Raw genomic sequence first — 55,250 nt, forward strand, 5'->3', positions numbered from 1 at the left:
GGCGATCGGATATCCCGTCGCGGCACCGGCCCCACCACCCACCACCCCAGGGGCGCGGGGAACTGCGCGACCAGCCACAACGCACCCGCAGACAACGTCACCCCCGCCCCAACACCACCGTCCCCGAAGAGCAGAACCACCCACCCGTCCCCGACGCAACCGCCACCTCCGGAAGCCGCCCCCCACCCTTCCGTACCTGCCGTTCCCCAGCCTCCCCCCGCAGCTGCCGCACGGCCTCCACCAGCAGGAACAGTCCCCGCATACCGGGGTGTTGGGCCGACAGCCCACCCCCGTCCGTGTTCACCGGCAGCTCACCGCCGACCGTCAGCCGCCCCTTCCCGGCCACGAACGCACCCCCCTCCCCCTTCTTGCAGAACCCCAGATCCTCCAGCGTCACCAGCGTCATGTACGTGAACGCGTCGTAGATCTCCGCCACATCCACGTCCCCCGGCCGAACTCCCGCCCGACCGAAGGCGATCCGCCCGCTCACCGCAGCCGGCGACACCGTGAAATCCGCCCACTCGGACATGGCGGAGTGCGAGACGTGCTCACCGGTGCCGAGAACCCACACAGGAGCCGTACGGCAGTCGCGCACGTACTCCTCCGCCGCCAGCAACACCGCCGCACCCCCGTCCGACCGTATGCAGCAGTGCAGTTTGGTGAACGGATCCGCGATCATCGGCCCCGACAGAACGTCGTCGACAGTGATCGGCTCCCGGAACATCGCCCCCGGATTCAGCGCCGCGTTCGCCCGCGCCTGCACGGCCACCGACGCCAACTGCTCCAGCGTCGTGCCGTATTCGTGCATGTGACGGCGCGCGGCCATCGCGTACTTGGCGATGAGCGTATGGCCGTACGGCACCTCGAACTGCGCGGGCCCGCGCGCACCGAACGACAGGTTGCCCGTACGCCGCCCCGCCTTGATGTCCGCCCGGGCGGTGGACCCGTACACCAGCAGCACCGCATTGGCATGCCCGGCGGCGATCGCGTCCGCCGCGTGGGCCGCCATGACCTCCCACGTCGAGCCGCCGACCGAGGTGGAGTCGACCCAGGTGGGCCGCAGGCCCAGATACTCGGCCACCTCGACCGGCGCCAGCACACCCAGGCCCGCCGAGGCGAAGCCGTCCACCACCGAGCGGTCGAGCCCCGAGTCGGCCAGGGCGCGGCGAGCCGCCTGGGCGTGCAGGGCGTACGGCGTCGCGTCGTCGACGCGGCCGCAGTCGGAGAGGGATACGCCGACTACGGCCACTTTGCGGTTCCCTGGAGTCCCAGTCCCAGTCGGTGTTCCAGTCGGAGTCATGGAATCTGACGGTACATCAGGTAAGACAGAGTGCGGGAGGTGTCGCAACCCTGTGCATCTCCCGATCCCCGCTCTAACATGACGCCCCGTCAGATCAGGCAGCCGTAGCCGACAGCCGGTAGCCAGCCGGAGCCGGTGAACCGGCCCGGGGAGGAGCCCGCCGATGGACGCCACCTTCACCGCGGAACAGGACGAGATCCGCCGCACCCTCCGTGAGCTGCTCCTCAAGCGGTGCGGGCCGGAGGAGGTCAGGGCCGCCGCGGGGACCGCGGACGGGTACGACCCCGCGCTCTGGGAAGCCCTCGCGCAACAGCTCGGGCTGCCCGGCCTCGCGCTTCCCGAGGAGTACGGGGGAGCGGGCTGCACCCTCACCGAACTCGCCCTGGCGAGTGAGGAACTGGGCCGCGCCCTCGCCCCGTCACCGCTCCTCGCGACCGCCGTGCTGAGCGTCCCACTCCTCCTCGCGCTCGGCACGGAGGGCCAGCGCGCCGAGCTGCTCCCCCGCATCGCCGCCGGCCGGCTCACCGCCGCCCTCGCCGTGCCGGGCGCGGTCCTGCCCACCGCCCTCGGCCTGACCGGCGACAACCACGGCGACTGGGCAGGCGGCGGCCGGGCCGGCGGCGTCCAGGCACGGCAGACGGCCGAGGGCGGGTGGCGGCTGTACGGGCAGGCGGACCAGGTGCTCGACGGATACAGCGCGGAACTGCTGGTCGTGGCCGCGCACACCGGGGGCTTCGCCCGGTCCCGTACGCGCCTCTTCCTCGTACGGGACCTGCCGCGGGACGGCGCGACCCGCGTACGGCAGACCTCCCTCGACGGGACCCGGCCACAAGCCCGCCTCCAACTCCGGTACGTGGAAGCCGAGTTGCTCGGCGACACGTCCTCAGATGTGCCCACCGCTGTGGGCGCCGCGCTCGCCGCCGTGGGGGACGCGGCCGCCGCAGTCCTCGCCGCGGAGGCGGTCGGCGCCGCCGACCGCGTACTGGAACGGACCGTCGAGTACGTCAAGCAGCGCGAGCAGTTCGGGCGCGCGATCGGATCGTTCCAGGCAGTGAAGCACCGGCTGGCCGATCTGTACGTACAGGTCCAGGCGGCACGTTCGGCCGCGTACTACGCGGCCTGGGCGACGGCCGCCGGAGGCGAGCGCGCGGGCGGGCTCGCCCTCGCGCAGGCACTGGAGGCCCTGCGCACCACCGCCTCCGAGGCCGTCCAGCTGCACGGCGGTATCGGCTTCACCTGGGAGCACGAGGCGCACCTGTACTTCAAGCGGGCGGCCGGGGACGAACTGCTCTTCGGCCCGGTCCACCGGCTACGCGCGCACGCGGCGGACGCGGCGCGGCTCTTCGAGGGCGGAGAGGTGACGGTCTGATGCCCAAGAACGAGCCCAAGAACGAGCCCGAGAACCAACCGTCCCGGCCCTCGCGGCTGCCAGGCGTCCGGCTCGTCCAGAAGGTGTCCTCCACCCGAGCCTTCGCGAAGGTCGCCCCGCACGTCATCCCCGCGCTGGACCGCGCCGTACACCGGCTGACACGCGGGAAAGTCCTACTCAGTGCCCAGATGCTGCCGGGGGTCATCCTCACGGCGCGCGGTGCGAAGAGCGGGCTTCCGCGGCGTACGCCACTCGCCTGTATGCCGGAGGAAGGGGTGGGGGACGCGGTTCGCAGCTGGATTCTCATCGGGTCCAACTTCGGGCGGACCGATCACCCCGCCTGGACCGGCAACCTGCTCGCCCATCCCGACGCCGAGGTCAGCTGGCAGGGCGAGGACATCCCGGTCACCGCCCATCTGCTGAAGGGCGAGGAGCGCGATACGGCGTGGAAGGCGCTGCTGGAGTTCTGGCCGCCGTACGCGACCTATCAGGCCCGAGTCACACGCGAGATCCGGCTCTTCCGGATCGTACGAAGTTGAAGGAGGCGCGAGCCCGAGACACGAGCCGCGAACGCGACAGGCGGCAGCCCACCGAAGTGAACTGCCGCCTGCGTGACAGGACGTGTGCCTGGTAAGCGGGGCGCGCTACTTGGTCGGCTTCTTGCCCGTCACGCCCAGATGCACCAACAGGGCGAGGTTCGGCTTGAGTTCAGCCTGCTTGACGCCCCACGTCTGGAAGCCCTTCTGGTGCGAGGCCACCGCCGCGAGCATCGCGACGAGGGAGCCCGCCATCGCCGCCGGGCTGACGTCCTTGTCGACCTTGCCCTTGGCCTGAAGCTCCTTGACCGTGTCCGTAAGGGAGTTGTTCACGGAGTTCAGGATCTTCATGCGGATCTTGTAGAAGCGTTTGTCGCCCTCGGCGGCGCCCAGGTCGACGACGCGGAGGATGGCATCGTTTTTGCGCCAGAAGTCGAGGAAGCCGTCCACGAGTTCCTGCGCGGTCTGCCAGCCCGCCTTGCCGACCCAGGAGCGCCCTTCGAGCACCTGGGTCAACCCGGCGCCCTCCGCGGCCATTTGCTCGGCAATCTCCAGGACGGCGCCTTCGACGTCCGGGAAGTACTGGTAGAAGGTCGCCGGTGAAGTGCCCGCCTTCCGGGCGACGTCGATGACTTTGACGTCGCGGTAGGGCGAGGAGCTGAGCATCTCGCTGAGGCAGTCGAGCAGCTTCTGCCGCGTCGCCTGCCCGCGCCGACCGGCCACACGGCCGTCGACGGTACGCACTTGTCCTGTCATGCCGTCAGCTTACCGAGGGGTGATCGGAGCGCGATTCGGCCGACTGCAAATGGGGTGCACACGCTCGGACAGGGCGCTGGCAGGGCACTGGCAGGACTCCGGCAGAGCTCCGGCAGAGCTCCGGCAGAGCTCCGGCAGGGCTTGGGCAGAGTTCTCCGGCAGAGTTTCGGACAAGGGCCGGGCGGAGCTCGGACAGAAGGGCCGCCGCACACTCTGCGGGATGTGCGAAAGGCCGTTAGCTTGGCGGCATGGCTGGATCTGAGGCATCTGCCGCGTTCGCCGAGGGCGTCCCCTGCTGGGTCGACGCCCAGCTTCCGGACGTCGCGGCGGGCCAGCGCTTCTACGGTGAGCTCTTCGGGTGGACCTTCGAGGCCTTCGAGGAGGGGTACGGGGTCTCCGCGTCCCCCGTGCCCGCCGCCTCCTCCGTGCCCTCCGTACGGGCGCTCCTCGAAGGGGAGCCCGTGGCGGCCCTCGCTCCCAAGCGGGACGGCCGGATGCCCACCGTCTGGACGGTGTACTTCGCCACCCCGGACGCCGCCGCGCTGGCCGACCGGATCGAGGAGGCGGGCGGCCAGGTGATCACGGCACCGGTGCCGGTGGGCCCGTACGGCACGACGGCGCTCGCCGCCGACCCCGAGGGCGCCGTGTTCGGGCTGTGGGAGGGCGACACGCACCCCGGCTTCGGCAAGCGGCACGGCCCCGGCTCCTTCGGCTGGGCCGAGCTGTACACGCGGGACACGGCCGCCGCGAACTCCTTCTACGGCGACCTCTTCCACGAGGCCCTCTTCGGCGACGGCGCCACCCCCGACTTCGGCCGCGCCCCCGTCTCCGACGTCTTCCCCGCCGAGATGCCGCCCCACTTCCTGGTCCATTTCGGGGTGGCGGACTGCGACGCCGTACTCGGTACGGTGGTGCGCCTCGGCGGCCGGATCCAGGCGCCGCCCTTCGACGCTTCGTACGGGCGGGTGGCTGTCGTCACCGACAATCAAGGAGCGTCCTTCGCGGTTCTCCAGCGCTGAAAGGCACCGAAAGGGGTCGAGAAGCGGCGGGGGGCCTTGAAAAATGAGGCAGACGCGGGGTTTTTATGCGGGAACGCCCCGAGACATCCACATTCCGGCCCGGGTTCGCAACCTATGGCCGGGCCAGGAAGAATCGGGGTGCGTGCCGCCGGAGCGGTTCGGTGGTGAGACGCTGCGCAGTGGCTGGAAGCGCAGCCGCGTACGGGGAGGTGGCAGGCAAGTGGTGGATCAGCTGACACAGCACGATCCGCGGCGGATCGGGCCGTTCGAGGTGCTGGGACGGCTCGGCGCCGGCGGCATGGGGCTGGTCTATCTCGCGCGCTCGGCCTCGGGCCGGCGGGTGGCGATCAAGACGGTCCGCACGGAGCTCGCCGAGGACCAGCTTTTCCGGGTCCGCTTCACCCGTGAGGTGGAGGCGGCCCGGGCCGTCTCCGGCTTCTACACGGCGGCCGTGGTCGACGCCGACCCGCGTGCGGCCGTGCCGTGGCTGGCCACCGCGTACGTGCCCGCGCCCTCCCTCGAAGAAATAGTGACCGAGTGCGGGCCGATGCCGGCCCAGGCGGTCCGCTGGCTCGCGGCGGGTGTCGCGGAGGCCCTGCAGTCCATCCACGGCGCCGGGCTCGTGCACCGCGACCTCAAGCCGTCGAACGTCCTCGTCGTCGAGGACGGGCCGCGCGTCATCGACTTCGGTATCGCGTCAGGGGTTTCCAACACCCGCCTGACCATGACGAACGTCGCCGTCGGCACGCCCGCCTACATGTCGCCCGAACAGGCGAAGGACTCCCGAAGCGTGACCGGCGCGAGCGACGTCTTCTCGCTCGGCTCGATGCTCGTCTTCGCCGCCACAGGACACGCGCCCTTCCACGGCGCGAACCCCGTCGAGACCGTCTTCATGCTCCTCCGCGAGGGCCCGGACCTCGAAGGCCTCCCGAACGAGCTGCGGCCGCTGATCGAGTCCTGCATGCAGATGGAGGCGACCGCCCGCCCCAACCCCGCCGACCTCCAGGCGCAGCTCGCCCCCCACCTCTTCGGCTCCGGCTCCGACGACAGCGGTACGGCGTCCGCGTGGCTGCCCGAGCGGGCCGTGGGCCTGATCGAGACGCGCCGCGGCGGCCGCCCGGCGCCCCCGAAACCGCACTCCCCGCGCAGCGGCGGACGCGGCGCGCCCGTGGTGCCGCCCCCGCCGCCGCACAGCCCGCCCGTCCCGGTGGGCGCGGGCAACGGACGGCGCGGCGGCGCCCCCGACACCGGGCCGGTGCGGCTGGCCGGCGGCCAGGTGCCCATCGGGCCCGGTCCGCGCGTCGCCGACGCCCGGGCCGCCGCCGTGAAGGCGCCGCCTCCCGAGGCGGGCCTCGCCGCCTCCTGGTCCCGGCCGCGCCCCGGTGTGAACGGCGCCGACCCCGTCGCACCCGGTCCCGGTCCGGTGGCCGGGCCGCCGGCCCCCGGGCCGGACTCCGGCTCGTCCTGGCGGCCGTGGCGCTTCCGCATGTCGAACGACGTGTGGGGGACGCCCGCTGTCGCCGGCGACCTCGTCTACGTCACCTCCTTCGAGGTGCACGCCCTGGACGTGGCCACCGGGCGGCGCCGCTTCAAGACCCGGGACGTCGCCTGGTCGATGGCGGTCGCCGACGGCCGCGTGCACGCCTCCGACGGCCCCACCCTCTTCGCCCTCGACGCCCGCCAGGGCACCGACCTGTGGCGGCTGCCGACCGACGCCTGGGTGTACTCCCTCAAGGCCGACCGCGGCACCGTCGTCACCGGCACCCGCGGCGGCGGCGTACAGGCCTGGGAGGCCTCCAACGGCCAGAAGCTCTGGGAGATCACCGGAGCGCAGAGCGACTTCGAGTCGCCCGAGGCCGGACCCGCCATCCACGACGGCACGGTCTACGTCTGGCAGGACGCCCGGCTGCGCGCCCTGGAGGCCCGTACCGGCGAGGAGCGCTGGTCGTACCCCATCGGCGACGCGGCCTCCTGCGGCGGCGTCCCCGTCCGTCTGACGCACGCCGACGACGGATACGTGTACGTGTCGGCCGGCACCCGGGTCCTCGCCATCGACATCGCCGGCGGGCACGTGCGCTGGCACTTCGAGGCGCCCGCGGTGTTCCTGAGCCCGCCCACCTTCGCGCCGGGCCCGGCCGTCACGGGCGGCGGTGTGTACCTCGCCGACTACCTCGGCACGGTCTACGCCCTCGACGCCACCGACGGCCGCGACCGCTGGCGCATCGCCACCGAGTCCCGCGCCTCCATCGACCCGGTCCTCGTCTCGGCCGGTCACGTCCACGTCGGCAGCGGCAAGGGGCTCTACACGCTGGACGCCGTCACCGGCACGCCCAAGTGGCGCTTCCAGGCGGGCGGCGAGCTCGTGGGCGCGCCCGCCGTCGCCGACGGCCGCATCCACTTCGGCTCCACCGACCACCTCCTCTACACCCTGAAGGCCGACGACGGCCGCCTGCGCTGGAAGCTCGCCACCGGCGGCGAGATCACCGGCGCCCCGGTCGTCAAGGACGGCGTGGTGTACGCGTGCAGCAAGGACCGCTGCGTGTACGCCCTGGACGCGGAGAAGGGCACGGGAACGGCACGCGCCTAAGGGGCGCGGGGCTGTGTCGATATGCGGCTCCGCCGCGTGGGCGCGACCAGCCACAACCGGCCCGCAGATCCATACGTGCTGCGGCAGCGCCCAACTCCCCAGCCGCTCAGCTGTGATCCATCGGCGGACGCCGCCACGTCGCGGTGGGCGCGTCCTCGGCCGGAGTCGTGTACCCGGGCTCACGAGGGTGCGGCCCGTCGAGAGTCGGGACCGACGGACCCGACGGCTCCGCCGGAGCGACGGGCGCCGCACGCCGACCGCGCCCCCGGAGGACCACCGCGGCCACCAGCAACAGCACCCCACCGCCAAAGGCGAGCCCCGTACCCACGCCCAGCCCCCTGCCCGCGTCCCCGGTGACGGTCAGGCTGTCCTCCGCCTGCCCCACCCGCACCATCCACAGCACGGTGAAGCCGAGGACGACCACCCCGGCCAGCCCCACCAGCAGCCGCGACCGGAGCAGCAGCCCGACCACCGTGATCAGCGCGGCCACCGCGAACGGCAGGAAGAGCGAGGCGAAGAGTTCCGGGCGGACGCCGGTGACACCGTCCTCGGAGAACAGGTCCCCGAGGCGGTAGTGCCGCCCGTGACGGCCGTCGTACCAGGCACGGAAGGGGCTCCATACGGCGGCCGTCGCTCCGGCGAGAGCGAGCACCGACCCGAGCAGGTTGCGGACCATACGCGAGCCTCCATTCCCAGCTCTCACTTCGCTTCAGACGCTACGCCGGGCGGGCGACGACCGCCATGCGGCATAACTGAGAGTGACCGGCCCGGTGGCGCCCCGCGCGGCTCACCGCACCCGGAAGCCGTCCGGGCGACGGGCGCCGAACAGTTCCGACTGCCGCTCGCCCGGCAGGTTGCCGAGCGCGATGAGGTGCGGCGCGTGCGTGAGTGCCTGCGCGCGGGCCGCCTCCTTCGCGGCCCATACGGCTCGTACGGTGCCCTGGACGGCCTCGGTCGGGTAGGAGGCGATGACGGCGGCGCACCGTACGGCGGCCTTGCGTGCCCCGCCCGGCGCGGTGAGTTCGGACACCAGCCCCACCTCGTACGCCCGCCGGGCCGAGATCCGCTCCGCCGTCCCCATCAACGCCATCCGCGCCACCTCCCCGAACGGCATCCGCTGCGCCATGTAGATCGACTCGCAGGCGCTGACCATCCCGTACGTCGTATGCGGATCGAAGAAGGTCGCGTGCTCGTCGGCCACGATGAACTCGGCCTCGCCCAGCAGATAGAAGGCGCCTCCGCAGGCCATCCCGTTGACGGCGGCGACGACCGGCTTCCAGAGGTCGTTCGCCTTCGGCCCGGTCATGGTGAGCGGCTCGTCCACCGTGTACGGGGAGCCGGGCTGCGGCACCTCGGCGTCACGGTCGAGCCCCGTACAGAAGGCCCGCTCGCCCGCACCCGTGACGACGATCGCGCGTACGGAGTCGTCGAACCTGAACTCCCGCCACGCGGCGGCCAGTTCGGCGGCCGTGTCGAGGTCGATCGCGTTGAGCTTCTCGGGCCGGTCGAGGGTGAGCACGGCGACGCCGGTGTCCTTGTCGGTACTGATACGCAGGGTCATGGCCGCTCCAGTACCCACTGGGGCAGCCCGTCGCCGGTGAAGACCACCTGCACTTTCGCCCCGATCCGCAGACGCTCCGGCGGCACGGAGTCGAGCGGTGCGCCGGGCCCGGTGACGAGGTTCCCGACCAGCCGGATCCGGGGTGCCTCCGCCAGCTCGACCACGATGACGCCGTACGGGGCATGGGCGGCGTAGGCAGGCAGCAGCGGCGGATGCGGGACGACGTACGACCACACCCGCCCCTTCCCGCTCATCCTCCGCCACTCGCTGTCGAAGGACTGGCAGTGCGGGCAGCAGGGGCGGGGCGGGAAACGGAGTTCGCCGCAGTCCGGTTCGGCGCAGGCCTGGATACGCAGCTCGCCCTGGGCCGCGTACTCCCAGAAGGGGGCGCCGTCGTCGTCGACGACGGGGGAGAGGAGGGGCTCGGTCGCGGTCGGCATGGGGACCGGTACGGCCCCCGGCGTGGGTCCTGGCATGGGTCAGCTCCTGAGGAGGATCGCGGAGGTCGGTACTCCCTCGCCTGCCGTGACCAGGCAGGTGGCGGCGTCGGGGACCTGGGCGGTGCTCGTGCCCCGGAGCTGCTTCACGCCCTCGTTGATGAGGTTGAAGCCGTGGACGTATGCCTCCGAGAGCCCGCCGCCGCTCGTGTTGAGGGGCAGCCGTCCGCCGATTTCGAGTGCGCCTCCCTCGGTGAACGCCCCGCCCTCGCCCCGCTCGCAGAAGCCGTAGCCCTCGAGGGAGAGCGGTATGAGGGGGGTGAACGCGTCGTAGATCTGGGCCACGTCGACGTCCTCCGGGCCGAAGTCGGCATGTTTCCACAGGTGTCGGGCGGCGGCCCAGGCGGGCCCGGTGAGCGGGTCGTCGTTCCAGTAGTTGACCATCCCGTGGTGCTGGGCGGGCAGGCCCTGGGCTGCGGAGTGGACGTACACGGGGGTGTGCCGGCAGTCCCGCGCCCGATCGGCGGAGACGACCACGCAGGCCAACGCCCCATCCGTCTCAAGGCAGTTGTCGAAGAGGCAGAGGGGCTCGCTGATCCAGCGGGAGGTCATATACATGTCCCGGGTCAGCGGCCGCTCGTACATGATCGCGCGCGGATTCTGATTGGCCCGGTTGCGGCAGGCGAGGGCGACGTTGAACAGATGGTCCCGCGTCGCCCCGTACTCGTGCATGTAACGACGCGTCAGCATGGCGATCTCGTCGGCGGGCCGGAGCAGGCCGAAGGGGCGGGTCCACTGGGCGGGGGTGGGCAGTTGGGCGGCGGTGTTCTTCCACGGGCGCGGCCCCGACCCCCGCTTCCGCGACCGCCAGGCAACCCCGACCGTGGCCTGCCCGGTGGCGACGGCGGCGGCGAGATGGGCGACGGTGGCGCAGGACCCGCCACCCCCGTACCCCACCTTGCTGAAGAAGGTCAGGTCCCCGAACCCGACGGCCTTGGCCACCTCCACCTCGTCGGTCTCCTCCATGGTGTAGGAGGCGAGCGCGTCGACTTCGGCCGGCGCGATCCCGGCATCGTCGAGGGCGGCGACTATAGCCCGACAGGCCAAGGCCTTCTCATTTTCCGGGAGTTGCTTGGCGAAGGAGGTCTCCCCGATCCCGACGACGGCGGTGGCGTCCTTGATCCCTGCCTTGATCCCCGCCGTGGTACTTGCCCCGGTACTTGCCGTGATCCGTGCCATGTGCGCGCACCTCCGTGTGACGGCCCGGCGGCTGTGGCTGACAGGGCGTCAGGCTACAGCTAATCTGACGGGTAGTCAGCTAGTGGTGTGGCAACCGTGGGAGGCCCGCTGTGCGCGGTGACTTGGAGTGGGGCAGCATTCCCGGCCTTGTCAGGTCGGCGGTGGCACGGTTCCCGGACGCCGAGGCGGTCGTGGAGGGCCGTACCCGCGTCTCGTACGCGGAACTGGGCGCCCGAGTGGAACGCGCGGCCGCGGCCTGCGTCGCGAACGGAGCCGAACCGGGCGACCGGGTGGCGATCTGGGCGCCCAACACCCTGGACTGGATCGTCTCTTCACTGGGCGCGGTGTCGGCGGGCGCGGTCCTCGTCCCGCTGAACACCCGCTTCAAGGGCACGGAGGCGGCGTACGTACTGTCCCGCAGCCGCGCCAGGCTGCTCTTCGTGACGGGCACGTTCCTCGGGACGTCGTACGTGGCGTCGCTGCGGCGGGCGGCCGGTGAGGGGGAGGGAGTCGGGGATGGCGAGGGGGCCGGGGAGGGGGCCGGACCGCTTCCCGGCCTGCCGCACCTGGAACAGGTGGTGGTCCTGTCGGACGACGCCCCGGCCGACTTCCGTACCTGGAAGGACTTCCTGGCGAGCGGCGACGGGGTGGACGCGGAGGCCGTACGGGCGCGGATCGCCGCCATCGACGGTGACGACCCCTCGGACATCATCTTCACCTCGGGCACGACGGGCCGCCCGAAGGGTGCCGTGATCACGCACGCGCAGACCCTGCGGGCGTACGCCGTGTGGAGCGAACTGGCCGGCCTGGGCCGGGGCGACCGCTACCTGATCGTGAACCCCTTCTTCCACACCTTCGGCTACAAGGCCGGCGTGATCGCCTGCCTGATGCGGGGCGCGACGATGATCCCGCAGCCGGTGTTCAACGTGGACACGGTCCTGGCCAACGTCGCCTCGGAGCGGATCTCGGTCCTCCCCGGCCCGCCGACCCTCCACCAGTCCCTCCTCGACCACCCCTCCCGCGACTCGTACGACCTCTCGGCCCTCCGCCTGGTCGTGACGGGCGCGGCGGTGGTGCCGCTCCAACTGGTGGAACGACTCCGGACGGAACTGGGAGTGGGCACGGTCCTGACGGCGTACGGACTCTCCGAGGCGAGCGGAATCGTCACGATGTGCCGCCGGGGCGACGAGCCGAACGTGATCGCGTCGACGTCCGGCCGGGCGATCCCGGGCACGGAGGTGAAGGTGGTGAACGCGAGGGGCGAGGCCGTCGCCCCCGGCACCCCGGGGGAGGTCCTGGTCCACGGCTTCAACGTCATGGGCGGCTACTACGAGGACGCCCCGGCCACCTCCGAGGTCCTGACCCCGGCCGGCTGGCTCTGCACGGGCGACGTAGGCGTCCTGGACGAGGCGGGCAACCTGCGCATCACGGACCGCATCAAGGACATGTTCATCGTCGGCGGCTTCAACGCCTACCCCGCCGAGATAGAGCAACTCCTAGGCCTGCACCCCGACGTGGCCGACGTGGCGGTGATCGGCATCCCGGACCCCCGCCTGGGGGAGGTGGGCAAGGCGTATGTAGTACGACGGCCCGGCGCGACCACTCTCACATCGGACGACCTGATCGCCTGGTCCCGACGGGAGATGGCGAACTACAAGGTGCCGCGGGTGGTGGAGTTCGTGGCGGAACTGCCTCGGAACGCGAGCGGGAAGGTGGTGAAGGGGGAGTTGCGGGGGCGGTGAGGGGGCCGCGGACTGGGCGGTGCCGTACACCTTTGCCCTGGTGGCGAGTGTAGGACGAGTAGTACACTCGCGATTATGGGCAGTCACCGGGAAGTTCCGCTACGTGAACTCAATCAGCAGACATCGCGGGTCATGGCCCGGGTCGAGGCGGGGGAGACCGTCACGATCACCAAGGACGGTGTGCCGATAGGGGACATCGTTCCCCACGGAGTGCGTGACGGGATTCGTACGGGGCCGCCCGTGTACGCCTTCAGAACCGACCCGATGGGGCCGCTTGAACTCCCCGACCTGGGCGGGCCGGCCCTAAGCGACGACGAGATCGACGAGACGCTGCGGGGGATGGGCGGACTCGATGACTGAAGCACCCCTACCCGTGATTCCTGTGGTGGTCGCGGACACCAACACGCTCTATCGTCTGTTCACGCCGAAAGACCCACGTCACTCCGCACACCGCGCGGCCCTTGCCCGCGTCGGCCACCTGGTTGTCTCGCCCATGGTCCTCACCGAACTCGACTACCTCCTCACGGAACGGGTGGGCCCCAAGGCGTCGATGAACGCCCTGGACTTCATCGCAGGCCAGGTGGAGTCCCGGCGTTTCGAGGTCCCCGAGGCCGCGCCGCACCTGCGTGGTGCGATGGCCGTGATGCGCGGCTATGAAGACGCCGGGGGCGGCAAGGGTGTGGGGCTCGCGGACGCCATGAACGTGGTTCTGGCCGCCGCCTTCCAGACCATCGACATCTTCACCACCGACCGCCACTTCCGGATGATGCGCCCGCTCACGGGTGAGGCGGCGTTCCGGCTGCTGCCGGACGATATCTGACGTATGAGTGCGAGTTGCACACGAGGGAGTACGAATGAACGCCGTCAGCTGGGAGGAAGTCAAGCGTCGGGCCGACGAGCGTCGAAGGGCCGCCGGGCTGCCGGTACGGACTCCCGAGGAGAAGCGGGCCGACATGGATCGCCTCCTCGCCGAGGTGCGCGCCTACGAGCCGGCGGAGACCCGCCGATAGCAGGACCTCAAACAACCTACTGAACCTTGGTGCTTCTCCTGTGCGGACCCAAGGCCGTATCAGGAGCAGGAGTACGTGCCTGAGTCACGGAGAGTCGCGAGGCCGACGTGGATTTCCTCGATCATTCGCGCGGGGTGGTGGAAGACGTCCGCCGCGGTGTAGCGGAGGAGCAGGCGGACCTCGGGGCACCGGAGAACCTCGTTGAAGCGGGTGAGGTCCCGGCGGTGGGACTCCCGGGTGCCGTGGTACGCGTACCCCTCGATCTCGACGGCCAGGCCCTCCGCCCGGAAGAGGAAGTCCAGGTAGCGGCGGCGACCGTCGGGCGTACGGAGTTCGGCCTGGGCCTCGGGGCGAAGTCCCGCCTCGTGCAGGCGCAGGCGCGCGACGGTCTCGGCGGGTGAACCGGCGCTCAGGTCGGCGAGCCGCAACCAGCCGTGAGCTCTGTCGGCCCCGCGCGCGGGGACTTCGAGCGCGAGGGCGATCCGGGCCCTGGTCGTGAGCGGCGGACGGCGGACCTGCCCGACCCGCCGCCGGGTGAGGGCGGACTCGACGGAAACGAGGGCGTCGTCCCGGGGCCCGGCCCGAAGGAGGTCGCCGAGCGTACGGTCGACGCCGGTCACGCGCAGGCCCCCGTGCCGGGCTGTTTCTTCGGCCCCGAGGGTCATGCGGTGGACGAGAACGCCCTCGCCCTGGCGGCGAACCGCGCGCTCCGGGTCGATGAACTCCAGGGGCCCCGACCCGCGGACCACCGGGCTGAGCGTCTCGATCCCCCAGACCGAGGCCGCCGACCGATGACTCACGACGAGCCCCGGCCGCAGAAGCTGCACGGCCCGCAGCCGCACCGAGAGGTCAACCGCGCGCCCCGGCTCGACCCAGACCCCGGCCCGGACAGGAGTCCAGCCCTCTCTCCGGAGCGCCCGGGAGAGCGGCCGGGCCGCCCAACCGGCCTCAAGGGCACGGGAGGTGAGCAGCACACCTTCTTGAGCGAGGGTGAGTAGGGGTTCGCCACGATGATCCACGCCCCCAGCATCCCGGAGAGCCGATCACGCTGGCTGAGCCTGTGGATAACGGTGGAGGCGTGGTAATTGGAAGGTTTGGGACGGCTACGGGGGCCTGTGGGTGTCCCAAACCTTCCAGTTACTTCCTCAGGCTTGCGAGGAAGGCGGACCAGGGGGTGGGGGCGATCAGGAGTACGGGGCCGTTGTCGAACTTGGAGTCGCGTACGGGGATTACTCCGGGGAGGCCGGTGGCGACTTCGACGCAGTCGCCGCCGGTGGCGTTGCTGTAGCTGCTTGTGCGCCAGAGTGCGGCGCCAGGGAAGTCTCCGGCGACTTCGACACACTCACCGCCGGTGCCGTTGCTGTAGCTGCTCTTGCGCCACTGGGCGGCGCTCAAGTCAATCTCGTGGCTTGCCATTTCGATAGTCCTCTGCCGCAGCCTCGATCATGGCGAGGGACGCCTCAGGCGGCAGTGCGGCGGCCCTGAGCAGATCGTACGACTCTCGGTACTGCTTCACGAGCGCCGGGTAGTCGATGAGTTGGCCGCTGTGCAGACTCTCGACGTACACCACGGGAGGAGCGTCCGGGAACGTCATGACCCTGGTCATGCCCATCATGAACGGGTGGGCGGTGGCGTTTTCCGAGACGATCTGCAAAATGGAGCGCGTGGTCCGGGCCACCTTCACGATGTGATCCAGCAGCTCGGCCATCTGCTCGTCCGGGAGGACTGGGCGACGGATCAGCGACTCGTCGAGGATCGCCCAGAACTTCGGCGGATCCTGCGAGTCGAAGAGCTCCGCCCGTGCCATCCGCGCGCTCACCTTCTTCTCGACCTCTTCGTCCGAGGCCCGAGGCATGGCCGCTCGTACGATCGCGCGCGTATACGCAGCCGTCTGCAGGAGCCCAGGCACGATCATCGGCGCCCAGTCCTCGATCGACTCCGCGTGCCGCTCCATCTCCGCCACGTCCGCGAAGTACTCCGCGTGCCCCGACTGCCGTGCCCTGCGCGCATCTTCACAGCGGCGCTCGAAAAAGCCGTCCGTGTCGAGCACCCTGTCGACGTGCTCGGCGAGATCCAGCGGCATGCGGCGCTCGCCTCGCTCGATCTGGCTCAGGAAAGGGATGCCGCGAAAGCTCCCCTCCGCCAGTTGTTCGAGCGTGAGGCCTGCCAGCTCCCTCTGAAAGCGCAACTCGGCGCCATAGAAGGAGGGGACGTTCGCCGACGCGTCGGGATCCTTGCGTGGGGGCACAACTCATCACCGCCGTTTGCCAGTTGTCCTGCGCAGCCGAAACCCCTGTTACGGTACGCGGCTTGGCGTCAACGTGTGACCGAATCATCACAGAGCGCATTCGCCGTACGCACGGAAAGGCGTCCCCCACCATGCAAGACCCCGAACCTCCCGCGTCCACACCGACCGCCGCCCTGCGAGGGGCGGTCGGACAGTGAACTCCCTGCCGGTTCTTGAGCTCGACCTGCTCGCCTTCCCCAAGGCCGTACCCGACCTTCGTCACGCCATCCGCCGGCGCCTGGGCGAACCCTGCGACGACGTCCAGCTCTGCGTCACGGAGTTGGTCGGCAATGTGGTCCGGCATGTGGGAGAGGGGACCCCCGTTCGTGTACGGGTGATGCGTGCGGGGGAGGGCCGGATCCGGGTCGAGGTGGCCGACCCCGATCCGCGCGCCCTGCCCGTGCTCCTCTGCGCCACGGGGGACGACGAGTCGGGGCGGGGGCTGGCGCTGCTCGACGCGGTGGCGTTGCGGTGGGGCGTGGAGCAGGGGGCGGCGGGCAAGACGGTGTGGTGCGAGTTGGGGGAGGTGCGGTGACTCGGGAACGGGGGGTCTTCATGGCGGCGGCGATGGCGGTTCTTGATCGGTACAGCGAGCTGATCGATGAGGTGGAACGCGGCGGGCCGAACGCGGAGAAGGTCGGTATGGTAAGTGGTATGGCAACCAAGAAGTACACCGTGACGCTGCCGGAGGAGCTTGCCGAGGAGATCCGGCGGGAGGTCGGGCCCGGCGGGTTCAGCGCGTACGTCACTCAGGCCATAGAGCGTCAGCGGGAGCAGGACCGGTTGGGGGAGCTGGTGGCGTGGCTGGAGGAGGAGCACGGCCCCGTCACCGAGGCCGAGCTCGCTGCGGCCGAGGCGGAACGCCGGGAGATCGAGCGTGGCTTCGCCGAGCGTGAGGCTCCGACCGACGAGCACTACCCGAAGGCGAGTTGAGGGTGGCGAACTGCTACGTGCTGGACTGTGAGGCACTGTCGCGGGCGGTGCTCGGCGAGCGGGCGATGCTGGCCAGGCTCAAGGACGCCCGCCGCTCGGGTCTTCGCGTGGTGACCAGTTCCATGACGCTGATCGAGGCGTACCACGGCCAGGTGAAGCGCCCGGCCTGGGCGTGGGCCATGTCCCGTGTCGTGGTCGAGCCCGTGACGAGGGAGATCGCCGACGCTGCGATCGCGCTGCTGGAGGGCGCCGGGCTGCACGGGCACAAGTACGCGATCGACGCGGCGCTTGCGGTGATCGCGGGACGGCAGGGCGGGAATACGGTGCTCTTCACTTCGGACGAGGACGACATGAAGAAGCTGTGCGGGGTTGGGGTGGCGGTAAGAGGGCTGTAGCGCGGGTGTCGGCCGAACATGCCGATGGGAGCCGAGCCGGGTGGGCTTGGCCCCCATCGGGGAAGTGCTGCGTCAGGGCAGGTGGCTGTCCAGCGGGGCGACCGGCGGGGTGTTGTCCAGCGGGGCAACCGGCGCGCTGTTGTCCGGCGGGGCGACCGGCGGGCTGTTGTCGGCCATCGCCGGGTTCGCGACCGCCGCGGTGATGCCGAGCATCAGGGCGATCGTGGCGAGGATCTTCTTGGTACGGGTCATACCGACTCCTGAGGGAGAGGGGACTTCCGAACAAGAAGAGACGCTAGCTGCGGGAGGGGCATTTGTTCGAGGGGGTCGAACGGTTCGCGCCACCGATTGACCTGAACCGTGCTCCGGACATACATCGGCCGCGGTGGCTCCCCCTCCGCGCCACCGCGGCCGATCCCCGTCGGGAGTGAAGTTCTTAGGAGCCGAGAGTCGGTGGGGCGGGCTGGTGGCTGTCCAGGGTGGTGATCTTGTTGTCGCTGGGCGGGGCGGGCTGGTGGCTGTCCAGGGTCGTGACCTCGCCGTCGCTGGGCGGGGCGGGCTGGTGACTGTCCAGGGTGGTGATCTTGTTGTCGCTCGGCGGGACAGGCTGGTGGCTGTCCTGCGTGGTGAGGTCCTGGTCCTTCTTGGCATCGCTCATGATGGAGAACTCCTGTGGAATTGACGGTCCGCGGGGTGGGAACGCCCGCTCAGCAACTCCCCCGAGGGCTGCCGAACGGGCGTTCTGAGGCCGCCCACCATATCCGTGGGGCCCTTGCGACCCGCCTGCCCCCCGACGCGACGGATCGATGTGCTAGAGAGTGGCAGCCGCTCATAAACATTCGATGAACGCCTCTCCGGCGGGTGGTTCAGGCTGCCGCCACCGGGTTGAGGAGACCACGTACTTCGTTGGCCTCGTGGGCCCCTGAGTCCTCGTAGATGACCAGGGCGTCGCGCCAACAGGCTCGCGCGCGGTCGATCTGTCCGAGGCGGTGGAGGGACTTCCCCAGGAGGGTCAGAACGTTGGCACGCATCCAGTCACCGCCGATGCAGCCGATGGCGAGCGCCTGTTCGGAGTGCTGGGCCGCCTGCCCCGCCCTCTGCGCCAAGAGGTGAACCTGGGCGATGCGGAAGTGCGTGGTTCCCTCCCACAGCCGCTGGCGGTTCTCCACGAACACCTGGAGGGCCTGTGTGAGTTGATCCAGCGCTTCGTTATGGCGCCCCGCGTGGCCGAGAACGATTCCAAGAGCATATCTGGCGTTGGCGAGGCGGAAGGTAAGACCGAGTTCGTCGTAGATGGCCATCCCTTGACGCGCGAGGTCAATTGCTGCCGCTGTGCGGTTCATCGAGTCCAGGCCACGGGACAGGTTGCACAACGCACTGGCCTCACCCGGGCGGTTGCCGTCGCTGCGGAACGCCTCTATCGCGGTGAGGAGATACGCCTCACCGGCTGCATGCTGGTTCATGCAGTTTGCGATGATGCCCTGTTCGTTCGGAGCATTACCGCTGGTCCAAGGATCTCCGGACGCGTGACTGAGCTCTGCGGCCCGGTCTGCCTCCGCCGCAGCCCTCTCGAAGTGCCCAGAATTGTTGAGTACTTGGGCGAGCGTTACACGTGCGCGGCCTTCGGCGTGAGTGTCGCCGAGTGCGGCCGCAGTGTCACGGGCAGCGCATGTGGCCGACTCGTACCGGAGTGAACTTGCCCCGGATTCCGACAAGTCCTTGGAAGCGAGAAGGAGATCGACGGCACGCCGCAGCATCCCTGGCTCCAACGACTGCTGCACACAAGCCAAAATGCAGGCCGCCTCCCCATGCAGCCAATCCAGCGCCGTCCCGTCGTCGCCGAACTCCTGGCCCGCCTGGTGAGTCACCTCAAGGTGATCCACGGTCCGATCCCCAGGCCGCTCAATCGCATAAACCCGAGCCGCCGTAGCCAAATAAAAGTCCAGCAACCGAGACATGGCCGCCCCCGGCTCACTCGGCGGCAACTCATCCCTCTCCGCACAAGCACGCGCGTAGAGTCGAACCAAGTCGTGGTACCGGTACCGGCCGGGAGCAGCCGACTCCAGCAGCGATGTGTCGACGAGGGACTCCAGCAAGTCCTCCGTCTCCTCCGTCGGAAGGTCCAGGACAGCCGCAGCCGCGGCCAATGACATATCCGGCCCGTCCGCCAGCCCCAACAACCGGAACGCCCGAGCCTGCGCCGGTTCCAACTGCCCATACCCCAGCTCGAACGTAGCCTTCACGGCCAAGTCCCCGGCCTGCAGTTCATCCAGCCGCCGCCGCTCATCGGCCAGCTTCGCCGCCAGTACCGACACCGTCCACGTGCGCCGAGCGGCCAGCCGCGACGCCGCGATCCGGATCGCCAGCGGCAGGAACCCGCACGCCGCCACCACGTCCAGCGCGGCTTCCTTCTCCGACGCCACCCGCTCCCGGCCCACGATCTTCGTGAAGAGCTGGAGGGCCTCCTCGGGGGACATCACGTCCAGGTCCACCAGATGCGCGCCCGCCAGGTCCACCATCCGCATCCGGGACGTGATCAGCGCCGCGCAGCCCTCCGTACCCGGCAGTAGCGGACGCACCTGCGCGGCGTCCCGCGCGTTGTCCAGCAGCACCAGTACCCGGCGTCCGTCCAGCACCGACCGGAACAGTGCCGCCCGCTCCTCCAGGGAGTCCGGGATCGCCGAGTCCGCCGTGCCCAGGGCCCGTAGGAAGGCGCCCAGTACCGTCTCCGGCTCTGCCGCCCGTGCGCCCGCGCCCTGGAGGTCCACGTACAGCTGGCCGTCGGGGAACGCCCCGCGCGCCTGGTGCGCCACATGCACGGCCAGCGTCGTCTTGCCCACGCCCCCGATGCCGGCCAGCGCCGACACGGCCATGACCCGGCCCTCGGCGGAGGCGAGGACATCGCCCAGCTCGGAGACGAAGGAGGCGCGGCCGGTGAAGTCGGGCACGGTGGCCGGGAGCTGGGCGGGGCGGACCGGCGCCGCCGCGGGTTCCGCGACCGGAGCCGACGGTTCCGCCAGTTTCGGGTCCGCCTGCAGAATCCGCTGCTGGAGTTCCTTCAGGCCGGGCCGCGGGTCGACGCCGAGTTCGTCGGCCAGCAGGCGCCGCGTGTCCGCGTACACGGCGAGGGCCTCCGCCTGGCGGCCGGAGCGGTACAGGGCGAGCATCAGGAGCTCGCGCAGCCGCTCGCGGAGGGGATGCGCCGCCGTGAGTGCCGTGAGTTCCGAGACCGCCTCCGCGTGGCAGCCCTGCTCCAGGTCCATGTCGAGGCGGGTTTCGAGGAGTTGGAGCCGCCATTCCTCAAGGCGCGCCCGCTGCGTCTCCGCGTACGGGCCCGGCACGTTCGCCAGCGGCTCCCCGTCCCACAGGCTCAGCGTCTTCTTGAGGAGGGCGCGGGCGTGGCACAGATCACCGGCGTTACGGGCCTTCTCGGCGTCCGCCGCCAACTCCTGGGCCAGGGCTATGTCCAGCGCGCCCTCGCCGAGGGACCGGATCGCGTACCCGCCCGACTCGCTCACCAGGACCCCGGGGTCCAGCACCTTGCGCAGCCGGGACGCGTAGGTCCGTACGGCCGCCAGCGCCTGGGACGGGGGCTCCTCGCCCCACAGCGCGTCGATCAGCTCCGAAGCCGTGGCCGTGCGGCCCTCGCGGAGCAGCAGGGCCGCCAGCAGGGCACGTTGCTGGGGGGATCCGGTGGGCAACGACTCCGCCCCGCGCCAGGCGCGCACCGGTCCGAGCACGCTGAAGCGCAGCGCCGCGGACTCCTCGGGACGCCACTGCTCCGGTACTCGCGAAACTCGCGGTACACCGTCCATCGCTGTCCCCCTGCCGAAACGTCATGACAACCACGCCAGTTTGCCTTGTTCATGGCGGATGCGTCAGCCGTGGGAGACACCGATCACAGGCCGCCATGCCAAGTCGCGCAAGCCCTCACAAGCCCCACACCGGGTCCCCGCAACCGACCGGCCGTCCGGGAAACCGCTTACTCGCCTCCCCTTCCGGTTCCCCTACGCCTCCCCTCGCCTCCCTTCACGTGCCGCCAGGTAGCTGACGGACCGTCAGATCGGCGCTACCGTAAAGCGCATGGAGACCTTCCCGAAGATCATCTCGGTGGACGACCACACGGTGGAGCCCCCCAACGTCTGGCGGGACCGGCTCCCGTCCAAGTACCAGGACCGGGGGCCGCGCATCGTCCGCGCGCCCCTGAAGGAAATGACCTTCCTCGGCGGCAAGTTCGCCCCCGTCATGGGCAATCCCGGGGACGACGGCCCGATCGGCGACTGGTGGGTCTACGAGGACCTGCACCGCCCCCTCACCCGGCTCGACACCGCCGTCGGGTACGACAGGGACGAGATCAAGCTCGAAGTCATCACGTACGAGCAGATGCGACCCGGCTCGTACGACGTGCCGCAGCGCCTCGCCGACATGGACGTCAACCACGTCCAGTCCGGCCTCTGCTTCCCGACCTTCCCCCGCTTCTGCGGCCAGACCTTCACCGAGGCCAAGGACCGTGAGCTCGGGCTCCTCTCGGTACGCGCCTACAACGACTGGATGGTCGAGGAGTGGTGCGGGCCCGACGCCCAGGGCCGGCTGATACCGCTCACCCTCATACCGCTGTGGGACCCGCAGTTGGCGGCGGAGGAGGTGCGGCGCAACGCCGCCCGTGGTGTCCGGGCGGTCGCCTTCTCCGAGATTCCTCCGCATCTCGGACTGCCCTCCATCCATACGGACGACTGGGATCCGTTCCTCGCCGCCTGCGCCGAGACCGGCACGGTCATCGCCATGCACATCGGGTCGAGCAGCAAAATGCCCTCCACCTCGGCCGACGCCCCGCCCGCCGTCGGCTCCACCATCACCTTCGCCAACTGCTGCTTCTCGATGGTGGACTGGCTGATGAGCGGGAAGTTCGAACGCTTCCCGCAGCTCAAGGTGATGTACGCGGAGGGGCAGATCGGGTGGATTCCGTACATTCTTGAGCGCGCCGACGTGGTGTGGGAGGAGAACCGGGGCTGGGGCGGCGTCGCCGACAAAGTCCACCGGCCGCCGTCCGAACTCTTCGCCGAGCACGTCTACGGCTGTTTCTTCGACGACGCCTTCGGGCTGAAGAACCTGGACGCCATCGGTGTGGGCAACGTGTTGTACGAGACCGACTACCCCCACTCCGACTCCACTTGGCCCAAGTCGAGGGAAGTCGGCGAGGCGCAGATGGGGCACCTGGACGCGGACGTCGTCGACCGGATCGTGCGGCGCAACGCGATCGAGCTGCTGGGGCTGACGAAGGACGGGCTCTGGGCGGGCTGAAGGCCAGGGCCGGATCGTCTGAAGGCCGGGAGTTGGCCCTCGGAGAGACCGTCCGACCCGTGAATGCTTGCCCCGCCTCTTGTCTGACGTGCCGTCAGCTATGACGATGGGCGGCACTGGATTGATATGACGGGCCGTCAGGTTAGGGGTGTGTGCCCATGCAGGTGCAGCCGGAAGGGCGACTGGACGTGGGGGCCCTGGCGTACGGGATGCAGCTTCCCGTCCAGTCCCAGAGCACCATCTACGCCGAGGGCTGGGAGGCCGGTGCGGGCCCGGCCGACCTCGTCGAGATCGCCCGTGCCGCCGACCGCTCGGGCTTCGACTACCTCGCGAGCTGCGACCACGTCGGCATCCCGCGGCGGCTCGCCTCCGCCATGAGCACCGTCTGGTACGACCCGGTCGCCACCCTCGCCTTCCTGGCGGGCGTGACCACGCGCGTACGGCTCCTCAGTCATGTCGCCGTCGTCGGGCTGCGGCATCCCCTCCTCACCGCCAAGCAGTACGCGACCCTCGACCACCTGAGCGGCGGGCGGCTGATCCTGGGGGTCGGCGCCGGGCACGTACAGGAGGAGTTCGAGGCGCTGGGGGTGGACTTCGAGCGGCGGGGGGCCGTGCTCGACGAGTGCGTCGACGCGCTGCGGGCCGCCCTCGGGCCGGATGAATTCCCCTCCCACCACGGGAAGTTGTACGACTTCGAAGGGCTCGGGCAGCGGCCCCGGCCCGCGCAGGAGCACGTACCCCTCTGGGTCGGCGGCTCCTCGCCCGCCGCCGTACGCAGGGCCGCGGTCAAGGGGGACGGGTGGCTGCCGCAGGGGGACCCGCGGGAGCGGCTGCCGGAGCAGATCGCGCGGCTGCGGCGGTTGCGGGAGGAGGCGGGGGTCGCCGAGCCCGTCGTCGTCGGCGCCATCACCGAGCCGCTGTACGTGGGGGAGCCGGGGTGGGATGTGGGGCGCCGCACGCTCACCGGGAGCCCCGAAGTGCTCGCCGAGTCGCTGCGGGCGTACCGGGCGATGGGGGTCCATCAGATCCAGGTCCGTTTCCGGTCCCGGAGCCGGGGTGAACTCACGGACCAGATGGCGGCGTTCGGTACGGAAGTGGCCCCGCTTCTGTAGTTCTTGTAGTTCTTGTAGTCCTGCAGGAGGAGCCTGTCTGACAGCCTGACAACAACCTCATTGAAAACTTGAACAAGCCCCGGGCGGGTCGCGTATGTACTGACGTCATGGTCTCGGCTGAAGGACACGCGACATGCGATCTTCCAGGCACGGCACGGCGCATCGCTCCCCCGTTCTCACCACTCCGGGCGATCCGTCCCGCAGACTGACCGTCGCCCTGGCGTGCGCCGAGGGCGACTGGCCGCACAGCGACTGGCCGAGCCCGGACGATCCGTACGTGGACCGGGTGCTGTACGCGCCACCGCCCCACGACGCCCTGCGCGACCTTGACGTGGACGTCGTCGTGCTGCGCTGCGCCGAACCGGCTGACGCCTTCCCCGAGTTGCTCGGTGCTATGGGTGACATGAACTCGTCAGTAATCGTGATCAGTGCCCGACGGGACACGGACACGATCGTCGACGTCTTCCGCGGCGGAGCCGGCTATCTGGTCGAGGGCGACTACTGCACCTGCATGCTCTCCGCGGCGGTCACGAGCGCCGTGATCGGCCACACCTATCTCTCGCCCGCGGCGTGTGCGGCGCTCAGGGTGGGCGCCCAGCGCATGGCCGATCCGCGCGGCGACGCCCTGAAACGGCTGCGGGCCATGCTCTCGCCCCGGGAGCGGCAGATCATGGAGTTGCTGTCGACCGGCCTGGGCGCCCAGGAGATCGGGATACGGCTGAGGCTGACCGAGAAGACGGTGCGCAACAACCTCAGCAACATCTACGCCAAGCTGGACGCCCGGGGTGGCACGGACGCGGTCCTGCGGTGGCTGGGGGCCGCGGACGGCGGCGCCCCGGGATCGACCGCGCGCTGACAGGGGTCGACCGCACGCTGCCACGGCGGACACAGCGGGTACGTACAAGCGAACACGGCGAATACAGCGGATACACGGAAGCTGCCCCCGCGTGAAGCGCGGGGGCAGGTTGGGCTCCGTTGTCGCTGTCCGTTACTACTTCCCGTCCACTACTTCCGGTCCACTACTTCCCGGCGCTGTTCGTTACGGCGCCGGGATCTCGGACTGCGGGATTTCGATGTCCGTGACGTTGTCGCCGCCCTCGCCGAATCCGGGTTCCGCTCGCAGGCTTTTCGTCGAGTTCAGGACTCCGTTGGCCTGGGGCGTTCCGCACTTGACGTTCCGCAGCCAGAGGCGGCCGTCAGGGGTGCCGTTCTTCAGGAGCTGCGGATAGAAGACATGCACGCTCGTGCCGCCCTCGCTGGGGGAGAAGAACACCTTCTGGCCTTTCTGCTCCTCCTTGTACGTGGCCCTGAGGAATCCGCTCACGTCGGTGCGCTTCTCCGACCACATGAAGAACCCGATGTGGTCGGGCTGCACCTTGTCGGTCCTGGAGAATGAGAATTCGGTGCCCGTGTCGTCACGTTCCAGGGTCAGTTCGGTCGTGTTGAACTTGGCGCCGATTTCGAAGAACGAGTTGCCGAGCTTGGAATCGGCGGCGGCGACGAATCCGTCTTCGAGGGTTATGGACCTCACCACTGAAGCCGCCACGGCGAAGTTCTTCTCGACAGCGGTCGTGGATCCGCAGTTGTCGGACGGGAGGGAGACGCGCTTGTTGGGCCCCAGGTTGTTCCTCTTGAACTGGACGTCGACGAATTCGCAGTTCTCCAGTCCGGCGGCGTCCTGCGCACAGTCCTTGGACACCTCGGAGGGGGTGGCGGCACCCGCCTGGAACATCAGCGGGACGGCCACCCCGGCGGCCACCACCGGCGCGAGCACGAGGGTGATGCGCTTCCTCTTGCTCCGGTGGGTTCCCTTGCGGCTGGTGCGTGTCATGGTGCGTCTCCTCGTGGGGGAAAGTGTGTGCGGCGAGCGTGTCATCGCAGGTGGACGGTCTGTCAGCAGTCGGTCAGGACGGCCTTCGGCACCCCGTCCGGGATTCCGGGAGCGCCGGCGGCGCCGGGCAGGATGAAGGGTCCCTCCACGACCTCCGGCGCTTCGAAGGTCTGCGCGGGGACGGGATTGGTGGTGGTCGTCGCCTCGCGGGCATCGATCTTCACCCGCCACACGCCCGTCATGCGCTGCATCTTCGGCGTGAACTCCATGTGGAGGACCTTGCCGACCGGAACTTCCCTGATTTCCTTGTCGCTTGCGGTCACCGTCTTGATGGTCAGGTCGGTCGTTCCCGTGTGCTTGAGCCAGGACCCGCTCAGAGCGCCGAATACCCCGCCGCCGGCCCCCTGTTGTGTCGCGGTGTACTTGCCCTCGCCCTGGCCCACGATCGCCTTCCAGGTGGCGTCGACCTTCGACGGCTCGGTGGCGTTCGGCTCACAGTTCGGGAAGTCGATCGAGGCCTTCTCCGCGGGGCCGTCGAAGGTTTCGAAGTTCGTCTCGACGAACTCGCACGAGTCGGACGCGAAGCTGGGGCCTGCGATCGGGTGGCCACCGAAATCGAAGATGCTCTGCTTTTTGCCGTTGAGCACCTTGGCCCTTTCGCACATGGTCAGGATCTGCTCCGGCGTCTTCTTCTCGTCGGCGGCGTTGGCCGACGGCAGCAGCACGGTCGCGACGGCGGCACCTGACGTGATCGCCGCACCGATCGCCACGTACCTGACCTTCTTGTTCTTGAAGCGCCTGCGGGCCATGCTCAGCTCCATCTTTGGGGGTGGCTTTACCTTCCGTTTGAGGATTATTGGGTTCCGCCGGTGCTGCCGACAGGGTCAAATGTCCCTACCGGTCGGTCACTTAGCGTGTGCATCACCACATACTCCGTAGCCCGTCCGGCCTTGCCTCCACGCGTGTAGAGCTGCGTTCGCCGCCCTTGCCTGACGACCCGTCAGCTACGACCATGGGCTCCTCGTCTCCTGGTCCACATCGCTGAAGGAGTAACCCATGGGCAAGCTCGACGGACGCGTCGTCCTCGTCACCGGCGCCGCGCGTGGCCAGGGCGAGCAGGAGGCGCGGCTCTTCGCGGCCGAGGGCGCCAAGGTCGTCGTCGCGGACGTGCTCGACGATCCGGGGGAGAAGCTGGCCAAGGAGCTCGGGGCGCTCTACGTCCACCTGGACGTGAGCGCCGAGGGTGACTGGGCGGCCGCGGTGGCCGCCGCGAAGGAGGCGTACGGAAAGGTCGACGGGCTGGTCAACAACGCCGGCATCCTGCGCTTCAACACCCTTGTCGACACCCCCCTCGACGAGTTCATGCAGATCGTGCGGGTCAACCAGGTCGGCGTCTTCCTCGGCATCAAGGCCCTGGCCCCCGAGATCGAGGCGGCCGGTGGCGGGACCATCGTCAACACGGCCTCGTACACCGGGGTCACCGGCATGGCGTACGTCGGCGCGTACGCCGCGACCAAGCACGCGATCGTCGGGCTCACGCGGGTGGCCGCGCTGGAGCTGGGCGCCAAGGGGATCCGCGTCAACGCCGTCTGTCCCGGCGCCATCGACACCGCGATGAGCAACCCGGCCGTGCTCGATCCGGCGGCGGACGCCGAGGCGGCCGCGGCGGGTGTGCGGCGGATGTATCGCAAGCTCGTGCCGATGGGCCGGATCGGGCAGCCCGAGGAGGTGGCCCGGCTCGCCCTGTTCCTGTCCTGCGAGGACTCCTCCTACATCACCGGGCAGCCGTTCGTGATCGACGGCGGGTGGCTGGCGGGGGTGAGCGTGGTCTGATCCGCCCGGAGCCGTCCGGTCCACACGGAGCCATCTGACGGAGCGTCAGCTATTGACGCTCCGAGGGGGTGGTGGAACAGTCGGCTGTGTGAATCTGACGACACGTCAGATAGGTCGGACAGGGACTCAACAGAGACTCATGGGGACGGTGAACCTCCTTGGAATTCGGGCTCTTTGTACAGGGATACGTGGGCAAGCGGGCCGAGACCGATCCGCTCGCGGAGCACAAGGCGCTGATGGAGGAGACCGAGTACGTCATCCAGGCGGACAAGTCCGGCTTCAAGTACGCCTGGGCGTCCGAGCACCACTTCCTGGACGAGTACTCGCACCTCTCGGCGAACGACGTCTTTCTCGGGTATCTGGCGCATGCCACCGAGCGCATTCACCTCGGCTCCGGGATCTTCAACCCCCTCGCCCAGGTCAACCATCCGGTGAAGGTCGCCGAGAAGGTCGCCATGCTCGACCATCTCAGCGAGGGACGCTTCGAGTTCGGCAGCGGTCGGGGCGCGGGCAGTCACGAGATCCTCGGCTTCATCCCGGGCGTCACCGACATGAACTACACCAAGGAGATCTGGGAAGAGACCATCGCCGAGTTCCCGAAGATGTGGCTCCAGGAGGAGTACGTCGGGTTCCAGGGCAAGCACTGGTCGCTGCCGCCGAGGAAGGTCCTGCCGAAGCCGTACGGGAAGTCGCATCCCGCGATGTGGTACGCCGCCGGGTCCCCGCCCTCGTACGCCATGGCCGCCCGCAAGGGGCTCGGGGTGCTCGGGTTCAGCGTGCAGAAGGTCTCCGACATGGAGTGGGTGCTTGAGCAGTACAAGTCGGCGATCGTGGAGGCGCAGCCGGTCGGGGACTTCGTCAACGACAACGTGATGGTGACCTCGACGGCGATCTGTGCGCCGACGCACAAGGAGGCTGTGCGGATCGCGGCCACCGGTGGGCTGCACTATCTGCAGTCGCTGGTCTTCCGGTACCACGACACGTTCCCGCGGCCCGAGGGGTTTCCTGTCTGGCCGGAGACGCTGCCCGAGTTCAACGAGGAGATCATCGAACTCCTCATCTCCGAGGAGCTGTTGATCTGCGGTGACCCGGCGGAGGTGCTCACGCAGTGTAAGCGGTGGGAGCAGGCGGGGGCCGATCAGTTGTCGTTCGGGATGCCGATCGGGATTTCTCGGGAGGACACGCTTCAGTCGATTCGGCTGATTGGGGAGCACGTGATTCCGAAGATCGATACGGATCCTGTGCATCGGACTTCTCGGTTCCGGCAGGCGGGGTGACGTTCGTTGGAGGGTGCGGGTTCGTTGTGGCTGGTCGCGCAGTTCCCCGCGCCCCTTAAGTCGCCTGGTGTGCAGCGGCAGATAACGGAGAGAGCTCGAGAGGGGCGTAGCCAATGCTCGACCATCTGATCAAAGGCGTGACCGTCGTGGACGGGACGGGTGCGCCCTCGTACGTTGCCGATGTGGGGATACGGGACGGGCGTATCGCTGTGATCGGTAGCGTCACCGAGTCGGCCCGTACGAGTGAGGATGCGGCCGGGCTCGTACTCGCTCCCGGGTTTGTTGATCCGCATACCCACTACGACGCGCAGCTGTTCTGGGACCCGTACGCGACACCGTCTCTCAATCACGGGGTTACGACGGTCGCGGGGGGCAACTGCGGTTTCACGCTTGCCCCCTTGAACCCCGACCGTCCCCAGGACGCGGACTACACGCGGCGGATGATGTCCAAGGTCGAGGGGATGTCGCTGGTTGCGTTGGAGGAGGGGGCGCCCTGGAGCTGGCACTCCTTCGGTGAGTATCTGGACGCGTTGGAGGGGCGGGTCGCCGTCAACGCGGGGTTCATGGTGGGGCATTGTGCGCTGCGGCGGTATGTGATGGGGCCGGACGCGGTGGGCGGGCAGCCGACGGGCGAGCAGTTGGCGGCGATGCTTCGGCTGCTCCACGAGTCGATGGACGCCGGGGCCTGGGGACTGTCCACCACCCAGTCGTCCACACACTCCGACGGCGACGGGAAACCGGTCGCCTCCCGGCACGCGAAACCGGCCGAACTGCTCGCGCTGTCCGAGGCGGTGGGCGAGCACGAGGGCACCCAGATCGAGGCGATCGTGGCGGGCTGTCTCGACCAGTTCAGCGACGACGAGATCGATCTGTTCGTGGAGATGAGCGCGGCGGCGGGGCGTCCGCTGAACTGGAACGTCCTGACGATCGACGCGGCCGTCCCCGACCGCGTGCCCAGGCAGCTGACGGCAAGTGAGCGGGCCCGTAAGGCCGGTGGGCGGATCGTGGCGCTGACGATGCCGATCCTGACGCCGATGAACATGTCGCTGGGCACCTTCTGCGCGCTGAACCTGATCCCCGGGTGGGGCGACGTGCTCGGCCTCCCCGTCCCCGAGCGGATCGCGAAGCTCCGGGATCCCGGGGTGCGGTCCGAGATGCTGCGGCGGGCCGACTCGAAGGAGGCGGGCGTCTTCCGGCGGCTGGCCGACTTCGGGCGGTACGTCATCGGGGACACGTACAGCGCGGCGAACGAAGGGCTCACGGGACGGGTCGTACGGGACATCGCCGCCGAGCGTGGCCAGGAGCCCTTCGAGTGCATCGTCGAGATCTGCGCGGCCGACGAGATGCGTACGGTGCTGTGGCCGATGCCCACCGACAACGACCCCGACTCGTGGTCGCTGCGCGCGGAGACCTGGCAGCACCAGGACGTCATGCTCGGCGGCTCGGACGCGGGCGCCCACCTGGACCGGATGTGCGGGGCGCCGTACACGACCAGGTTCATCGGGGACTGTCTGCGGGGGCGGAAGCTGGTCGGGCTGGAGCAGGCGGTGAAGATGCTCACCGACGACCCGGCCCGGCTTTTCGGCCTGCGCGAGCGCGGGCGTATCGCGGAGGGGTTCCATGCCGACCTCGTCCTCTTCGACCCGGAGCGCATCGACGCCGACAAGGCCACGCTGGTGCACGACCTGCCGGGAGACAGCCCGCGGCTGGACTCCAAGGCGCTGGGGATCACGGCGGTCTGGGTCAACGGGGTCGAGGCGATCCGCGGGGACCGGGTGACGGGAGCCGTGCCGGGCAAGGTGCTGCGGTCGGGGCGGGACACGCGGACGGTGAGCACCAAGTGAGGCATCGCTCGGAGCTGCGGCGGGAGGCCAAGTGACCGGCGGGCAGCGGTTGTTCATCGGTGGTTCGTGGGTGGAGCCGGACGGTGGCCACTACGAGGTGATCGACCCGGCGACCGAGGGGGTCGTCGGGCAGGCGCCGGAGGCCTCGCGGGAGCAGGTGTACGCGGCCGCGGCCGCCGCCCGCGAGGCCTTCGGGGCGTGGTCGCGCACGACTCCGGAGGAGCGCGCGGCCGTCCTCGACCGGGCGGCCGGCATCATCCAGCGCAACTTCGTCCCGTACGCCGAACTGGCCCAGGCCGAGAGCGGTGCCACGACCGGGACGGCGCGCGGTATGCAGGTGGGGGTGGGCGTGGCCCGGTTCCGCCGGTACGCGCGGGTGGAGCCCGTCGAGCAGGCGCTGCCGCCGCAGATCAACGAGGCCGGGCCGTTCGGGAAGGCGGCCGTCATGGGTGCGCTGGCCGTACGCCAGCCGGTGGGCGTGGTCACCTGCATCACCTCGTACAACAATCCCTGGGCCAACCCGGCCGGCAAGATCGCGCCGGCCCTGGCGATGGGCAACACGGTCGTCGTGAAGCCCGCCCCGCAGGACCCGCTCTCCGTGTACCGGATGGCGGAGGCGCTGGAGGCGGCCGGTGCGCCGCCGGGTGTCGTGAACGTCGTCAGCGGTTCGCGGGCGGAGGTCGGTGAGGCGGCTGTCGAGTCCGACGACGTGGACATGGTGAGCTTCACCGGCTCGACCGCCGTCGGGCGGCGCATCGCCGAGGTGTGCGGGCGCGGGATGAAACGGCAGCTGATGGAACTGGGCGGCAAGGGCGCGGCGATCGTCTTCGAGGACGCGGACCTGGAGTCGGCGGTCCGGGGGATCGGCACGACGTTCTCGTTCTACAGCGGCCAGATCTGCACGGCCCCGACGCGGGTGCTCGCGCAGCGGCCGGTGTACGACCGGCTGGTCGCCCAACTCGCTTCCTACATCGGCTATTTGAAGGTGGGCGATCCGCGGGCCGAGGGCACGGTGGTCGGGCCGGTGATCTCGGCGGCGCACAGGGACCGTATCGAGTCGTACGTCGAACTGGGCCGCAAGGAGGGCGCGCGGGTCGTCGCGGGCGGCGAACGCCCGTCCCTGGAGCGGGGCTTCTACGTGGCGCCCACGCTCCTCGCCGACTGCACCAACGACATGCGGGTGGTCCGCGAGGAGATCTTCGGCCCGGTCGTCGTCGTCCTCCCCTTCGACGAGGAGGAGGAAGCGATCGCCCTGGCCAACGACGGCGACTACGGCCTCATCGACTACGTCTGGTCCGGCGACGTGGCCCGCGCCTTCCGGGTGGCCCGGCGACTGCGCACCGGCGGCGTCGGCGTCAACACCGTCGGCCGCAACATGGAGGCCCCGTTCGGCGGCTTCAAGCGGAGCGGGGTGGGGCGGGACGTGGGCTCGTACGCACTGCACGCGTACAGCGAGCTGCAGTCGATCGTGTGGCCGGGCTGACGTTGGTTGGCTGCGCCGCGGACTTGCTCACGTACGTGCCGCAGTGAGCGTCGGCTCGGTGGTGGTCCGGCGGCGCATCCGCCAGGCGCAGAGGGCGACCAGGAGTGCGATCGGCGGGATGCCGGCCGCTGTGATCAGCAGCGTCTCTGGCAGACCGGGGCTCAGCATGGCCACGGGGAAGCCGATGGCACTCAGGCAGCCGCCTGCCACGATTCCCATGACGGCCCACGAGTGGGCGGGCGGCGTGGTGGCGGCGTAGCGGAACCGTAGGCCGCACAGCAGCATGCCGAGCCCGAAGGGCAGTGTCAGCAGACCGAATGCCGTGGGCAGTCGCCAGCCCTCGGCCGGTGACTCGTACGTCTCCTGGGTGGCGGTGTCGAACCGCACGGTGCGGACCTCGCCCTTCCAGTAGGTCAGGGTCACCGCGCCACCGGTGGGCACCGTGTTGAACACCGGCCTCTTCCCGGCCATGCGCACGCGTCGTTCGGTGTCCGAGCCCTGCTCGGTGACGGTGATCCAGTACCAGGAACTCTTGCCGTGGGCCTCGTCGTACGTGCTCGTGACGGTCGCCCGGACGTCCGTCGTGCACGCGCCCGAGCGGGTCGCGCCGGAGCGGGTGCCGTCCGGGCAGGCGGGCGCGGAGGTGTACTCGCGTTCGTCCGCCAACGCGCCCAGGAGGGCGGCGAACAGACCGGCGGAGAGGAGAACGAGGAGCAGGCCGAAAACGATGCCGCCCAGCGTCCTGCGAGAGGATCTCATAGGCGTCAGCGTGACAGCGGTCCCGCTGCTCCGAACTGCCTTGGACCAGCAGTCTTTCGGGGTCCAGGTTGCCGTCCTCACGCACGGGCCCCGATGCCCCTTCGCCGGAACTCCCGGCTGATCTCGAACAAGGTCACGAAACCCGCGCAGTCGTGCTTGACTTTCCAGTCCCGTGCGATCTTGGCGGGGCGGGGGAATCGGGGATTCAGGGGGAATCGGGGGGACGAGGGCCGATGAACAACGCCACTGAGGTGTTCCAGCCGCTGCAGGCGGACGATCCGCCCATGGTGGCCGGTTACCGCCTCGCCGCCCGGCTCGGCGCGGGAGGCATGGGGCGGGTCTACCTGTCGCACACGCAGGGCGGCCGGCCGGTGGCGATCAAGGTGATCCGGCCGGAGCTGGCGGACGATCCGGCTTTCCGGCGGAGGTTCAGTCGGGAGATAACGGCGGCCCGGCGGGTCCGGGGCGCGTACACCGCCGAGCTGATCGACGCCGACGCGGACGGCGTACCGCCGTGGCTGGCCACGCTGTACGTGCCAGGCCCCTCCCTCTCGGACGCCGTCGCCCGGCGCGGACCACTGCCGGTGCCGGCGGTGCTGTGGCTGATGGCGGGGGTGGCCGAGGCACTGGGGGCCATCCACGGCGCGGGAATCGTGCACCGGGACCTGAAACCGTCGAACGTGCTGCTGGCCGGCGACGGGCCGCGGGTGATCGACTTCGGTATCTCGCTGGCCTCCGGCATCACCTCGCACACCGCCACCGGAGCCGCCGTCGGCACGCCCCACTTCATGGCTCCCGAACAGGCGTCCGCGGGTGAGGTCACGGCGGCGACCGACGTCTTCGCGCTCGGCCAGACAGCGGCGTTCGCGGCGCTGGGCGAGCCGCTGTACGGGGACGGCAACTCGCTCGGTGTGCTGTACCGGATCGTGCACGAGAGACCTGACCTGTCCCTTCTGCCGGCGCAGCTCCGTCCGCTGTTCGCCCGGTGCCTCGCCGCCGATCCGGCGGAGCGCGCCACCCCGGCGGAGATCGTCGAGTGGTGCCGGCGGCAACTGGGCAGTGACGCCGATGCGGGCGCGGGGCCGGCCGTCTGGCGGGAGGTCATGGGGCCGGCGGTGACAGTTCCGTCCCCGGTTTCCGATCCCGCCTGGGCGCACACGATGCCTGCGCACACGATGCCGATGCACACGCGTCCGTTGCTCCCGCAGCCGCAACTGCAGGGGCGTCCGCAGCCGACGGGGGCGGACGAGCGGCGGGCCCTCCGGCGTACCAGGCTGTTCCTGGTCGTCGTGATCGTGGGATCGCTGCTGTCGGCGGGCCTGGGATGGAGGGCCTTGGACCTGTCGGACCGGATCCGCGCCCTGGACGCGGCCGAGTCCTCGACGGCCGCTCCGGAGGCGTCCGCACGGTCGTCGGCGTCCTCGTCGGCATCCGCGCCGTCGTCGGGATCAGGAACCGGTGGCCGGACATCAGGGGAGTCGGACCCCTCCTCGACCGCGTCCGGGCCGCCGAAACCGATCCCGTACCCCGTGATGATGCTGAACGCGACGCTACGCCTGGATCTCAAGGATCCCTACCGCTACCTCCTCCAGGGCACCAAAGACGCCAAAGACGTCAAGGACGACAGGAGCGCAAAGGAACGCGAGGCCGACATCCGCTTCGTCTGCGGGCAGACCTGCGCGCTGGAGAGCGACACGAGTCTGGTCGACTGGGTGCCTTCCGAGAAGCCGGGCGCCACCCTGGAATCCTGTCGCGCAACCCTTGCCGACGCCGGGCACAAGCTCCCGCTCGCCATTGTGGCGGCCGGCAGCGAGATCTGCTTCGAACACCCCTCCGGAGACATCGCTCTGTTCGTGGTCGACGTGAAGTCGACGGCATTCCCGGTCGACGGGTTCGTGAGCGGCGACCTGACGGTCTGGCGCGGGGCGGCCTAGGCGGTTCTGCCCGGCTACGGGCTACGGGCTTACGGGCTACGGGAAGAAGTCCACCCCAGCCGAGCTGAACTCCAGCGTGTTCTGGGCGTCTGTGGTGCCGCTGAAACGGACGCCGAGGGTGACGCCGACGCCCCAGAGGACCTCCGGGCGGTTCGCCAGGTTGAAGCGGCGCATTTCCCAGTTCTGCGGGGCGAGGGACAGGCCGTCGTGGGCGGAGATCCTGTTTTCGCCGTCGAACACGTGCACGTTGGTGACGGCGGACTGTGCGGAGTTGGAGCGGAACCGGATCAGCGCCGAGTCGACCGCCAGCCGGTTGCCGTTGACGATGACCGGTGTGGGAATGCCGAAGTGCAGCCAGTTGGTGGTTCCCGGCTTTCCGACCAGTCGGATGAAGAAGCCTGCTCGCCATTCGCTCTTGATTCGGTCCGGGAATTCGACCGCGAGATGGTGGCCGTGCGTCCACATCGCCTTTTCCAAGGGCATGGAACGCCCCTTTCTTCTGCTATTCAGGTCCGCCGCTCAGCGGTCGTCCAGCTTGGATCGGGAAAGGTCTCGGATGGTTTCCGAGGAACTGTCGTTCGCCAGTCGGTCCAGGGACTCTTCGAGCCGTGGCGTGAGGTTCTGGCCCAGGGAACGGATGACGAGTTTCTCGACGTTGACGTCTGCCGTCTCGATGAGCCGCTCGGCGACCCGGTTGCGGGCCTCCTCCGGCAGATTGACCAGGGCGGAGGCCGACGCGATCCGCAGTAGCGGCTCGTCGCTCGCCGCGGCCTCGTCCACGACGTCGTGCGCGGCGCTGCTTTCGATCAGGCTGACCGCGTAGACGGCCTTGGTCGCGAGCATCACGTTCTCGTCCCGGGCCAGGGTCCGCAGATCTTCCGCCGACTCCGGACCGGTCATCAGGGCGATCGCCGGGTAGTCCGGTTCGTCGCTGTCCAGGAGGCGGCGCAGCTCGTCCAGGGTGATCGGCACGTCTTCTCCTGTCTCACGGATCGATGGTCAGGGCGCTGTTGTGCATGGTGGTGATCTCCGACGTGGCGAGATCGGGCGGCGGGTTGGTGATGTTGTCGGTGCCGTTGCCGGTCATCAGCCGGTTGTTGTCGTTCACGTGGTTGAGACCGAGGACGTGCCCGATCTCGTGCCCCAGCGTCCAGCGGCTCGCCCCGCTGGCCACGACGGCGCCGGGGCGTCCCGCGGGATGAGCGGCGCAGCCGTTGAACGGCGGGTTGGTGGCCTGTACGAAGTACGCGACGACGTCGTTCGTGCCGACGTTGTTGCGGTTGCCGAACAGGGCGGTCTGCTCCGCGGTGCTCTCGCCGCGGGTGCAGCCGCCGACATCGACGACGTTCAGCGTGGGCAGGTTCAGGTTCTCGCTGCTGCCGTGGACCACTCGGAAGCCGTTCGGCTCGTAGGACTCACGCATGCCCGCGATCATGTCGTCGATCGTGAACCGGGAGGGCGCGGTGAGCACCTTGACGTGCAGCCGGACCGTTTCGAGGAGTTTGAAGTCGCAGCCGGCCGAGCTGAACTCCAGCGTGTTCTGGGCGTCGGTGGAGCCGGCGAAGCGGACGCCGACCGAGATTCCGACACCCCACCGCACGTCCGGTTTTCCGGGTACGTCGAACCGGGAGAAACCGAAGGCCGAGGGGGACAGGTCGAGTCCGTCATGGGCGGCGATACGGTTCTCGCCGTCATACACGTGGACGTTCGTCACCGACGCGAAGTCGGAGCTGGCCCGGAAGCGCAGCATGACCGAATCGGTCATCTGCCGTTTGTCCTTCACGATGACCGGGGTGGGTACCGCGAAGTGGAACCAATTGGTCGAGTTGGGCCTGCCGACGACCCGTACGAAGAAACCGGCGCGCCAGGTGCTGACGAGCTGTGCGGGTTTCTCCACGTCCATGGTGTGGCCGTGGGTCCACATCGCCTGAGTGATCACAGCGGCATCGCTCCCCCCGATTGTTGAAAACGGCAACGCATCGGGTGGAGCGGCGGTATCAAGAGAAGACTGCTCGATCGCGCCAAATGGTCAATTACTCCCCCGTGCGTCCTTTTTAGGGAGGTAATTGAGGTCTGTCAAGGCGTGGTTCCGGAGGAGGGCTATTTATTTTCCCGACCCTTCGGTAAGAGCCTCCCGGCCGAATATCGTCCGAAAATTACTCGCACACCTGTACTCGTAATCAGCACGCAATCGACTCAGGCGCCCCTTGTGACTCGGCAGCCAGACGCGGATCAGTCGGTCAGATCGACCCGTACCGTCAGCAGATTCGTGCCGAACGCCTTGACCGCGCCGCTGTTGAACCGCGGCAGGGACTTCAGCCGGGCGCGGGCGTCGTCCTCCGGCAGCAGCTGGGCGGTGCCGTTGTGCCAACGGCCGTTGACGCGGACCCGGACCTTCGGGTCGGCCTTGATGTTGCGGATGTACTGCGACTTCTCGCCGTACTCGGAGACCAGCCAGAACTCCTGCCCCACGCGGCGCCCGCCGATCGGTGTGCGGCGCGGCAGCCCCGATGTCCGCCCGGTCGTCTCCAGGAGGGTCTGGAACGGGAGGCGTCGGCTGATCGGATTGGCGATCCATCTCTGGACCGACGTGATGGCACGGAATTTGATCTCGTCGGGGTGCGACATCTCAGTCCTGGTTTCCTTTCAGTCCTGGTTTCCCTTGAGCGTACGGAGGAGGGTGCTGAAGGTGGTGGGGGTGGTCGCGAGTATGGAGTGGGTGGGGTCGGAGCTTTCGGTGAGGCGGATCGTTTTCGCAGGGGTGGCGACTATGTGCAGGCAGGCGTCGCCTTCTTGGCAGTAGGACGACTTCTGTGCGGTCGCGGCGACGTGGACGCAGGATTCGCCCTGGGCGCAGTAGGACGACTTCTGCCATGCGTAGGTGGTCATGTGGGTCCTCTCACAGTTCGGTGACCAGGCTCTGGATGAAGTCTCGGGTTTTCTCCGGGGGAAGGGCTACGGACTCCATGCGTTGCAGCAGATTCCGGTACGTGTCCAGTTCGGCCTCGGCGTCGACCAGGGCGGGTCCGTGCGACTGGTCCAGGGAGACCGTGTCGAGCCGAGGAACAGGGCCCCCGATGTAGAGGAACGTCTGTCCGGAACCCGGGTAGGCGCCGATGGCGAAGGGGATCACCTGGATCGTGATGCCGTCGCGCTCGCTCTGGACCAGCAGGTGTTGCAGCTGCCGCTTGGTGACCGACGGCCCGCCCACGGGTACGCGGAGAGCGGCCTCGTGGATGATCGCTTGGTACGGCACCGGCTTGTCCTGGTCCAGCAGCGCCTGGCGCTGGAGTCGATGGTTCACCCGATGCTCGATGTCGAGGCGGCTGAATTCGGGCACGGCCTGCTCGTAGATGGCGCGAGCGTGGTCGGCGAGCTGGAGCAGGCCGGGGATGTGAGCGGTGTTGGCCGCCCGGAGCAGGACCGCGTGGTGCTCGATCTCGGCCAGGTCGAGGAGGGCTGCCGGGAGCACTTCCCGAAAAGTCTCCCACCAGCCACCCTTCCGCTCCGTGGCCAACTCCATCAGCCCGTCCACATGGGCGGTGTCGGCGCAGCGGTAGATACGGGCCAACGCACGCAGCCGGTCGGGGCTCACACCGAACCGACTGGCCTCGATGTTGCTGAGCTGCGCCTGGCTGACGCCGAGTTGGCGGGCGCCCTCCGTGACGGTCAGCCCTGCGCGCTCGCGCAGCCGCCGCAACTCCGTGCCGAGACGCAGCCGACGGGCGGTCGTGGCGGTCCTGGGCGCCATGGCTCAACTCTCCTTGCACAACCACATGATGGTGTCACCCATACGAGCGAAAACCTCATGCGATTGCCGAAATGGGAAATATATTAAGTCGCGAGCCGCTGGCTTACTGACTCAGGCGCCCCGCTCAGGAGCACCCCGCTCGACGGAGCGGCCGCGGTCACTGGGCACCCGTAGTGCACACCGCAACTCCCTCTCGCGATCGGAGACTTCCCATGGCCACCGTATCCCCGCCCTGGTCCTACACCCTCCAACTCCCGCACGATCCACGCGCACCGGGGATCGCCCGGACAACCCTCCGTACCGTCCTCGCCGCCCACGGCCTGACCGACCTCGCCGTCACCGCCGAGCTGGTGGCCTCCGAACTGCTCACCAACGCCCACCCGCACACCCGTGGCCCGTACGCCCTGAGGCTCCGCCTCGCGGACTCCGGGCGGCTCCGGGTCGGCGTGTGGGACGCCGACCCGAAGGTCCCGCCCGGTTTCGGCGGACCCCCGGGGGCCCTCGATGACGTACCCCCGGAAGCCGAACACGGCCGCGGACTGCACCTCGTACGGGCCTGCGCGGACGCGTGGGGCGTGCAGGTGCCGCGCGAACCGGGCGCGTCGAAGGGCGGCAAGCTGTTGTGGGCGGATTGCGGGCACGGGGCGGTGTCGCGGTGAGCGCACCGGTGTGGAACCCGGCGCAGGGTGAGCGATGTCCGTCTCGCGAAGGCGGCGCCATACTGAGAGGAGGAGCCATGCCCTTTCACCAGGAGCAGACCATGAGCGCACAGCCTGAGCACGGCCGCGGAACGATGCCCCTCCCGGAGATCCGGACCGTGGACGACCTGCGCAGTGCGCTCAGCCGCTACGGGTTCCCCGGTGACCGGGAGAGGTTCGAAGAGGAGCTGGCGGCGGCCATAGGAGCTTCCCCGACCAATGATTTCGAGGGTGCCGCCGCCGTTGTCAGGGCGTACCGCCACCGGGTTCGGATCCGGAACTCGCCGGAGATCATGGCAGCCCTTGAGGATGCGCGCCCCGGCGGCGGTACATGAGCGAAATTCCGCTGGAGGAGGCCGAGCCTGCCAGGAAGGCGTTCGGCGATCTTACGGAGGGGGAGCGAGAGGCTGTCCAGGACGCGTTAACGGTCATCGGACGTGATCCAGCAGCCGGTCGCGAGATCCCCGGCTGGCGTCCTCCCTCTGTGGAGTACACGTACACCACACCTCTCGCGCGCGACTCGGCCGAGGCGATCACCGTCGTCTACACGCACACCCCCGGTATGGGAGTGACGGTCGTGTACTACTTCCGTGATCCACAGATGGTGGGCTGAGGGTGGGCTGAGGCCTGTCTGCTTGACCCGAGAGCCCGTGGTCGTCTGCCCCGGCAAACCCCCCTGAAAACAGGCCGGTTAGCCGGATGGGACGACCGGTGTCGGTCCGCGACGCTCTTCCGCATGATGAAAGCCAAGCGAGCCAAACGAGCCAGGCGAGTCAAACGAAACGTCATGGTGGTCGCCGCGTCCGCCGCGATTCTCGGTCCTGCCGTTCCCCTTACCGCCACCGCCTCAACTCCCGTCTCCGCCAAGCCTCTTGAGTGGGTGAAGTGCGAGGGGAGCGGGCTCGACCCCCGGCAGGAGTGCGCGACCGTCGACGTACCGATGGACTACTCCGATCCCGGTGGCAAGAAGATCGGCATCGCCGTCTCCCGTATCCCCAGCGAGAAGCCGGCCGTACGTCGCGGGGCCTTACTGCTGATCGCCGGGGGGCCCGGCGGTGGCAGCCTCGACGAGATCTCCGGGAAGGGGCAGCAGCTGCCGCAGGAGGTACGGAACGCGTACGACCTGATCGGGTTCGACCCGCGCGGGGTCGGCCGCTCCGTTCCGGTCAGTTGCGGGCTGGATCGCGGTGACCTGGTCAGGTCCGAGTACTTTCCCTGGCCCGCCCCGGACGGGTCCGTCACCGAGAACATGGCCACCGCCCGGCGGACGGCCGATGCCTGCGAGCGCAACGGCGGCGAGTTGATGCGGCACATCAGCACCGCCGACAACGCTCGCGACATCGACCGCGTCCGGGCGGCGCTCGGCGAGCGGAAGCTGTCCGCGTGGGGTCTCTCGTACGGGTCGTATGTCGGCGCCGTCTACGCTCAGTTGTTCCCGCACCGCACCGACCGCTTCGTGCTGGACAGCAACCTGGACGGGAACGGCGATCGCGTCAATGGCCAGGTCGGCCGTGCTTTGTGGGCGGGGTTCGAGGTCGGTGTCGAGGACGTCTTCCCGGAGTTCGCCAAGTGGGCCTCGAAGCCCGGGAACAAGTACCGGCTGGCTGATACGGCGGCCGAGGTGCGGCCGCTCTTCCTGCGGCTGGCCGTACGGCTCGACCGTGAGCCGATCCCGTGGCCGGACGCCGACACGGCCGAGCTGAACGGAAACGTGCTGCGCCAGGCCATGGTGGACGCGTTCTACGACCCCGACGGCTTCCCGGCCCTGGCCCAGTTGATCCTGGCCGCGCGGAAGGGCACTGTTCCGCCCGCGCCCGAGCCGCCCCCCGAGCCGCTCATGCAGAACGCTCTCGCCGTCACCCACGCCACCACCTGCAACGACAGTGACTGGCCCGAGTCAAGTGCCCAGTACCAGAAGGAAGTCGACCAGAGCCGGGCCAAGTATCCGCTGACCGCGGGAATGCCGAGGAACGCGACGACCTGCGCGGCCTGGCCCTACCCGCCGAAGCAGGAGCCGGTACGGATCACCGACCGGGGCCCGTCCACCATCCTGCTCGTGCAGAACGAGCGCGACCCGGCCACCCCGCTGAGCGGCGCCCGCAACCTCCGTGCCGCCCTCGGGAAGCGTGCCGTCATGGTGACCGTCGACTCCACCGGGCACGATGCCTATCTCGGCAACGGCAACGCGTGCGGGGACCGGACCGTCACCCGCTATCTGGCGACGGGCGAACGACCCGCCCGGGACACCTACTGTGGTCGGGCGAGCGGACGGGAGTAGCGTTTGAGCAATGGTCACGATGAAACCGACGTCGCAACCACACAAGATCATGATTTTGAGGCGTGCCTCGTGGGTGCTGTTCGCCATCGGCGTGCTGACCGTCGTCGCCCTCTTCGTACTGCTGCCCGACAGCATGCAGGACGTTTTCACGGACGGGTCCCGCGACGGGCGGGCGCGTGAGCAGCAGGCGGCGGGCAGCGAACTGGCAGTGGTCATCACCGCGATCTCGGGGCTGGTCTCTGCCATCGGCGGCGCGTGCGGAGGGGTGGCGGCGATCATGCTCGCGCGGCGCGGCCAGCAGCCACCGGCGCCCGCGCCTGCGCCGCCTGAGTCAGGCAGCCCGCCCGAGTAACGCCTCAGTACCGCGCCCCTGTTGGGGCGCGAACGGGCCCCGGCGGGGAAGGCGAACCGGTACCGCCTGACTCCCTCCTGCCGCGACTGACGCCGCCCTGGCGGCCGTCTACGGCCCAGCCGCCGGACGGCCGTCTACCAGCCCCTACCGGCCCAAGAAGACCGGATTCGTGAACGCCGCCAGCGCCCCCGGCAGGGGCCCGGCCGCCGCCTCGTGTCGCAGTTCCGCTCGTACGTACGCCGCGTACTGGGCCGTGGTACGCCACTCCACGGTCCCGGTGCCCGACACCGGCAGGACCGCGCTCGTGTGCAGCACGCCCTGGTCCGTGACGAAGCGGGCCCTGCAGCGGGGGGCGCCCGTGACTTCGAGGCGGACCGTGACCGGGTCGTCGCGGTCCACCCTCAACCGGCCGCCGATACCCGCGTGTTCGCCCTTGGGACCGGAGGCCGAGAAGGACACCGACACGGCCTTGGACTCGGCGACGTACGAGCGGCCGGCCCGCAGGCCCTCCTGGATCGCCTCGCGGGTCAGGTCGTCGGCGAGGACGACCGTCTGCGGGGTGCCGACCGGGTCGGGGTCGCGGTGGGCGTCGCTGTTGCCCATCGCCGGGATCCAGTCCCGGCCGTTCCGGCCGTCCCGGCCCTCCCTCACCGAAGCGACCAGCATGCTGTCCCAGTCGGCCAGCGACACCTCGTCGTCCGGGCCGTACGGGCCGTTCCACACCTCGACCACGTCCGCCTCGCCGAAGCCGAACTTCCAGTTGCAGCCGATGCAGGTGGCGTGCGGATGGGCGGGCACGACCAGACCGCCCGAGCGGCGGATCTCCCGCGCGTACTTGCCGAAGCGGTTGTCGCGGGCGCGGTAACGCCAGTCCACGAACGTCCCCGGGTCCGTGCCGAGCGCGACGACATGGCCGTTGCGGGTCGTGACCTCCTCGCCGAGCATGATCAGGAGGTCGTCACCGGCCTGGTCGGCCCAATGGGCGTGCGCGGCATGGGTGTTGTGCTCCGACGTGTTGATGAAGTCGAGCCCGGCGGCGCGTGCCAGCGCCGCGATCTCGGCGGGCGTGCGGCGGCCGTCCGAGTACCAGGAGTGCAGGTGGCAGTCCCCGCGGTACCAGGCGCGGCCGCGGCCCTTGGCCCGCGCGGGCGGGTACACCGGGTCGGGGGTCTCGCCGGGTTCGCCGTGGGTGAGCGTGATGGTGATCTCGTACGGGAGTCCCTGCGGGGCCACCGTGTACGGGCCGAGCGCGATGTACCAGGTGCCCTCGCGGACCGGGCCCGGGATGTAACCCGGCGTCGCGTCGTCGGCGCGGATGAAGAACTCCGTGCGCGCCCCGCCCGACCAGCCCCGGAAGCCCTTGCCGCCCAGTTCGGTGCCGCGCTGGTCGAAGATTCCGATGTCGAGCGCGTTGCCCGCGGTGCCCGCCGGGACGGAGGGCTTCTCGTAGGTGTACGCGACCTTGATCTCCCGTACGCCGGACGGGACTTCGACGGGCAGGTACACGAAGTCCGGCGAACCGGTGGGCAGGGTGCCGCGGACGGTCCTGGTCTCCGAACCGTCTCCGTCTCCGTCTCCGTTTCCGATTCCGTCTCCGTCGGCCGCGTCGGCGCCGCTCGCGAAAGTCACGCTTCCCAACGTAAGCGCGGCGGCGGCTCCCGTCACGAACAGGGCGCGTCTGCCGATGCCGTGGTCGTCCTCGCACATGTCTGCTGCTCCCGGGTGTCGTGAGTGGCATGGATGGTGCAGGGGGTGGTGCGTGGGTGGGTGGTGCGTGGGGTGGTGCACGGGTGGTTCGGAGGTGGCACGAACAACCCTGGTATTCAGCCGTGAACGGCGGTGCAAGGGAAGGGAAGCGGCACATGTCGACCCACAGGAGGGGCCCCAGCCGCGTAACACGGTGTAAAGGCCGGCGGCCGTATACGTGAAGGCCGTCACTGTCGTGGCTGATCAAAGCGATCGTATGCTCGAAGGATGACGACTTCCGCGACCTCTGGAACCGGGCCCACCGCGAACGCCATGCGGCGCGCGCTCAAACGCGCCCGCGACGGCGTCGCACTCGACGTCACCGAAGCCGCCGTGCTCCTCCAGGCGCGCGGCGACGACCTGGACGACCTCACCTCCTCCGCCGCCCGGGTGCGCGACGCGGGGCTGGCGGCGGCGGGCCGCGCCGGCGTCATCACGTACTCGAAGAGCGTCTTCATCCCGCTCACCCGGCTGTGCCGGGACAAATGCCACTACTGCACCTTCGTCACGGTCCCGGGCAAGCTGCGCCGGGCGGGCCACGGGATGTTCATGTCCCCGGACGAGGTCCTCGACATCGCCCGCAAGGGTGCCGCGCTGGGCTGCAAGGAAGCCCTGATCACCCTCGGCGACAAGCCGGAGGACCGCTGGCCCGAGGCGCGGGAATGGCTGGACGCGCACGGCTACGACGACACGATCGCGTACGTACGGGCCATCTCGATCCGCATCCTGGAGGAGACGGGCCTGCTGCCCCACCTCAACCCGGGCGTCATGTCGTGGACCGACTTCCAGCGGCTCAAGCCGGTCGCGCCGAGCATGGGCATGATGCTGGAGACGACCGCCACCCGGCTGTGGAGCGAGCCGGGCGGGCCGCACTACGGGTCGCCCGACAAGGAGCCGGCGGTCCGGCTGCGGGTCCTGGAGGACGCGGGCCGCTCCTCCGTCCCCTTCACCAGCGGGCTGCTGATCGGGATCGGGGAGACGTACGAGGAGCGCGCGGACTCGCTGTTCGCGCTGCGCCGGATCTCCCGGGCGTACCACGGCATCCAGGAGCTGATCATCCAGAACTTCCGCGCCAAGCCGGACACGGCGATGCGCGGGATGCCGGATGCGGAACTCGACGAACTGGTCGCGACCATCGCCGTGGCCCGGCACATCATGGGCCCCGCGGCCTGCCTCCAGGCACCGCCGAATCTCGTCGACAGCGAGTACGGGCGGCTGATCGGCGCCGGTATCGACGACTGGGGCGGGGTGTCGCCGCTGACCATCGACCACGTCAACCCCGAGCGCCCCTGGCCGCAGATCGACCTCCTGCGCGACCAGTCGGCGGAGGCGGGCTTCGAACTGCGCGAACGGCTGTGTGTGTACCCGGAGTTCGTGCAGCGGGGCGAGCCGTGGCTGGACCCGCGGCTGCTCCCGCACGTACGGGCGCTGGCCGACCCGGAGACGGGCCTCGCCCTGCCGGACGCGGTGGTCGAGGGGCACGCCTGGCAGGAGCCCGAGGAGGCGTTCACGTCCTCGGGGCGTACGGATCTGCACCACACCATCGACACCGAGGGGCGTACCGGCGACCGGCGCGAGGACTTCGACCTCGTCTACGGCGACTGGGAGTCGCTGCGGGAGGCGGCGGCGCCCGGCATGGTGCCGTCGAGGATCGACACGGACGTACGGGCCGCGCTGGCCGTGGCCGCCGACGACCCGACGAAGCTCACCGACGACGAGGCGCTGGCGCTGCTGCACGCGGACGGGCCGGCACTGGACGCGCTGTGCCGTATCGCGGACGACGTCCGCAAGTCGATGGTCGGCGACGACGTCACGTACATCGTCACGCGGAACATCAACTTCACCAACGTCTGCTACACCGGCTGCCGTTTCTGCGCCTTCGCGCAGCGCCGCACGGACGCCGACGCGTACACGCTCTCGCTGGACCAGGTCTCGGACCGGGCCCGGCAGGCCTGGGACCTGGGCGCGGTCGAGGTCTGCATGCAGGGCGGGATCCACCCGGACCTGCCCGGGACGGCGTACTTCGACATCGCGCGCGCGGTGAAGGAGAAGGTGCCCGGGATGCACGTCCACGCCTTCTCGCCGATGGAGGTCGTGAACGGCGCGACGCGTACCGGGATGTCCATCCGCGAGTGGCTGACGGCCGCGAAGGAGGCGGGTCTCGACTCGATCCCCGGCACGGCGGCGGAGATCCTGGACGACGAGGTCCGCTGGATCCTGACCAAGGGCAAGCTGCCCACGGCGACCTGGATCGAGGTCATCACGACCGCGCACGAGCTGGGCATCCGCTCCTCCTCGACCATGATGTACGGGCATGTGGACCAGCCCCGGCACTGGCTCGGCCACTTCCGCACGCTGGCCCGCATCCAGCAACAGACGGGCGGCTTCACGGAGTTCGTGACGCTGCCGTTCATCCACACGAACGCGCCGGTGTACCTGGCGGGGATCGCCCGGCCGGGCCCGACGAACCGCGAGAACCGCGCGGTGATGGCGATGGCCCGCCTCCTCCTGCACCCGTACATCCCCAACATCCAGACCAGTTGGGTGAAGCTGGGCACGGAGGGCGCGGCGGAGATGCTCCGCTCGGGCGCCAACGACCTCGGCGGGACGCTGATGGAGGAGACCATCTCCCGTATGGCGGGGTCGAGTTACGGCTCGTACAAGTCCGTCAAGGACCTGATCGCGGTGGCGGAGGCGGCGGGGCGTCCGGCGAAGCCGCGGACCACGCTGTACGGCGAGGTGCCGGAGGAGCGGCAGCTCGCGGCGGCGGCCTCGGACGGGCATCTGCCGGAGCTGCTGCCGGTGCTGGAGTGAGAGGGCAGGGGGAGTGAGAGTGATGGCGGGGGCGCCCTCCGGCCCCGGATCGGTCGGCGAATCGACGGACCTCGTCGGAGTAGGATGATCCGACCCTCCGACGGGGTGAACCAGAGCTGAGGAGATGCGTGTCCGTGCCTGCCCGACGGCTTCCCTCGTGGGTCTGGGTCACCGGTCTGACCGTGCTGGCTCTGGTGGCGGTGGCCGCGCTGGCGGTCAAGGCCGACCAGGGTCCGCAGCCGACCGCCTCGTCACGGACCGACCGGTCCGCGTCGCCGAGCGCCAAGCCCTCCGCCTCGCCCCGGGAGTCCGAGCCGGTCGCGGTACCGGACGGTTCCGGTACGGGACGGCGCATCGTCTACTCCCTCAACCAGCGCCGGGTATGGCTGGTCGACGCGAGCGACGCGCCCCTGCGCACCTTCACGGTGTGGCCGGGGACGGTGAGCCCGGGGCTCGGCTCATACACGGTCGGCACCCGGCGCGAGGCCGCCACGGGCAGCGACGGCGTGGAGATCGAGAACATCGTCTACTTCACCGTCGCCTCCGGCATCAACATCGCCTTCTCCAACGCCGTGGACGGTTCGTCTCCGCCGCCGCCCGAGTCGGGGGTGCAGACCGGTGGGGTTCGCATGCGGGCGGCCGACGGGGATGCGGTGTGGAAGTTCGGCACCGAGGGGACGACGGTCGCGGTGGTCGGGTAGCGGGTCGGCGGCGGCGGATAACCGCTTTCCGGGTGGGGCGACGGCATGCCAGGGTCGGCGGGTGCGTACTTCCCGATGCGGTCTGCTGCGCTGGCAGTTCGACCTGACGTGGTCCCTTTTCGACTACCACCTGGAGAGGCTCGAACCCGAGGACTTCCTCTGGGAGCCGACGCCCGACTGCTGCTGGACGGTACGTCCCGACGCTGACGGCGCGTGGGTACCGGACTGGGCGGAGACCGAGCCCGACCCTGTCCCGGTTCCCACGATCGGCTGGCTGAGCTGGCACATCGGCTGGTGGTGGGGTACGACCATCGACCACGCGCGGGGCCGAACACCTCGGGACCGGACCGAGTTCACCTGGCCGGGCGACGGGAAGGCGGCCATCGAGTGGCTGCGCGGCCTGCGCACGGACTGGCTGGCGGTCCTGGACGAACTGACCGAGGCCGACCTGGACGAGACCGCCCCGTTCCCATGGCAGAACGACCCGGAGCACACGAAGGCCCACATGGCCGCCTGGGTGAACGCGGAACTCATGAAGAACGCCACCGAGATCGGCCAACTCCGCCTGCTCCGGGCGGCGGCGACTGCCGCAGAGTAATAGGAAGGTAGGCGAACCGGTCCCGGGTTGTTCAGGCCGCCGGGCCCGTGTCCGCGGTGTCCTCCCGGACGCAGGCGTCGAGGAGGCCGGGGAAGCGGGTGTCGAGGTCGTCGCGTCGCAGGGTGTTCATGCGAGAGGTGCCGACGTAGTACTGGCGGATGATTCCGGCCTCGCGCAGGACGTTGAAGTGATGGGTCGCGGTGGAGCGGGCCACGGGCAGGTCGAACTTTCCGCAGCTGATGTCCTCCGGGGCGCGGTACAGCTGGGCGGCGATGCTGCGGCGCACCGGATCGACGAGCGCTTCCAGGACCGTGCCGGCGGACCCGCCCGGTGAGCCTGCCTCCTGGCCTACTTGCCGAAATACGCGTCGTACACCGACACCGACGACCTGTTGCCCTGCTTGTCGGTGATGTCGGCTCGGAGGGATACGGACTTGTCCTCGGCCGGGTTCCTGATCGTGATGCGGCCGTCCTTCACCGGGGTCCTCTGCCAGGTGGCGCCCCGGTCGTAGGAGACGTACACGGCCAGTGACCTGAGGTTGCCGTCCGCCGCCGCGCCCTGGACGGTCACCGGCACCGAGGTCGTCCGGCCGGCGGGGGCGTGACCCGTCAGGTCGGTCTTCGCGCCGAAACGGACCGTGGAGACGGGGAGTCGAGTGCGGTCGGCGGTCTTCTCCGAGCGGAACGTCCAGCTCGCGTCGACCCGGGTGGAGGTGGCGCCGATGGCGGGGGCTCGGCGGACGGAGGTCGTCAGGCGGTAGTCGGCGGGGTCGGACGGGACGGTGAAGCCGTCGCCGTTGCCGTCGAGGCGGTCGGAGCTCTCCGCGAGTTCGGTGCCGTTGCGGTACAGGGTCGTCCTGACCGAGGAGTAGGTGGTCCGCCCCGCGTGGCCGTCGCCGTCCGCGTGCAGTGGCAGGTCGCCGGTGATCGTGTCGCCGTCGCGGAAGACGCCGTCGGCGGCGGCCAGGCGCGGACCGAGCACGCCGGAGTTGAAGCGCACCTCGTAGGCGGCGCCGCCCTTGAAGGCACGCGGCTCGTCGAAGCGGTAGCGCGACTCGGTGGGCAGGGAACCCTCCTCGTCCGGGGCGCCGTACTGCTCGAAGTCCACCTCCCACTTGGCGTTGTCCAGCGCGGAGAGGTGCAGTGTGCGGGTGCGCGGGAGCTTCTGCGGGGTGGGGATCATGGAGATGCCGCCGAGTTCCGGGAAGTAGCCCGCCGCGCCGAGACCGCCCTGCTTGCCCGCCGCCGACGCGCCCATGCCGACCTTCACCGTGGCGAGGTCGGCGGGCTTGAGGTGCTTGCGGTAGCCGGTCGCCAGTTTCCTGGTGTTGCCGCCCAGCATGACGTCGTACTCGGTGTCGGCGCCCTTCTTCCACACGCCGAGCCACTGCTGGTTCAGGACGCCGGTGGTGACCTCCGGACCCAGGTGGGCGGTGCGCAGTCCGTCGAACGAGTCGACCTGCACGCCTGTTTCGATGTTGTGGCGCTCACCCGCGTACCAGTACCGAGGCGCCACCCATACCTGCTTCGCCCCGCTGTCCGGCACCGTGATGTCGACGGGCTTCGCGGTGCGCGCGTCGACGGTCACCGTCATGTCGCGGTCGACCTCCAGCTTCGGCTGGACCAGCCAGTCGGTGCCCGCCCGGGAGTCCGCGGGGTCCTCGGAGATGGTCGTGTCGAAGAGGTAGGTGCCCTTCGGGAGGCGGGCCTCGACCGTGCCGGAGGGGTCGTACGGTTCCTGGAAGTGGCCGCCGTCGGGGATGTCCAGGCTCTGCAGGACCGACCTGTAGTCCGGCGTCGGGTGCCCGTCCCGGCCCACGAACCTCAGCGTCACGTCGTACGCCTCGGCCTCCCGCCGCACCACCGCGGCCGTACGCACGCTCTGGCCGCCGCCGGTCGCGGTCACGTAGGCGGAGTACACGCCGTCCAGCGTCCCGCCGAGCTTCGTGTTCGCGGTCAGGTCCACCGAGGCCTTCCCGCCGGCCGGCACGGTCACGGTCTTCGCCCCGAGCGCGAAGAAGCCGTCGGGGGCGGGCTCGCCCTTCGGACCGGCCGCCGTCACGGCGAGGTCGAGCGTGACGTCCGCCGTACCGAGATTCCGGTACGTGATCTCCTTGGCGACCGGGGTGTCGTCGGTGTGCGGCCACCGCTGGACGCCGAAGTTCACCGACACCGGGTCGGCGACCACCGTCTGCGCGAGGGCCCGGTCCACGGCGACCCGGCCCGAACCCTGCTGGTACGGCGTGTGGTCGGCGCCGCCGGTCGCCGAGGCGGTCAGCGCGCCCTTGAGTTCGGCGTACGTCCACTGCGGGTGCCGCTGCTTCAGGATCGCGGCGGCGCCCGCCACGTGCGGGGCCGCCATCGACGTACCGGGGATCGTCAGATAGCCCTCCGGGTTCTGGCCGACCTCCTTCTCGATGACGCTGCCAGGTGCCGCGGCGGCCGTGATGTCCACGCCGGGTGCGGTGACGTCCGGCTTGATGCCGCCGTCGCCGACGCGCGGGCCCCGGCCGGAGAAGTCGGCGAGCCTGTCGTCGCCGTCCACCGCGCCGACGGTGAGCGCGGCCTCCGCGCTGCCGGGGGAGTCGATGCTCTGCTCGCGGTCGCCGGAGTTGCCCGCCGCCACGGCGAAGAGGACGCCCTTCTCGGTGGAGAGCTTGTTGACGGCCGCTTCCAACGGGTCCACGCCGGGGGTGTCGTCGCCGCCAAGGCTGAGGTTCACGATGTCGGCGCCCTGTCCCACGGCCCATTCGATGCCCGCGAGGACGCCGGAGTCGTCGCCGGAACCCTCGTCGTCGAGCACCTTGCCGTTGAGGAGCGCGGCACCGGGGGCGACGCCTTTGTACGCGCCGTTCGAGCGGGCGCCCGTGCCCGCCGCGATGGACGCGACATGCGTGCCGTGGCCGAAGCGGTCGGCCGCGTCGGGGGACGGCGTGAAGTTCTTCTCGGCGACGACCTGGTCCTTGAGGTCGGGGTGGCTCGCGTCGACTCCCGTGTCCAGTACGGCGATCCGGACGCCCTTGCCGTCGTAGCCGGACGCCCACGCCTTGGGTGCGCCGATCTGCGGGACGGAATTGTCGAGGCTGGCCTTGCGGACTCCGTCGAGCCACACGTGGGCGATTCCGGAGGCGGCCCGCGCACTACCGGTCCTTGCGGTGCCGCCGGGTGTGTCGGTGACCGCGGCCCACAGGTCGGCGGGGTCCCGGGTGGTGACGGCCTCGGCATTCAGGGATTTCAGCGTCCGGCGGACCTCGGTGCCGTCCGCACCGCCTACGTCCGACTTCGCGGCCCCGGCCGCCGCGCCCTGGTAGCCGACGATCACCTTCAGGCCCCGCTTGTGGGAGGCGCGGACCGCCTTCCCGGTCAGCTCGGTGATGTCGAAGAGCCGCCGGTCGAGCCTGCCGGTGGCGATCAGGCGCTGCGCGTCGGCGGGGACGACGAGGGTATGGCCGCCCTCGACCCTGAGCGTGCGGACCGCGATGTGCTCACGGCCCGCGGCACGCTCGACGCCGGTGACCCGGCCCTTCTCGTCCACGGCGACCCGGTCACCGGTGAGGAGGGTGACGCGGTGCGCGACCGGGGCCTTCGTGGCCGCGCGGTCTGCGGCTTCGGCCCCGGTCCCGGTCCTGGTCCCGGCGCCGGTGGACATGTCCGCCGGCGCCAGGCCGGTCGTGCCCGCCGACGCCGGGCCCGTCATGCCCGCCGTCAGCGCGACCGCGGCCGCCGCGGCGACCGTGGCCGCGTACGCCCTCTTCGTCCGTCTGTTCACGTCTCCCCCTGGGGATGACAGCAGCTCCCCGCGAACTCGGCTCGCGGGGACGGTAGTTGGTGCCACCCAAGGGACGCGAGAGGTCAGGAGGAGAGTTGAGTTCCGGGGAAGAAGTCCCTCGCGGGTACCGCTCGGGACAGGTCGGCGGTACCCGGGACGGACCGGATCGCGGCCCTCTCCGTCCGAAGACGGATGGCCGGAAGTACCACTCCGCCTGAGAACTGGGGCGGTCCACCTCCACCGGTGGCGCCCCGCAACCGGCTCAGGGAACCAGCTGAGCGGAGAACGCGACGAACTCGGCCCACGAGGCATCCGCGAACGTGAGCCGCGGGCCCTGCTTGTCCTTGGAGTCGCGTACGTGGATGGTGGCGGCGGGCGTGGCTATCGCGACCTCGACGCAGTCCGGCCCCTCGTTGCTGCTGTAGCTGCTCTTGAACCAATCAAGGGCGGTCATGTCTCTCCCAGTGCCTTCTCGATGAGGGTCAGTGACTCCCGGGGAGTGAGAGCCTGGGATCGGATGATCCCATAGCGCAGTTCAAGGGGTTGTACCTCTCTGGGATCGCTGACCAGGCGGTTGTACGTCTGTCCCTCCTCGTGGGCCACCGTGTTGCCGTCCTGGAGCTTCAGCAGACGGATCGGTCCGCCCATACCCGCGTGGTCGTCACGATCCGTGGGCATCACCTGAATCTCGACGTGCCTCAACTTCCCGATTTCCAAAAGACGTTCGAGTTGCTGACGCAGCACCATTTTGCCCCCGAGAGGCCGTCGTAGCGTTGCCTCTTCCTGGACGAAAGTGAGCGTCGGCCGTGGAATGTGCTCGAAGATGCTCTGGCGTGCCATACGAGCGCTGACGTGCCGGTCGATTTCGTCCTCCGTGTACGAGGGGCGCCGCATCGTGTAAAGGGACCGTGCGTACTCCTCGGTCTGCAACAGCCCATGCACGTAGTGGTTGGAGTACGCGCCCAACTCGACCGCCTCGTCCTCCAGCTTCGCCAGATCCCGCACCTTCTTCGGGTAGCGGGCCTCCTCCACGTCCTTCTTCATTGCGGAGAGCTTCCCGCCCGCGTCGAGCACCTCGTCGGCCTTCTCCAGGAACTCCGGTTTGGGTACCCGCCGTCCCCGTTCCACCGACGAGACCATCTCCTCGCCGTACCCGATCGCGGCCCCGAACTCCGACTGCCGCATCCCGGCGGCCTCCCGCCACGCCTTGATCTGGCGTCCGACCGCCTTGAGTACGGCAGTCGCCTCCTCGTCCTCCACACCGCCCACCTTCCGAATCCCGCCTCGCGCGTACGGACCGGACGACCCCGGAACGTATCCGGACAGTCGCGCTCCGTACCGACGTCAGTGCTGTTCAGGGTAGACAGAAGTGACCACGCTGAGTGATGTGAACCGAGAAACCACTCAAGCCGCCGTCCCTGCGCTGCACTTCACGCTGCTGTTGTCCGCGACGCGCAGGGGCGCGCGCCTCGCCCGCTTGCTCACGGAGCGTCAACTCGCCGACTGGGGAGTGGCGTCCGAAGCAGCCGAGCACGTCGTCGCCGAACTCGCCTCGAACGCCGTGCTCCACGGCCGTGTCCCCGGGCGGGACTTCCGGCTGACGCTCCGCCTGGACGCGGTCGGCGTGCTGCGCATCGAGGTGACCGACGCCCGAGGCGACCGGCTCCCACATACCCACGACCCGGTCGGTGACTACGCGGAGTCGGGGCGCGGGCTGTTGCTCGTGGCGGCGTATGCGGACCGGTGGGGTGTGGTGGACGGGCCGGGGCCCGGTTGCAAGACGGTGTGGGCCGAACTGGCACCGGAACGTGGAACGGCGTGACCCGGTCGTGCCCGACGCCAAAGAAGAAAGAACCAGGGAAAGAACCAAACCCCACCCAACCCAGCCCGTCATCCACCGCAGCCCTGGTCACTCGGTCGGGTGATCGCAGCCGATTCAGCTGGCGCGAAGGCGAATTGGTCAGGCAGCGTCTGCTCCGACAAACAACCGCAAACGTGAAACGGCCCCCGCCGGGACTGCGAATCCCGAACGAGGGCCTCACCACCTAGGAAGCTGAACCTTCCCGATGACTGATCAGCACTTTAGCGCGCACTCGCGCGCCCGGACCGGCCATTCCCACCAAGGAGTGGACCACGTCGACGAACACCACGACGAGCAGTTCACCGTGGTCGGAAACCACCTCGCCCAGCACCCCGAACTGTCCCTGACAGCCATCGGTCTGGGCGTCCACATCCAGTCGCTCCCGACCGGAGCCGTGGTCAGCATCAAGGCTCTGGCGGCGAAGTTCCGCGAGGGCGAGACGAGGATCGCCTCCGCCCTGCGGGAGTTGGAGGAGCACGGCTACCTGGCCCGCACCAAGGAGCGCATTTCAGCGGGCCGGATCGTGACGCGCACGATCTCGTACAACAAGCCCCGGACGCGTACGGCCCCGCTGCCGCCGAAGCCTCACAGCGAACCGCCCCCGCCCCCGCCTCCGGTCCCGGTCCCGGTCCCGGTCCCGGATTCGGCCCCCGTCGTGCCGACACAGAAGCCCGCTGCCCCGCCGCAGGCCCCCGACTTTCCTGCTCTCCTCGACCTCCCTGATCTCCCCACCCACCGCACCGCCCGAGACGTCCTGGCAGGCCTCCGCACCTACGACCCCTGCCTCCACCTCACCGAGCGCGACGTCCGCGGCCTCACCCCCGCGGTGGCCGCCTGGCTGGAACGAGGGGTCGCCCCCGACGACGTACAGCGAACTCTCTCGGCAGGGCTGCCGCGGGAGGGCGTACGCCACCCGGCCGGCTTCCTGGCCAAGCGACTTACGAACCTCCTGCCCCCACCCCTCCCCACCCGGCCGGAGGCAGCCCGGCCCGACCCGCTCCAGAACTGCGACGGCTGCGACCGGGCGTTCCGGGCCCCGCGCCCAGGCCGTTGCCGGGGCTGCCGAGCGGACCTTTCGGCCCGAGTGACAGCGGCCTGACGAACAGCGGCCTGACGAACAACGGCCAGGTCCTACCGGGCGAGCGTGGCCAGTGCGTTCGCCACCGGTGTCGGGTCCAGTGGGCCGATGTGCGGGGCGGTGGGGAAGTCATGGACGCGGAAGGGATTGTGGGGCGTCCGTGCGTCGGCCTCCGCGATCATCCGGTCCTGGAGCTTCGTGGCGATCGTCCGGTCGTCGCCGAAGCGGAGATACGTGCGGGGCAGCCGTCCCCAGGTATCCGCCCTGCCGACGGCCCGCCCCGCGTAGGCCGTGGTCGACTCGTCCGTCTGCATGCTGCCGAGCCGCTGCCGGAACGCGTTGTCCGGATAGCCCGCGCACATCATCTCCCGTAGCGCCTTGAGGTCCTTGGCGTCGCCCGTGCGGGGATTGAGCCGCATCACACCGAGCTGTTCCGGGTCCCCGATGATCTGGTCGAACGGTATGAGCGCGTTCTCGTTCTCCGGCGCCGCGGTGCAGGCGTCGGGGGTCGGCAGGGTGGGGCTGGGGCAGAAGGCCGCCATGTAGCAGATGTGGTGGAGCAGTTCCGGTACGGCGTCGCCGACCCGGCTCACGGTGGCACCGCCCAGGCTGTGGCCGACCAGGACCACGGGGCCGTGCTTCGCCGCGCGGCGCACGATGCGCGTCACGTGTTTCTCGTAGTCGTCCAGGGAGAGGGCGGCGACGGGTGAGGGCTCGGTCGCCATGGCCGCCAGGTCCTGCCTCTGGTACGACTCCGGCACGAACGCCTGCGAGCCGTGCAACGGCAGATCCACCGCGACGACGCGATGCCCGAGCAGGGTCAACTCCTGCGCGACGGGCAGCCAATAGGCCCCCGCACTGTGCGTGCCGTGGACCAGTACGTACGTACACGGTCCTCTGCCGCGCCGGCCGCCGCCCCGGCTGAGGTCCCGGCCGGCGTCCCGCCCGGGCGTGGGCACGGACGCGTGGTCGTCCGATGTCTCGCGAACCCCGCTCAGCGCTAGCGACGTCGGCCCAAGCACTGCGTAGGACGCGCAAAGCGACCGGTGGCGGCTCACCC

The 55,250-nt window shown here is 69.8% G+C and carries 56 protein-coding genes; 29 read left to right on the top strand and 27 right to left on the bottom strand.

Going from position 1 to position 55,250, the window contains the following annotated elements; all coding sequences use genetic code 11:
* Positions 1–97 precede the first annotated feature (97 nt).
* Positions 98–1,300 carry an acetyl-CoA acetyltransferase gene (locus tag AB0I18_RS32660; protein WP_363109251.1) on the bottom strand — a complete coding sequence of 401 codons (1,203 nt, stop codon included), beginning with the start codon at positions 1,298–1,300 and terminating at the stop codon, positions 98–100.
* 163 nt (positions 1,301–1,463) lie between these two features.
* On the opposite strand from AB0I18_RS32660, the gene AB0I18_RS32665 reads away from it, so the two are divergent.
* The gene (locus AB0I18_RS32665) at positions 1,464–2,669 is read left to right on the top strand and encodes an acyl-CoA dehydrogenase family protein (RefSeq protein ID WP_363109252.1); all 1,206 of its coding nucleotides are present in this window, start codon (positions 1,464–1,466) and stop codon (positions 2,667–2,669) included.
* A gap of 56 nt (positions 2,670–2,725) precedes the next feature.
* On the top strand, positions 2,726–3,208 hold the full coding sequence (locus AB0I18_RS32670; protein WP_363109304.1) for a nitroreductase family deazaflavin-dependent oxidoreductase: 483 nt from the start codon (positions 2,726–2,728) through the stop codon (positions 3,206–3,208).
* A gap of 105 nt (positions 3,209–3,313) precedes the next feature.
* Here AB0I18_RS32670 and AB0I18_RS32675 read toward each other — a convergent pair whose 3' ends face one another.
* Positions 3,314–3,961, bottom strand: a complete 648-nt coding sequence (locus AB0I18_RS32675) for a TetR family transcriptional regulator (protein WP_363109253.1) — start codon at positions 3,959–3,961, stop codon at positions 3,314–3,316.
* Between the two features lie 248 nt (positions 3,962–4,209).
* Between AB0I18_RS32675 and AB0I18_RS32680 the strand changes: the two genes are divergently transcribed.
* The gene (locus AB0I18_RS32680; RefSeq protein WP_363109254.1) at positions 4,210–4,980 is read left to right on the top strand and encodes a VOC family protein; all 771 of its coding nucleotides are present in this window, start codon (positions 4,210–4,212) and stop codon (positions 4,978–4,980) included.
* Positions 4,981–5,200: 220 nt separating this feature from the next.
* On the top strand, positions 5,201–7,567 hold the full coding sequence (locus AB0I18_RS32685; RefSeq protein ID WP_363109255.1) for a serine/threonine-protein kinase: 2,367 nt from the start codon (positions 5,201–5,203) through the stop codon (positions 7,565–7,567).
* Between the two features lie 106 nt (positions 7,568–7,673).
* Here AB0I18_RS32685 and AB0I18_RS32690 read toward each other — a convergent pair whose 3' ends face one another.
* From AB0I18_RS32690 to AB0I18_RS32705, 4 genes are all read right to left on the bottom strand, one after another.
* Positions 7,674–8,243, bottom strand: coding sequence for a hypothetical protein (locus AB0I18_RS32690; protein WP_363109256.1), 570 nt, complete (start codon positions 8,241–8,243; stop codon positions 7,674–7,676).
* Positions 8,244–8,354: 111 nt separating this feature from the next.
* Positions 8,355–9,128 carry an enoyl-CoA hydratase/isomerase family protein gene (locus tag AB0I18_RS32695; RefSeq protein ID WP_363109257.1) on the bottom strand — a complete coding sequence of 258 codons (774 nt, stop codon included), beginning with the start codon at positions 9,126–9,128 and terminating at the stop codon, positions 8,355–8,357.
* On the bottom strand, positions 9,125–9,604 hold the full coding sequence (locus AB0I18_RS32700; RefSeq protein WP_363109258.1) for an OB-fold domain-containing protein: 480 nt from the start codon (positions 9,602–9,604) through the stop codon (positions 9,125–9,127). Before AB0I18_RS32700 ends, AB0I18_RS32695 begins: the two co-directional genes overlap by 4 nt.
* 3 nt (positions 9,605–9,607) lie before the next feature.
* The gene (locus AB0I18_RS32705) at positions 9,608–10,804 is read right to left on the bottom strand and encodes a lipid-transfer protein (protein WP_363109259.1); all 1,197 of its coding nucleotides are present in this window, start codon (positions 10,802–10,804) and stop codon (positions 9,608–9,610) included.
* Positions 10,805–10,914: 110 nt separating this feature from the next.
* On the opposite strand from AB0I18_RS32705, the gene AB0I18_RS32710 reads away from it, so the two are divergent.
* From AB0I18_RS32710 to AB0I18_RS32725, 4 genes are all read left to right on the top strand, one after another.
* Complete coding sequence (locus AB0I18_RS32710; protein ID WP_363109260.1) at positions 10,915–12,546, top strand: fatty acid--CoA ligase family protein; 1,632 nt, start codon at positions 10,915–10,917, stop codon at positions 12,544–12,546.
* A gap of 75 nt (positions 12,547–12,621) precedes the next feature.
* Positions 12,622–12,906 (top strand): type II toxin-antitoxin system prevent-host-death family antitoxin, encoded by a 285-nt coding sequence (locus AB0I18_RS32715; protein ID WP_363109261.1) that lies wholly within the window; start codon positions 12,622–12,624, stop codon positions 12,904–12,906.
* Positions 12,899–13,366: a PIN domain-containing protein gene (locus AB0I18_RS32720; RefSeq protein ID WP_363109262.1), complete on the top strand. Its 468-nt coding sequence runs from the start codon at positions 12,899–12,901 to the stop codon at positions 13,364–13,366. Before AB0I18_RS32715 ends, AB0I18_RS32720 begins: the two co-directional genes overlap by 8 nt.
* 34 nt (positions 13,367–13,400) lie before the next feature.
* Positions 13,401–13,556, top strand: coding sequence for a hypothetical protein (locus AB0I18_RS32725; RefSeq protein WP_363109263.1), 156 nt, complete (start codon positions 13,401–13,403; stop codon positions 13,554–13,556).
* Between the two features lie 59 nt (positions 13,557–13,615).
* On the opposite strand, the gene AB0I18_RS32730 is transcribed toward AB0I18_RS32725, so the two are convergent.
* The 3 genes from AB0I18_RS32730 to AB0I18_RS32740 all read right to left on the bottom strand — a co-directional run bounded on the left by AB0I18_RS32730 (position 13,616) and on the right by AB0I18_RS32740 (position 15,804).
* Positions 13,616–14,575 carry a hypothetical protein gene (locus AB0I18_RS32730; RefSeq protein ID WP_363109264.1) on the bottom strand — a complete coding sequence of 320 codons (960 nt, stop codon included), beginning with the start codon at positions 14,573–14,575 and terminating at the stop codon, positions 13,616–13,618.
* Between the two features lie 118 nt (positions 14,576–14,693).
* Entirely contained in the window at positions 14,694–14,972 is a 279-nt protein-coding gene (locus tag AB0I18_RS32735) for a DUF397 domain-containing protein (RefSeq protein ID WP_363109265.1), read from the bottom strand.
* Positions 14,953–15,804 (bottom strand): helix-turn-helix transcriptional regulator, encoded by an 852-nt coding sequence (locus AB0I18_RS32740; RefSeq protein WP_363109266.1) that lies wholly within the window; start codon positions 15,802–15,804, stop codon positions 14,953–14,955. The genes AB0I18_RS32735 and AB0I18_RS32740 overlap by 20 nt, the downstream gene beginning before the upstream one ends.
* Positions 15,805–15,997: 193 nt before the next feature.
* On the opposite strand from AB0I18_RS32740, the gene AB0I18_RS32745 reads away from it, so the two are divergent.
* The 3 genes from AB0I18_RS32745 to AB0I18_RS32755 all read left to right on the top strand — a co-directional run bounded on the left by AB0I18_RS32745 (position 15,998) and on the right by AB0I18_RS32755 (position 17,171).
* Positions 15,998–16,378, top strand: a complete 381-nt coding sequence (locus tag AB0I18_RS32745; RefSeq protein ID WP_363109267.1) for an ATP-binding protein — start codon at positions 15,998–16,000, stop codon at positions 16,376–16,378.
* Between the two features lie 119 nt (positions 16,379–16,497).
* Entirely contained in the window at positions 16,498–16,776 is a 279-nt protein-coding gene (locus AB0I18_RS32750; RefSeq protein ID WP_363109268.1) for a hypothetical protein, read from the top strand.
* The gene (locus AB0I18_RS32755) at positions 16,773–17,171 is read left to right on the top strand and encodes a type II toxin-antitoxin system VapC family toxin (protein WP_363109269.1); all 399 of its coding nucleotides are present in this window, start codon (positions 16,773–16,775) and stop codon (positions 17,169–17,171) included. The genes AB0I18_RS32750 and AB0I18_RS32755 overlap by 4 nt, the downstream gene beginning before the upstream one ends.
* A gap of 72 nt (positions 17,172–17,243) precedes the next feature.
* Here the strand turns inward: AB0I18_RS32755 and AB0I18_RS32760 are convergent, their stop codons facing one another.
* The 3 genes from AB0I18_RS32760 to AB0I18_RS32770 all read right to left on the bottom strand — a co-directional run bounded on the left by AB0I18_RS32760 (position 17,244) and on the right by AB0I18_RS32770 (position 20,986).
* Positions 17,244–17,423 (bottom strand): hypothetical protein, encoded by a 180-nt coding sequence (locus AB0I18_RS32760; RefSeq protein ID WP_363109270.1) that lies wholly within the window; start codon positions 17,421–17,423, stop codon positions 17,244–17,246.
* Between the two features lie 184 nt (positions 17,424–17,607).
* Complete coding sequence (locus tag AB0I18_RS32765) at positions 17,608–17,829, bottom strand: sigma-like protein (RefSeq protein WP_363109271.1); 222 nt, start codon at positions 17,827–17,829, stop codon at positions 17,608–17,610.
* Between the two features lie 208 nt (positions 17,830–18,037).
* Positions 18,038–20,986, bottom strand: coding sequence for a BTAD domain-containing putative transcriptional regulator (locus AB0I18_RS32770; RefSeq protein ID WP_363109272.1), 2,949 nt, complete (start codon positions 20,984–20,986; stop codon positions 18,038–18,040).
* Between the two features lie 268 nt (positions 20,987–21,254).
* On the opposite strand from AB0I18_RS32770, the gene AB0I18_RS32775 reads away from it, so the two are divergent.
* The 3 genes from AB0I18_RS32775 (at position 21,255) to AB0I18_RS32785 (ending at position 24,440) form a co-directional block, all read left to right on the top strand.
* Positions 21,255–22,472, top strand: coding sequence for an amidohydrolase family protein (locus AB0I18_RS32775; RefSeq protein ID WP_363109273.1), 1,218 nt, complete (start codon positions 21,255–21,257; stop codon positions 22,470–22,472).
* Positions 22,473–22,630: 158 nt separating this feature from the next.
* On the top strand, positions 22,631–23,584 hold the full coding sequence (locus tag AB0I18_RS32780) for an LLM class F420-dependent oxidoreductase (RefSeq protein WP_363109274.1): 954 nt from the start codon (positions 22,631–22,633) through the stop codon (positions 23,582–23,584).
* A gap of 133 nt (positions 23,585–23,717) precedes the next feature.
* A complete protein-coding gene (locus tag AB0I18_RS32785; protein WP_363109275.1) occupies positions 23,718–24,440 on the top strand; it encodes a response regulator transcription factor in 723 nt (240 codons plus the stop codon).
* Positions 24,441–24,623: 183 nt separating this feature from the next.
* Here AB0I18_RS32785 and AB0I18_RS32790 read toward each other — a convergent pair whose 3' ends face one another.
* Positions 24,624–25,415 carry a hypothetical protein gene (locus AB0I18_RS32790; RefSeq protein ID WP_363109276.1) on the bottom strand — a complete coding sequence of 264 codons (792 nt, stop codon included), beginning with the start codon at positions 25,413–25,415 and terminating at the stop codon, positions 24,624–24,626.
* A gap of 62 nt (positions 25,416–25,477) precedes the next feature.
* Positions 25,478–26,224: a hypothetical protein gene (locus AB0I18_RS32795; protein WP_363109277.1), complete on the bottom strand. Its 747-nt coding sequence runs from the start codon at positions 26,222–26,224 to the stop codon at positions 25,478–25,480.
* Positions 26,225–26,471: 247 nt separating this feature from the next.
* On the opposite strand from AB0I18_RS32795, the gene AB0I18_RS32800 reads away from it, so the two are divergent.
* The 4 genes from AB0I18_RS32800 to AB0I18_RS32815 all read left to right on the top strand — a co-directional run bounded on the left by AB0I18_RS32800 (position 26,472) and on the right by AB0I18_RS32815 (position 31,852).
* Entirely contained in the window at positions 26,472–27,248 is a 777-nt protein-coding gene (locus AB0I18_RS32800) for a glucose 1-dehydrogenase (RefSeq protein ID WP_363109278.1), read from the top strand.
* Positions 27,249–27,406: 158 nt separating this feature from the next.
* Positions 27,407–28,525, top strand: coding sequence for an LLM class flavin-dependent oxidoreductase (locus AB0I18_RS32805; protein WP_363109279.1), 1,119 nt, complete (start codon positions 27,407–27,409; stop codon positions 28,523–28,525).
* A gap of 113 nt (positions 28,526–28,638) precedes the next feature.
* Positions 28,639–30,369, top strand: coding sequence for a D-aminoacylase (locus AB0I18_RS32810; protein WP_363109280.1), 1,731 nt, complete (start codon positions 28,639–28,641; stop codon positions 30,367–30,369).
* Between the two features lie 31 nt (positions 30,370–30,400).
* Entirely contained in the window at positions 30,401–31,852 is a 1,452-nt protein-coding gene (locus AB0I18_RS32815; RefSeq protein ID WP_363109281.1) for an aldehyde dehydrogenase family protein, read from the top strand.
* A gap of 27 nt (positions 31,853–31,879) precedes the next feature.
* On the opposite strand, the gene AB0I18_RS32820 is transcribed toward AB0I18_RS32815, so the two are convergent.
* Complete coding sequence (locus AB0I18_RS32820; RefSeq protein ID WP_363109282.1) at positions 31,880–32,611, bottom strand: hypothetical protein; 732 nt, start codon at positions 32,609–32,611, stop codon at positions 31,880–31,882.
* 233 nt (positions 32,612–32,844) lie between these two features.
* On the opposite strand from AB0I18_RS32820, the gene AB0I18_RS32825 reads away from it, so the two are divergent.
* Complete coding sequence (locus AB0I18_RS32825) at positions 32,845–34,545, top strand: serine/threonine-protein kinase (protein ID WP_363109283.1); 1,701 nt, start codon at positions 32,845–32,847, stop codon at positions 34,543–34,545.
* A gap of 36 nt (positions 34,546–34,581) precedes the next feature.
* Here the strand turns inward: AB0I18_RS32825 and AB0I18_RS32830 are convergent, their stop codons facing one another.
* From AB0I18_RS32830 to AB0I18_RS32855, 6 genes are all read right to left on the bottom strand, one after another.
* Entirely contained in the window at positions 34,582–35,028 is a 447-nt protein-coding gene (locus tag AB0I18_RS32830) for a DUF6623 family protein (protein WP_363109284.1), read from the bottom strand.
* Positions 35,029–35,064: 36 nt separating this feature from the next.
* Positions 35,065–35,517 (bottom strand): hypothetical protein, encoded by a 453-nt coding sequence (locus tag AB0I18_RS32835; RefSeq protein ID WP_363109285.1) that lies wholly within the window; start codon positions 35,515–35,517, stop codon positions 35,065–35,067.
* A 13-nt stretch (positions 35,518–35,530) separates the two neighbouring features.
* Complete coding sequence (locus AB0I18_RS32840) at positions 35,531–36,484, bottom strand: DUF6623 family protein (protein WP_363109286.1); 954 nt, start codon at positions 36,482–36,484, stop codon at positions 35,531–35,533.
* A gap of 293 nt (positions 36,485–36,777) precedes the next feature.
* On the bottom strand, positions 36,778–37,173 hold the full coding sequence (locus tag AB0I18_RS32845) for a nitroreductase/quinone reductase family protein (RefSeq protein WP_363109287.1): 396 nt from the start codon (positions 37,171–37,173) through the stop codon (positions 36,778–36,780).
* A gap of 18 nt (positions 37,174–37,191) precedes the next feature.
* A complete protein-coding gene (locus AB0I18_RS32850; RefSeq protein WP_363109288.1) occupies positions 37,192–37,434 on the bottom strand; it encodes a DUF397 domain-containing protein in 243 nt (80 codons plus the stop codon).
* Positions 37,435–37,444: 10 nt separating this feature from the next.
* Positions 37,445–38,296: a helix-turn-helix transcriptional regulator gene (locus AB0I18_RS32855; protein ID WP_363109289.1), complete on the bottom strand. Its 852-nt coding sequence runs from the start codon at positions 38,294–38,296 to the stop codon at positions 37,445–37,447.
* Between the two features lie 212 nt (positions 38,297–38,508).
* Between AB0I18_RS32855 and AB0I18_RS32860 the strand changes: the two genes are divergently transcribed.
* The 5 genes from AB0I18_RS32860 (at position 38,509) to AB0I18_RS32880 (ending at position 41,624) form a co-directional block, all read left to right on the top strand.
* On the top strand, positions 38,509–38,955 hold the full coding sequence (locus tag AB0I18_RS32860; RefSeq protein ID WP_363109290.1) for an ATP-binding protein: 447 nt from the start codon (positions 38,509–38,511) through the stop codon (positions 38,953–38,955).
* A gap of 101 nt (positions 38,956–39,056) precedes the next feature.
* Positions 39,057–39,329 carry a hypothetical protein gene (locus AB0I18_RS32865; RefSeq protein ID WP_363109291.1) on the top strand — a complete coding sequence of 91 codons (273 nt, stop codon included), beginning with the start codon at positions 39,057–39,059 and terminating at the stop codon, positions 39,327–39,329.
* The gene (locus AB0I18_RS32870; RefSeq protein ID WP_363109292.1) at positions 39,326–39,607 is read left to right on the top strand and encodes a hypothetical protein; all 282 of its coding nucleotides are present in this window, start codon (positions 39,326–39,328) and stop codon (positions 39,605–39,607) included. The genes AB0I18_RS32865 and AB0I18_RS32870 overlap by 4 nt, the downstream gene beginning before the upstream one ends.
* A 174-nt stretch (positions 39,608–39,781) precedes the next feature.
* Complete coding sequence (locus AB0I18_RS32875) at positions 39,782–41,272, top strand: alpha/beta hydrolase (RefSeq protein ID WP_363109293.1); 1,491 nt, start codon at positions 39,782–39,784, stop codon at positions 41,270–41,272.
* A 10-nt stretch (positions 41,273–41,282) separates the two neighbouring features.
* The gene (locus AB0I18_RS32880) at positions 41,283–41,624 is read left to right on the top strand and encodes a hypothetical protein (RefSeq protein ID WP_363109294.1); all 342 of its coding nucleotides are present in this window, start codon (positions 41,283–41,285) and stop codon (positions 41,622–41,624) included.
* Positions 41,625–41,768: 144 nt separating this feature from the next.
* Here the strand turns inward: AB0I18_RS32880 and AB0I18_RS32885 are convergent, their stop codons facing one another.
* Positions 41,769–43,331 (bottom strand): CehA/McbA family metallohydrolase, encoded by a 1,563-nt coding sequence (locus AB0I18_RS32885; RefSeq protein ID WP_363109295.1) that lies wholly within the window; start codon positions 43,329–43,331, stop codon positions 41,769–41,771.
* 267 nt (positions 43,332–43,598) lie between these two features.
* Between AB0I18_RS32885 and AB0I18_RS32890 the strand changes: the two genes are divergently transcribed.
* From AB0I18_RS32890 to AB0I18_RS32900, 3 genes are all read left to right on the top strand, one after another.
* Positions 43,599–46,184: a bifunctional FO biosynthesis protein CofGH gene (locus tag AB0I18_RS32890; RefSeq protein ID WP_363109296.1), complete on the top strand. Its 2,586-nt coding sequence runs from the start codon at positions 43,599–43,601 to the stop codon at positions 46,182–46,184.
* 128 nt (positions 46,185–46,312) lie between these two features.
* On the top strand, positions 46,313–46,885 hold the full coding sequence (locus AB0I18_RS32895) for a hypothetical protein (RefSeq protein ID WP_363109297.1): 573 nt from the start codon (positions 46,313–46,315) through the stop codon (positions 46,883–46,885).
* A gap of 61 nt (positions 46,886–46,946) precedes the next feature.
* A complete protein-coding gene (locus AB0I18_RS32900; protein WP_363109298.1) occupies positions 46,947–47,483 on the top strand; it encodes a DinB family protein in 537 nt (178 codons plus the stop codon).
* A 31-nt stretch (positions 47,484–47,514) separates the two neighbouring features.
* Here the strand turns inward: AB0I18_RS32900 and AB0I18_RS32905 are convergent, their stop codons facing one another.
* The 4 genes from AB0I18_RS32905 to AB0I18_RS32920 all read right to left on the bottom strand — a co-directional run bounded on the left by AB0I18_RS32905 (position 47,515) and on the right by AB0I18_RS32920 (position 52,511).
* Entirely contained in the window at positions 47,515–47,790 is a 276-nt protein-coding gene (locus AB0I18_RS32905; RefSeq protein WP_363109305.1) for an ArsR family transcriptional regulator, read from the bottom strand.
* A gap of 41 nt (positions 47,791–47,831) precedes the next feature.
* On the bottom strand, positions 47,832–51,251 hold the full coding sequence (locus AB0I18_RS32910; RefSeq protein ID WP_363109299.1) for a S8 family serine peptidase: 3,420 nt from the start codon (positions 51,249–51,251) through the stop codon (positions 47,832–47,834).
* A gap of 262 nt (positions 51,252–51,513) precedes the next feature.
* Complete coding sequence (locus AB0I18_RS32915; protein WP_363109300.1) at positions 51,514–51,705, bottom strand: DUF397 domain-containing protein; 192 nt, start codon at positions 51,703–51,705, stop codon at positions 51,514–51,516.
* Entirely contained in the window at positions 51,702–52,511 is an 810-nt protein-coding gene (locus tag AB0I18_RS32920; RefSeq protein ID WP_363109301.1) for a helix-turn-helix transcriptional regulator, read from the bottom strand. The genes AB0I18_RS32915 and AB0I18_RS32920 overlap by 4 nt, the downstream gene beginning before the upstream one ends.
* 118 nt (positions 52,512–52,629) lie before the next feature.
* Here AB0I18_RS32920 and AB0I18_RS32925 point away from each other — a divergent pair, with 118 nt between their 5' ends.
* Together AB0I18_RS32925 and AB0I18_RS32930 are read left to right on the top strand one after the other, a co-directional pair.
* Complete coding sequence (locus tag AB0I18_RS32925) at positions 52,630–53,073, top strand: ATP-binding protein (RefSeq protein ID WP_363109306.1); 444 nt, start codon at positions 52,630–52,632, stop codon at positions 53,071–53,073.
* Positions 53,074–53,377: 304 nt separating this feature from the next.
* A complete protein-coding gene (locus AB0I18_RS32930) occupies positions 53,378–54,211 on the top strand; it encodes a helix-turn-helix domain-containing protein (RefSeq protein WP_363109302.1) in 834 nt (277 codons plus the stop codon).
* A 32-nt stretch (positions 54,212–54,243) separates the two neighbouring features.
* Here AB0I18_RS32930 and AB0I18_RS32935 read toward each other — a convergent pair whose 3' ends face one another.
* Positions 54,244–55,149, bottom strand: a complete 906-nt coding sequence (locus AB0I18_RS32935; RefSeq protein ID WP_363109303.1) for an alpha/beta hydrolase — start codon at positions 55,147–55,149, stop codon at positions 54,244–54,246.
* Positions 55,150–55,250: the final 101 nt, after the last annotated feature.

This window comes from Streptomyces sp. NPDC050704, from assembly GCF_040654355.1.
GTDB lineage: Bacteria > Actinomycetota > Actinomycetes > Streptomycetales > Streptomycetaceae > Streptomyces.

Bases quoted from the DNA above. Each gene is read 5' to 3' on its own strand.
- AB0I18_RS32725 (WP_363109263.1), top strand. From the start codon at position 13,401: ATGAACGCCGTCAGCTGGGAGGAAGTCAAGCGTCGGGCCGACGAGCGT.
- AB0I18_RS32660 (WP_363109251.1), bottom strand. From the start codon at position 1,300: ATGACTCCGACTGGAACACCGACTGGGACTGGGACTCCAGGGAACCGC.
- AB0I18_RS32775 (WP_363109273.1), top strand. From the start codon at position 21,255: ATGGAGACCTTCCCGAAGATCATCTCGGTGGACGACCACACGGTGGAG.
- AB0I18_RS32850 (WP_363109288.1), bottom strand. From the start codon at position 37,434: ATGACCACCTACGCATGGCAGAAGTCGTCCTACTGCGCCCAGGGCGAA.
- AB0I18_RS32845 (WP_363109287.1), bottom strand. From the start codon at position 37,173: ATGTCGCACCCCGACGAGATCAAATTCCGTGCCATCACGTCGGTCCAG.
- AB0I18_RS32875 (WP_363109293.1), top strand. From the start codon at position 39,782: ATGGTGGTCGCCGCGTCCGCCGCGATTCTCGGTCCTGCCGTTCCCCTT.
- AB0I18_RS32770 (WP_363109272.1), bottom strand. From the start codon at position 20,986: ATGGACGGTGTACCGCGAGTTTCGCGAGTACCGGAGCAGTGGCGTCCC.
- AB0I18_RS32795 (WP_363109277.1), bottom strand. From the start codon at position 26,224: ATGGCCCGCAGGCGCTTCAAGAACAAGAAGGTCAGGTACGTGGCGATC.
- AB0I18_RS32665 (WP_363109252.1), top strand. From the start codon at position 1,464: ATGGACGCCACCTTCACCGCGGAACAGGACGAGATCCGCCGCACCCTC.
- AB0I18_RS32690 (WP_363109256.1), bottom strand. From the start codon at position 8,243: ATGGTCCGCAACCTGCTCGGGTCGGTGCTCGCTCTCGCCGGAGCGACG.
- AB0I18_RS32720 (WP_363109262.1), top strand. From the start codon at position 12,899: ATGACTGAAGCACCCCTACCCGTGATTCCTGTGGTGGTCGCGGACACC.
- AB0I18_RS32800 (WP_363109278.1), top strand. From the start codon at position 26,472: ATGGGCAAGCTCGACGGACGCGTCGTCCTCGTCACCGGCGCCGCGCGT.
- AB0I18_RS32880 (WP_363109294.1), top strand. From the start codon at position 41,283: ATGGTCACGATGAAACCGACGTCGCAACCACACAAGATCATGATTTTG.
- AB0I18_RS32750 (WP_363109268.1), top strand. From the start codon at position 16,498: ATGGCAACCAAGAAGTACACCGTGACGCTGCCGGAGGAGCTTGCCGAG.
- AB0I18_RS32780 (WP_363109274.1), top strand. From the start codon at position 22,631: ATGCAGGTGCAGCCGGAAGGGCGACTGGACGTGGGGGCCCTGGCGTAC.
- AB0I18_RS32705 (WP_363109259.1), bottom strand. From the start codon at position 10,804: ATGGCACGGATCACGGCAAGTACCGGGGCAAGTACCACGGCGGGGATC.
- AB0I18_RS32680 (WP_363109254.1), top strand. From the start codon at position 4,210: ATGGCTGGATCTGAGGCATCTGCCGCGTTCGCCGAGGGCGTCCCCTGC.
- AB0I18_RS32790 (WP_363109276.1), bottom strand. From the start codon at position 25,415: ATGACACGCACCAGCCGCAAGGGAACCCACCGGAGCAAGAGGAAGCGC.
- AB0I18_RS32785 (WP_363109275.1), top strand. From the start codon at position 23,718: ATGCGATCTTCCAGGCACGGCACGGCGCATCGCTCCCCCGTTCTCACC.
- AB0I18_RS32825 (WP_363109283.1), top strand. From the start codon at position 32,845: ATGAACAACGCCACTGAGGTGTTCCAGCCGCTGCAGGCGGACGATCCG.
- AB0I18_RS32830 (WP_363109284.1), bottom strand. From the start codon at position 35,028: ATGCCCTTGGAAAAGGCGATGTGGACGCACGGCCACCATCTCGCGGTC.
- AB0I18_RS32675 (WP_363109253.1), bottom strand. From the start codon at position 3,961: ATGACAGGACAAGTGCGTACCGTCGACGGCCGTGTGGCCGGTCGGCGC.
- AB0I18_RS32865 (WP_363109291.1), top strand. From the start codon at position 39,057: ATGAGCGCACAGCCTGAGCACGGCCGCGGAACGATGCCCCTCCCGGAG.
- AB0I18_RS32695 (WP_363109257.1), bottom strand. From the start codon at position 9,128: ATGACCCTGCGTATCAGTACCGACAAGGACACCGGCGTCGCCGTGCTC.
- AB0I18_RS32810 (WP_363109280.1), top strand. From the start codon at position 28,639: ATGCTCGACCATCTGATCAAAGGCGTGACCGTCGTGGACGGGACGGGT.
- AB0I18_RS32885 (WP_363109295.1), bottom strand. From the start codon at position 43,331: ATGTGCGAGGACGACCACGGCATCGGCAGACGCGCCCTGTTCGTGACG.
- AB0I18_RS32870 (WP_363109292.1), top strand. From the start codon at position 39,326: ATGAGCGAAATTCCGCTGGAGGAGGCCGAGCCTGCCAGGAAGGCGTTC.
- AB0I18_RS32820 (WP_363109282.1), bottom strand. From the start codon at position 32,611: ATGAGATCCTCTCGCAGGACGCTGGGCGGCATCGTTTTCGGCCTGCTC.
- AB0I18_RS32700 (WP_363109258.1), bottom strand. From the start codon at position 9,604: ATGCCAGGACCCACGCCGGGGGCCGTACCGGTCCCCATGCCGACCGCG.
- AB0I18_RS32855 (WP_363109289.1), bottom strand. From the start codon at position 38,296: ATGGCGCCCAGGACCGCCACGACCGCCCGTCGGCTGCGTCTCGGCACG.
- AB0I18_RS32760 (WP_363109270.1), bottom strand. From the start codon at position 17,423: ATGACCCGTACCAAGAAGATCCTCGCCACGATCGCCCTGATGCTCGGC.
- AB0I18_RS32735 (WP_363109265.1), bottom strand. From the start codon at position 14,972: ATGGCAAGCCACGAGATTGACTTGAGCGCCGCCCAGTGGCGCAAGAGC.
- AB0I18_RS32915 (WP_363109300.1), bottom strand. From the start codon at position 51,705: ATGACCGCCCTTGATTGGTTCAAGAGCAGCTACAGCAGCAACGAGGGG.
- AB0I18_RS32860 (WP_363109290.1), top strand. From the start codon at position 38,509: ATGGCCACCGTATCCCCGCCCTGGTCCTACACCCTCCAACTCCCGCAC.
- AB0I18_RS32715 (WP_363109261.1), top strand. From the start codon at position 12,622: ATGGGCAGTCACCGGGAAGTTCCGCTACGTGAACTCAATCAGCAGACA.
- AB0I18_RS32890 (WP_363109296.1), top strand. From the start codon at position 43,599: ATGACGACTTCCGCGACCTCTGGAACCGGGCCCACCGCGAACGCCATG.
- AB0I18_RS32765 (WP_363109271.1), bottom strand. From the start codon at position 17,829: ATGAGCGATGCCAAGAAGGACCAGGACCTCACCACGCAGGACAGCCAC.